This window comes from Pseudomonas svalbardensis, from assembly GCF_030053115.1.
GTDB classification, from domain to species: Bacteria; Pseudomonadota; Gammaproteobacteria; order Pseudomonadales; family Pseudomonadaceae; genus Aquipseudomonas; species Aquipseudomonas svalbardensis.
The window spans coordinates 4,936,156-4,993,826 of the sequence record NZ_CP125619.1 but is presented as its reverse complement, the minus strand read 5'-3'; the positions used below and the strand labels follow the sequence as shown (position 1 = coordinate 4,993,826).

The 57,671-nt window shown below is 58.8% G+C and carries 45 protein-coding genes and 1 pseudogene (2 of these 46 only partly in view); 25 read left to right on the top strand and 21 right to left on the bottom strand.

The window, feature by feature from the left end; translation table 11 throughout:
• Together QFX16_RS23065 and QFX16_RS23060 are read left to right on the top strand one after the other, a co-directional pair.
• Positions 1-166, top strand: partial view of an iron-sulfur-binding ferredoxin reductase gene (locus QFX16_RS23065; RefSeq protein ID WP_283181480.1) — the 3' portion only. 770 nt of this gene lie to the left of the window's left edge; 166 of the gene's 936 nt are visible here — the last part of the coding sequence; the start codon falls outside the window, past its left edge; its stop codon occupies positions 164-166.
• Between the two features lie 27 nt (positions 167-193).
• Positions 194-943: an enoyl-CoA hydratase-related protein gene (locus QFX16_RS23060; protein WP_283181479.1), complete on the top strand. Its 750-nt coding sequence runs from the start codon at positions 194-196 to the stop codon at positions 941-943.
• 286 nt (positions 944-1,229) lie between these two features.
• Here the strand turns inward: QFX16_RS23060 and pyk are convergent, their stop codons facing one another.
• On the bottom strand, positions 1,230-2,681 hold the full coding sequence (gene pyk, locus QFX16_RS23055) for a pyruvate kinase (RefSeq protein ID WP_283181478.1): 1,452 nt from the start codon (positions 2,679-2,681) through the stop codon (positions 1,230-1,232).
• A gap of 157 nt (positions 2,682-2,838) precedes the next feature.
• Between pyk and QFX16_RS23050 the strand changes: the two genes are divergently transcribed.
• Positions 2,839-3,225, top strand: coding sequence for a tetratricopeptide repeat protein (locus QFX16_RS23050; RefSeq protein WP_283181477.1), 387 nt, complete (start codon positions 2,839-2,841; stop codon positions 3,223-3,225).
• Between the two features lie 263 nt (positions 3,226-3,488).
• Complete coding sequence (locus tag QFX16_RS23045) at positions 3,489-3,848, top strand: PilZ domain-containing protein (RefSeq protein WP_283181476.1); 360 nt, start codon at positions 3,489-3,491, stop codon at positions 3,846-3,848.
• A gap of 157 nt (positions 3,849-4,005) precedes the next feature.
• Here the strand turns inward: QFX16_RS23045 and QFX16_RS23040 are convergent, their stop codons facing one another.
• The gene (locus QFX16_RS23040; RefSeq protein ID WP_283181475.1) at positions 4,006-4,377 is read right to left on the bottom strand and encodes a DUF6124 family protein; all 372 of its coding nucleotides are present in this window, start codon (positions 4,375-4,377) and stop codon (positions 4,006-4,008) included.
• Positions 4,378-4,845: 468 nt separating this feature from the next.
• Here QFX16_RS23040 and QFX16_RS23035 point away from each other — a divergent pair, with 468 nt between their 5' ends.
• From QFX16_RS23035 to QFX16_RS23020, 4 genes are all read left to right on the top strand, one after another.
• A complete protein-coding gene (locus tag QFX16_RS23035; RefSeq protein ID WP_283181474.1) occupies positions 4,846-8,280 on the top strand; it encodes a hypothetical protein in 3,435 nt (1,144 codons plus the stop codon).
• 354 nt (positions 8,281-8,634) lie between these two features.
• Positions 8,635-13,185 (top strand): Tc toxin subunit A, encoded by a 4,551-nt coding sequence (locus QFX16_RS23030; RefSeq protein ID WP_283181473.1) that lies wholly within the window; start codon positions 8,635-8,637, stop codon positions 13,183-13,185.
• 102 nt (positions 13,186-13,287) lie between these two features.
• Positions 13,288-17,400, top strand: a complete 4,113-nt coding sequence (locus tag QFX16_RS23025) for a Tc toxin subunit A-related protein (protein ID WP_283181472.1) — start codon at positions 13,288-13,290, stop codon at positions 17,398-17,400.
• 67 nt (positions 17,401-17,467) lie between these two features.
• The gene (locus QFX16_RS23020) at positions 17,468-20,665 is read left to right on the top strand and encodes a hypothetical protein (RefSeq protein ID WP_283181471.1); all 3,198 of its coding nucleotides are present in this window, start codon (positions 17,468-17,470) and stop codon (positions 20,663-20,665) included.
• Between the two features lie 134 nt (positions 20,666-20,799).
• On the opposite strand, the gene QFX16_RS23015 is transcribed toward QFX16_RS23020, so the two are convergent.
• The 6 genes from QFX16_RS23015 to QFX16_RS22990 are packed head-to-tail and all read right to left on the bottom strand — an operon-like array spanning position 20,800 to position 27,516.
• Positions 20,800-22,131 carry a DUF58 domain-containing protein gene (locus QFX16_RS23015; protein WP_283181470.1) on the bottom strand — a complete coding sequence of 444 codons (1,332 nt, stop codon included), beginning with the start codon at positions 22,129-22,131 and terminating at the stop codon, positions 20,800-20,802.
• Positions 22,128-23,129, bottom strand: a complete 1,002-nt coding sequence (locus QFX16_RS23010; RefSeq protein WP_283181469.1) for an AAA family ATPase — start codon at positions 23,127-23,129, stop codon at positions 22,128-22,130. The genes QFX16_RS23015 and QFX16_RS23010 overlap by 4 nt, the downstream gene beginning before the upstream one ends.
• Positions 23,126-24,289 (bottom strand): DUF4350 domain-containing protein, encoded by a 1,164-nt coding sequence (locus QFX16_RS23005; protein ID WP_283181468.1) that lies wholly within the window; start codon positions 24,287-24,289, stop codon positions 23,126-23,128. The genes QFX16_RS23010 and QFX16_RS23005 overlap by 4 nt, the downstream gene beginning before the upstream one ends.
• Positions 24,286-25,830, bottom strand: coding sequence for a DUF4129 domain-containing protein (locus QFX16_RS23000; protein WP_283181467.1), 1,545 nt, complete (start codon positions 25,828-25,830; stop codon positions 24,286-24,288). Before QFX16_RS23000 ends, QFX16_RS23005 begins: the two co-directional genes overlap by 4 nt.
• On the bottom strand, positions 25,817-26,794 hold the full coding sequence (locus QFX16_RS22995; protein WP_283181466.1) for a stage II sporulation protein M: 978 nt from the start codon (positions 26,792-26,794) through the stop codon (positions 25,817-25,819). The genes QFX16_RS23000 and QFX16_RS22995 overlap by 14 nt, the downstream gene beginning before the upstream one ends.
• Positions 26,791-27,516, bottom strand: coding sequence for an RDD family protein (locus QFX16_RS22990; RefSeq protein ID WP_283181465.1), 726 nt, complete (start codon positions 27,514-27,516; stop codon positions 26,791-26,793). The genes QFX16_RS22995 and QFX16_RS22990 overlap by 4 nt, the downstream gene beginning before the upstream one ends.
• Positions 27,517-27,699: 183 nt before the next feature.
• On the opposite strand from QFX16_RS22990, the gene sbcB reads away from it, so the two are divergent.
• The gene (gene sbcB, locus QFX16_RS22985; protein ID WP_283181464.1) at positions 27,700-29,130 is read left to right on the top strand and encodes an exodeoxyribonuclease I; all 1,431 of its coding nucleotides are present in this window, start codon (positions 27,700-27,702) and stop codon (positions 29,128-29,130) included.
• Positions 29,131-29,229: 99 nt separating this feature from the next.
• Here the strand turns inward: sbcB and mvaT are convergent, their stop codons facing one another.
• Entirely contained in the window at positions 29,230-29,607 is a 378-nt protein-coding gene (gene mvaT, locus QFX16_RS22980; RefSeq protein ID WP_007933316.1) for a histone-like nucleoid-structuring protein MvaT, read from the bottom strand.
• A gap of 340 nt (positions 29,608-29,947) precedes the next feature.
• On the opposite strand from mvaT, the gene purU reads away from it, so the two are divergent.
• Positions 29,948-30,796 (top strand): formyltetrahydrofolate deformylase, encoded by an 849-nt coding sequence (purU, locus tag QFX16_RS22975; protein WP_283181463.1) that lies wholly within the window; start codon positions 29,948-29,950, stop codon positions 30,794-30,796.
• Positions 30,797-30,882: 86 nt separating this feature from the next.
• The gene (locus QFX16_RS22970) at positions 30,883-31,059 is read left to right on the top strand and encodes a hypothetical protein (RefSeq protein WP_283181462.1); all 177 of its coding nucleotides are present in this window, start codon (positions 30,883-30,885) and stop codon (positions 31,057-31,059) included.
• On the opposite strand, the gene gpgF is transcribed toward QFX16_RS22970, so the two are convergent.
• The 5 genes and pseudogenes from gpgF to QFX16_RS29860 all read right to left on the bottom strand — a co-directional run.
• Complete coding sequence (gene gpgF / locus QFX16_RS22965) at positions 31,046-32,041, bottom strand: glucosaminyl phosphatidylglycerol flippase (protein ID WP_283181461.1); 996 nt, start codon at positions 32,039-32,041, stop codon at positions 31,046-31,048. The two genes, QFX16_RS22970 and gpgF, sit on opposite strands and share 14 nt — an antisense overlap.
• Complete coding sequence (gene gpgD, locus QFX16_RS22960; RefSeq protein ID WP_439900097.1) at positions 32,038-32,802, bottom strand: N-acetylglucosaminyl phosphatidylglycerol deacetylase; 765 nt, start codon at positions 32,800-32,802, stop codon at positions 32,038-32,040. Before gpgD ends, gpgF begins: the two co-directional genes overlap by 4 nt.
• 4 nt (positions 32,803-32,806) lie before the next feature.
• Positions 32,807-33,928: an N-acetylglucosaminyl phosphatidylglycerol synthase gene (gene gpgS / locus QFX16_RS22955; RefSeq protein WP_283181459.1), complete on the bottom strand. Its 1,122-nt coding sequence runs from the start codon at positions 33,926-33,928 to the stop codon at positions 32,807-32,809.
• Positions 33,929-34,208: 280 nt separating this feature from the next.
• The gene (locus QFX16_RS29865; protein WP_439900143.1) at positions 34,209-34,973 is read right to left on the bottom strand and encodes a methyl-accepting chemotaxis protein; all 765 of its coding nucleotides are present in this window, start codon (positions 34,971-34,973) and stop codon (positions 34,209-34,211) included.
• 93 nt (positions 34,974-35,066) lie between these two features.
• A pseudogene (locus tag QFX16_RS29860) lies at positions 35,067-36,098 on the bottom strand (HAMP domain-containing protein); the annotation flags it as partial.
• A 189-nt stretch (positions 36,099-36,287) separates the two neighbouring features.
• Between QFX16_RS29860 and QFX16_RS22945 the strand changes: the two are divergent.
• Positions 36,288-37,775, top strand: a complete 1,488-nt coding sequence (locus QFX16_RS22945; protein ID WP_283181457.1) for a helicase HerA-like domain-containing protein — start codon at positions 36,288-36,290, stop codon at positions 37,773-37,775.
• Between the two features lie 124 nt (positions 37,776-37,899).
• Here QFX16_RS22945 and QFX16_RS22940 read toward each other — a convergent pair whose 3' ends face one another.
• Positions 37,900-38,355 (bottom strand): DUF721 domain-containing protein, encoded by a 456-nt coding sequence (locus QFX16_RS22940; protein WP_111451433.1) that lies wholly within the window; start codon positions 38,353-38,355, stop codon positions 37,900-37,902.
• Positions 38,356-38,662: 307 nt separating this feature from the next.
• Between QFX16_RS22940 and secA the strand changes: the two genes are divergently transcribed.
• The 4 genes from secA to QFX16_RS22920 all read left to right on the top strand — a co-directional run bounded on the left by secA (position 38,663) and on the right by QFX16_RS22920 (position 44,465).
• Positions 38,663-41,398 carry a preprotein translocase subunit SecA gene (gene secA / locus QFX16_RS22935; protein WP_283181456.1) on the top strand — a complete coding sequence of 912 codons (2,736 nt, stop codon included), beginning with the start codon at positions 38,663-38,665 and terminating at the stop codon, positions 41,396-41,398.
• Positions 41,399-41,520: 122 nt separating this feature from the next.
• Positions 41,521-42,738, top strand: coding sequence for a bifunctional glutamate N-acetyltransferase/amino-acid acetyltransferase ArgJ (gene argJ, locus QFX16_RS22930; protein WP_008147411.1), 1,218 nt, complete (start codon positions 41,521-41,523; stop codon positions 42,736-42,738).
• A gap of 147 nt (positions 42,739-42,885) precedes the next feature.
• Positions 42,886-43,518, top strand: a complete 633-nt coding sequence (locus QFX16_RS22925; RefSeq protein WP_283181455.1) for a glutathione S-transferase family protein — start codon at positions 42,886-42,888, stop codon at positions 43,516-43,518.
• Complete coding sequence (locus QFX16_RS22920; protein ID WP_283181454.1) at positions 43,515-44,465, top strand: Nudix family hydrolase; 951 nt, start codon at positions 43,515-43,517, stop codon at positions 44,463-44,465. The genes QFX16_RS22925 and QFX16_RS22920 overlap by 4 nt, the downstream gene beginning before the upstream one ends.
• Before the next feature lie 105 nt (positions 44,466-44,570).
• Here the strand turns inward: QFX16_RS22920 and QFX16_RS22915 are convergent, their stop codons facing one another.
• From QFX16_RS22915 to QFX16_RS22905, 3 genes are read right to left on the bottom strand one after another with little or no spacing between them, the layout of a single operon-like run.
• On the bottom strand, positions 44,571-45,152 hold the full coding sequence (locus tag QFX16_RS22915) for a cob(I)yrinic acid a,c-diamide adenosyltransferase (protein WP_283181453.1): 582 nt from the start codon (positions 45,150-45,152) through the stop codon (positions 44,571-44,573).
• Positions 45,153-45,154: 2 nt separating this feature from the next.
• A complete protein-coding gene (locus QFX16_RS22910; RefSeq protein ID WP_283181452.1) occupies positions 45,155-47,191 on the bottom strand; it encodes a sensor histidine kinase in 2,037 nt (678 codons plus the stop codon).
• 45 nt (positions 47,192-47,236) lie between these two features.
• The gene (locus tag QFX16_RS22905; protein ID WP_283181451.1) at positions 47,237-48,154 is read right to left on the bottom strand and encodes a putative 2-dehydropantoate 2-reductase; all 918 of its coding nucleotides are present in this window, start codon (positions 48,152-48,154) and stop codon (positions 47,237-47,239) included.
• Between the two features lie 141 nt (positions 48,155-48,295).
• On the opposite strand from QFX16_RS22905, the gene QFX16_RS22900 reads away from it, so the two are divergent.
• Complete coding sequence (locus QFX16_RS22900) at positions 48,296-48,781, top strand: YajQ family cyclic di-GMP-binding protein (RefSeq protein ID WP_007906601.1); 486 nt, start codon at positions 48,296-48,298, stop codon at positions 48,779-48,781.
• A gap of 167 nt (positions 48,782-48,948) precedes the next feature.
• Positions 48,949-49,791: a mechanosensitive ion channel family protein gene (locus QFX16_RS22895; RefSeq protein WP_283181450.1), complete on the top strand. Its 843-nt coding sequence runs from the start codon at positions 48,949-48,951 to the stop codon at positions 49,789-49,791.
• 94 nt (positions 49,792-49,885) lie between these two features.
• Here QFX16_RS22895 and QFX16_RS22890 read toward each other — a convergent pair whose 3' ends face one another.
• The gene (locus QFX16_RS22890; RefSeq protein WP_283181449.1) at positions 49,886-51,247 is read right to left on the bottom strand and encodes an OprD family porin; all 1,362 of its coding nucleotides are present in this window, start codon (positions 51,245-51,247) and stop codon (positions 49,886-49,888) included.
• Positions 51,248-51,342: 95 nt separating this feature from the next.
• The gene (locus tag QFX16_RS22885) at positions 51,343-51,753 is read right to left on the bottom strand and encodes a hypothetical protein (protein WP_283181448.1); all 411 of its coding nucleotides are present in this window, start codon (positions 51,751-51,753) and stop codon (positions 51,343-51,345) included.
• 411 nt (positions 51,754-52,164) lie between these two features.
• On the opposite strand from QFX16_RS22885, the gene QFX16_RS22880 reads away from it, so the two are divergent.
• Positions 52,165-52,590, top strand: coding sequence for an HIT domain-containing protein (locus QFX16_RS22880; protein WP_283181447.1), 426 nt, complete (start codon positions 52,165-52,167; stop codon positions 52,588-52,590).
• A 3-nt stretch (positions 52,591-52,593) separates the two neighbouring features.
• A complete protein-coding gene (locus QFX16_RS22875) occupies positions 52,594-52,800 on the top strand; it encodes a SlyX family protein (RefSeq protein WP_056741397.1) in 207 nt (68 codons plus the stop codon).
• A gap of 70 nt (positions 52,801-52,870) precedes the next feature.
• Here the strand turns inward: QFX16_RS22875 and QFX16_RS22870 are convergent, their stop codons facing one another.
• A complete protein-coding gene (locus QFX16_RS22870) occupies positions 52,871-53,473 on the bottom strand; it encodes a cold-shock protein (RefSeq protein ID WP_111451443.1) in 603 nt (200 codons plus the stop codon).
• Between the two features lie 308 nt (positions 53,474-53,781).
• Here QFX16_RS22870 and QFX16_RS22865 point away from each other — a divergent pair, with 308 nt between their 5' ends.
• From QFX16_RS22865 to QFX16_RS22845, 5 genes are all read left to right on the top strand, one after another.
• Positions 53,782-54,252: a Dps family protein gene (locus tag QFX16_RS22865; protein WP_129437851.1), complete on the top strand. Its 471-nt coding sequence runs from the start codon at positions 53,782-53,784 to the stop codon at positions 54,250-54,252.
• 270 nt (positions 54,253-54,522) lie between these two features.
• Entirely contained in the window at positions 54,523-54,861 is a 339-nt protein-coding gene (locus QFX16_RS22860; protein WP_283181446.1) for a ribbon-helix-helix domain-containing protein, read from the top strand.
• Positions 54,862-54,997: 136 nt separating this feature from the next.
• Positions 54,998-55,219 (top strand): FmdB family zinc ribbon protein, encoded by a 222-nt coding sequence (locus QFX16_RS22855; protein ID WP_010457489.1) that lies wholly within the window; start codon positions 54,998-55,000, stop codon positions 55,217-55,219.
• A 122-nt stretch (positions 55,220-55,341) separates the two neighbouring features.
• Positions 55,342-57,117: an aspartate--tRNA ligase gene (gene aspS, locus QFX16_RS22850; protein ID WP_283181445.1), complete on the top strand. Its 1,776-nt coding sequence runs from the start codon at positions 55,342-55,344 to the stop codon at positions 57,115-57,117.
• Between the two features lie 123 nt (positions 57,118-57,240).
• Positions 57,241-57,671, top strand: the 5' portion of a protein-coding gene (locus QFX16_RS22845; protein ID WP_283181444.1) for a YebC/PmpR family DNA-binding transcriptional regulator. 316 nt of this gene lie beyond the right edge of the window; the window shows 431 of its 747 coding nt (coding positions 1-431); it begins with the start codon at positions 57,241-57,243; its stop codon lies off the right edge, out of view.

Sequence of the window (57,671 nt, the reverse complement as noted above, 5' to 3'; positions counted from 1 at the left end):
GGCCGAGTTGCCAGAGGCTTTGGCGCAACTGCGGCTTGTCTCCCGGCAAACCCTGGCCTTACTCTGCGGGGCCCCTGACAGCGTCGACGCCTTTGCCCGGCGCTTGTATCTGGCGGGATTGCCGCGCAATCAACTGCTGGCGGACGTCTTTGTTCTCCGCGGTTGAGCGCTGATTTTCGATGCGAGACCGACCATGAGCGATGCCATCCAATTTGAACGTGAGCGCGGCCTGCTGACCCTGCGCCTCAACCGCCCCGACAAGAAAAACGCCCTGACCCGCGCCATGTACAGCCACTTGGCCGAAGCGCTGAAACAGGCGGATTCCGACCCTGAAATCAACGCCGTGCTGATCACCGGTTCTACCGAGTGCTTCACCGCTGGCAACGACATCGCCGACTTCATCCAGCAACCACCGAGCAACCTCGACAGCCCGGTGTTTCAGTTCATGCTCACCCTGCTCGAATGCCGCAAACCGGTGATCGCCGCCGTGGCCGGCGCAGCGGTGGGCATTGGCACGACGATGCTGCTGCATTGCGATCTGGTGTATGTCAGTCGCGATGCGCGCCTTCGCATGCCGTTCGTTAATCTCGGGTTATGCCCGGAGTTTGGTTCCAGCCTGATCCTGCCGCGTTTGCTCGGACATGCCAAAGCCGCCGAGTTGTTGCTGCTCGGTGAAGGTTTTAGTGGTGAGCAGGCTGCGCAGTGGGGGATTGCGACTGAAGCCTTGGGCAGTGGCGAAGAGGCGCTGGCCAAGGCGCGGGAGATGGCGTTGCGTTTTGAATCGCTGCCGCCGGAGGCGGTGCGCATCAGCAAGCAATTGATGAAAGCCCCGGACCGCGAGCAGCTGCGCAAGGCAATAGAAGAAGAGGGCGCATTGTTCACTCAACGGCTGCGCTCGCCGGAGGCGATTGCGGCGTTGACCGGGTTTATTCGCAGGCATTGAAAAGCCCTCACCCCAGCCCTCTCCCAGAGGGAGAGGGAGCTGACCGAGTTGTTCTGGCGAAGTACATCGACCTGCAATATCGAGCCGAACTCAGGACCTGAAGCGCCCCCCGATCTGCTCCCTTTCCCCTCGCCCCCTTGGGGGCGGTCCGACGTTTCGGGAGGGCTGGGGTGAGGGGGGTGGATCTGCAAACCGACACAAAACTCCAGCCAAACACCTCCACACAAAAACCAAAAAAGCCCCGCCATTCACATGGCGGGGCTTTTGTTTTTCAGCGGTCGATTACTCAGACCATCGGGTCGCCAACGTGCAGGATTTTCATCCCGTTGGTGCCGCCGATGGTGTGGTAGCTGTCGCCCTTGGTCAGGATGACCCAGTCGCCTTTCTCCACTACGCCGCGCTTGAGCAACTCGTCGATCGCGGCCTGGCTGACTTGCTCAGGCGGCAGCGATGCCGGGTCGAACGGTACGGTGTAGACGCCACGGAACATCGCCGCGCGGGCCTGGGTTTCGCGGTGCGGGGAGAACGCGTAGATCGGCACCGAGGAACGGATGCGCGACATGATCAACGGCGTGTAGCCACTTTCGGTCAACGCGATGATCGCCTTCACGCCCGGGAAGTGGTTGGCGGTGTACATGGCCGCCAACGCGATGCTCTGGTCGCAGCTTTCGAAGACCTTTCCGATGCGGTGGCTGGAGGTCTTGCTGGTCGGGTGCTTTTCAGCGCCGATGCAGATGCGCGCCATGGCTTGCACGGCTTCCAGCGGGTACAAACCAGCGGCACTTTCCGCCGAAAGCATCACGGCGTCGGTGTAGTCGAGCACGGCGTTGGCCACGTCGGAAACTTCGGCGCGGGTCGGCATCGGGTTCTGGATCATCGACTCCATCATCTGGGTCGCCACGATCACAGCCTTGTTGTGGCGGCGTGCGTGCAGAATGATTTTCTTCTGAATGCCCACCAGCTCGGCGTCGCCGATTTCCACACCCAGGTCACCACGGGCCACCATGACGGCGTCGGAGGCATTGATCAGCGCGTCGAGGGTTTCGTCGTCGGCCACGGCTTCGGCGCGTTCGATCTTCGCCACCAGCCAGGCCGTACCGCCGGCTTCGTCGCGCAGTTGACGGGCGTATTCCATGTCGGCCGCGTCACGCGGGAAGGACACCGCGAGGTAGTCGACCTGCATCTCGGCAGCGAGCTTGATGTCGGCCTTGTCTTTTTCAGTCAGGGCCGGAGCGGTCAGGCCGCCACCGCGACGGTTGATGCCTTTGTGGTCGGACAGCGGGCCGCCGATCAGCACGGTGCAATTCAGCTCGGTGGCATTGGCGGTATCAACGCGCATCACCACGCGACCGTCGTCGAGCAGCAGCTCGTCGCCCACGCCGCAGTCCTTGACCAGATCCGGGTAGTCGATGCCGACGACGGACTGGGTGCCTTCGGTCAGAGGATGGCTGGTGGAGAAGGTGAATTGATCACCGATCTTCAGCTCGATCTTCTTGTTGGTGAATTTGGCGATACGGATTTTCGGGCCTTGCAGGTCACCCAGCAAGGCGACGAAGCGGCCGTGCTTGGCAGCGAGGTCACGCACCAGCTTCGCGCGAGCCTTGTGCTCGTCGGGGGTGCCGTGGGAGAAGTTCAGGCGGGCGACGTCCAGGCCAGCCAGAATCAGCTGTTCGAGAACTTCCGGCGAGTTACTGGCCGGGCCAAGGGTAGCGACGATTTTGGTGCGACGGACGGACATGCATAGACTCCTGAGTTCAAGCGCTGAGTGAGGCTACTATGGTCTCCGGTTGTAGTCATTGTTCATATGCACTACTTATTCGTTTGTTTATTGAAACGAACATTCCTGAAGATTTCGCGTCACGGGTCGATACAGAGCTCAAGACAGGAGATCCCCCATGCGATTCGTGCTCATTGCCGCCCTTGCCATCAGTGCCCTCAGCGTCACGGGCTGCACCCGTTGGTCAATGAACCATCATTTGAATAACGCCTACAGGGCCTACGACCGCGGCAACTGCGAGCAGGTCATGCTTGAACTGTCCAAAGTCGAACGCGCCAGCCGAGCTCGGCCTTACGTGTGGCCGGAAGCATCGATGATGCGCGGCTTGTGCCTGGAACGGCAGAAACTGTTTGTCGATGCGGCGCAAACCTACCAGTTCATCATCGCCTCGTACCCGCAAAGTGAATACGCCTACCGCGCCCGCGCCCGCCTGGAAACCTTGCAGTCGCTGGGCCACTATCCGCTGCGCAGCGCTGCTGCGGTCGTGCGCCCGACGCGGTTCTGATTGTCGTCGTTGTTCAAAGGCTGGCTCACCGGCAGTGGTGAGCTATAGTCGAATAGATCGGTTTAGAGCCTTGCCTCTAATCGAGGTAACACCTGTGATCGGCAGGAGTAAGCGACAGCGGCTTTATGGACTGTCGCACCGGGATCGGGGAGAGCGCGCCTATGTCTATGCCTTTCTATAAGAAATAGAAGCAGAAATAGAAGCAGGCCCGTTCCGAAGCATTAGTGCGGCCCTGCTTAAGGGCCTTGCTGGGCCATTTGCGCATGTTTACTGACCGCCGGATCGAACGGCATCAACTGCCGTATTTTCTAAGAGTGTTCAACAGCGTCACCGACAAACCCATCGGCTTTCTGGGCAACGTGTCCGAAGACGGGCTGATGCTGATCAGCCAGTTGCCGATGATGATCGGCGCCGATTTCGATTTGCGCCTGAAAATCCCCGCCAGCAACGGCTGCATGCAGGTCATTGATCTTCAGGCGTGTTGCTTGTGGTGCCATGAAGACACGACCCCTCACCACTATGACGCCGGGTTCAGCCTGCAACGGGCACCGCCGGAGTATGGGCAACTGGTCAGCGCCTTGAAGCGATACTTCAGTTTTCAGCCGTTGCCTGCCTCTGCTTGAGGGTTGTGGCGTTTCTACTATTGCTATCGCGAGCAGGCTCGCTCCCACAGTTGAATCGATGTTGAGTACAAGATTTGTGCACACCGCAGATCCAATGTGGGAGCGAGCCTGCTCGCGAAAGCGACCGATCAGGCAACAACGATTGAACGGCTAAACGCTACGCCGTCTTGATCGCCATCTCGTTCTCCAGCGACCTCTCCACCAGCAACAACCCCAACTCACTCAACTGATAAATCGCCATCGCCAGATGTCGCGGCTTGTCATCCAGGCTTTCAGCCAGGTCGAGCAGCAGAATGCTGACTGACGAAAAGGTTTCGTAGGTCTGGATGATCAGGGCTTCGGCATTTGCATCGGGGACGACGGTGAACATTTCCATGGCACGGTCCTGGGATGAACGGAGGGGGTTGATATCGGGTTTGAGGTAATGGTCCAGCGCCTTGTCGGCGGCGGCGTGGAGCTTTTTTGAATCAAGGGTGGAGTAGGGGGAAACCGGGTCGGTTTCGGGGGGATTCGGTGTTGCCTTAAACATGATCATTGTTCCTTTTAGTGGAGCTGCCACCGTCTAGCGACTAAACGAGGGGTGGCGGCTGTACGCAGGTTAGTCGACCGGGAGGAACATGAAAAAACCGGCGCGCCCGAGGGCGCCCTGCGCACAGCCACCATTGAGTGCGGGGATAGGGAATACCCGACTGAATGACGCTTATGCACCTTCATGTTACCTACCGGGCGACTAAACCCGATCGCTGATTGGCAGCGACGCGGATCAAGTTACGGGGCAATACCAAGGCGCACAAGCCGGCGGATTCTGACGGATCTGTAGGCAACGGCGCAAGGTGCTGTAGCCGCGGACTGAGGCGTTGAAAACATTAGGGAAAGTGACAAGGTGTAGGCTGACCGTTCGTCGGGACTGTCATATCTGACAGGTGTTTTGCGCACTGCCTTCAGGTTTTAAATGGCTTCAATAAAGTGGCTGTACGCCTCGCATCGGAGCGCCATCATGCTGGATCAACCAGATCAACCAGATCAACCAGATCAACCAGATCAACCAGATCAACCAGACACTAATGTTTCTGAGCAGGACGCGACGCTAAGTAGGGACACAATTGGCAAGCCGGTGATTCTTCATCCAACTAGAGATACCGCCGTCTCCGGTCCTTTGGTTATTGCCTGGGGCAAAGGGCTAACCACCGATGATCCGGTTCAGGTATTTGAAATAGTCGATAACAAGCGTGTGCTGGTGGCGGTGGGGAGGGCACTCAATCTGTCTTGGTCGGCGGAATGGATCTCGACCACAAGCTCGAGAGTGAAGACGATTGTCGTCACATCCCCCGGCTCTGAATATGAAAGTGATTCCGTCACCTTTCCGTACAAGTACGAGGCGCGCAACATCGAGCCCCCGGTAATCGACAGTCATCAGAACGGCGATTTAGTCGACAGGAACTTGGTGATTGAGGGCACTGGGCTAAGTAGCGCCTATGTTCAGGTATTTCAGGACTTAACAGAAAACCTATTAGGTGTTGCGGTCGTGGGGGCGCTCGATGGCGAACCCAAACGCTGGATGACGATACTCTTCAATCTCCCCCCTGGCATGTTCAGCCTCACGGCAATGCAGATACTTATGTTGAACGGATCACCGCCCGGCATACCACTGACGCTCAGAGTCCGCCCCCCCAAGTTACAGCGACCCACTGTCACGTACCCATCGTTTGCAACAGTAAGGTTCTCGGGGGCCGGGCACACGGAAGCTCTGGTCGAGATTTTCTATTCTGGTGGGGGGGGAGGCGTTCAAGCTCAAGGTACCGTGGTTGATGACAACTGGACGGCGGAAAAATCCAACTGGCTGCCGGGCACTTATTCAATGGCTTTACGGCAAAGCGTCTCCGACGGGGTGGGCGGTCGGATCTATTCCGAGTGGGGGGCAGGGATCCCCGTTGACGTTCCCGTGCCCGCCCCGACCGTAAACACACCCACCCTGGATGGACAAATCCCGACGTTCACCGGGCGAGGCAACGTCTGGACGGGGCAGACCGCTGCCAGGATCGAAGTCCGGCTCAACGGCGGCACTCATAACTCTCTGCCGCTAACAGATGTGACCGCTAGCGGTGGATGGACCGTCAAGGCTACTGCCAGGTTGGCCCCCGGTACTTACACGGTCACTGTCTGGCAGTGGATGAACCACCTCTTGTCCATTGAGGTAAAAGCGCCCAATCTGATCATCAAACCTGACCTCCCGAGCTTCTCCAAACCGGATGCCGACGTGTCCGTGGCGGTGGAGACAGAATTCGTGGGCGCCACCTGGCCGAATGCCGATGTCGTCGTGCGCTACAAGGATGGGTCGACGATAAAGGCGCTCAAGTCCAACCTCACGACAGGGGAGTGGAGTTTTAACGTCACGCTGACGTCTCCCGGTCGGGTCACCGTTCAGGCACAAGCGACGTTTGGCGGACAGGTATCCGGCTGGAAGGATCACACCTTCACGGTCAAAACCCCGGTGCCGGGCATTACTTACCCGCAGAACAATGACGAGGTGGGTTTCAAACTCATCGTCCGGGGCACGAACGCTTTCCCGGGCAGCACAATCAAGGTGTTCGACGCTACGAGCAGCAACAAGGTGTTGGGGCAAACGACCGTAACGACCGCAGGTGCCTGGGCGGTTGAGCTCGACAAGGAGTTCGAGAAAGAGGGGCCGCAGGTCATCTATGCCGTGCAACAGTTCGGGACGTATGCATCCGAACGCAGTGTCCAGAGAACCTTCAACGTCAAGGTGGCGGTGCCGATCATCACTACGCCCGCTGCCAATGGCCGATTTGCTCGCAGCAGCGAGGTGGCGGGCATCGGTATACCCGAAGCGTTGGTCACGCTGAAGATTGGCAGCACGGAGATTGCATCGGGCATTGTGGTGGGCGCGGATGGCCATTGGCGCCGGACTGTGAACCTGTCGACCGTGGGCTCGACAACGATGGTGGCCGAGCAGAGTTACAAGGGCGGGAAGCGGCCCAGTATCGATCGTGTGTTCACCGTCGTACCGAATGCGCCGGTGATCGAAAGCCCGAGCGGGGGCGAATTCGTCACGCCAGCGTGGGTAGTGGCGTCCGGGGCGGGTTATCCCGGCGATACGGTGATTGTGACGCGGGATGAACACTGGTACGACATCGGTAGTTTTGTGGTGGATGAGCATGGTTACTGGTCTGGCAAATTGACCCATACGCTGGGAGGGGCAGATCCTTACTTGTATCGTGCACGCAGTACCCTCAATGCCGTGGTGTCGGACTGGAGTGTCGCCAGCGTGACGTTGCTCGCTGCCGGGCCGACCCTTTACGAACCGGCCGCCGGTGACTGGGTGGGTGCCCAACCGTTTTACCGGGGGCTGGCCACGCCGGGGGCGGTGATCATCGTTGCCTCCTGCTTCAACCCTGCGCTGGTGCTGGCGTCCACGACTGCCGATCCCAACGGGCGATGGGAGATACAGAGTTCGCAGACGTTGCCGGAGGGGGCTTGCCGGGTCGTGGTGCGACAAATCTCTGGTGGCGTCGTGTCGGAGTGGGTCGAAAGCGGGCGTTTTATGGTGGAGAAATTGCCCAGGGACTTCACGGCACCGACGATCGATTATCCAAAGCCAGGTGACCGCGTGGGGCGCAAGCCGGTGATGTCGGGCAGTGGTGTGCCAGGGGCGTATGTTCAGATTTTTAAAGCAGACCACCTGGCCGAACTGGCCGGTGGTTTCGTGGACCGCGAGGGGCGTTGGACGGCCAGTTTCACGGCAGCGTTGCCGGTAGGGGCGTTTACCTGTTCTGTGAGTCAGTTCCGGGATGATGTGTCGTCGGCCTTGCGGCTGCCGAACCGGACGTTCACTGTGGTTCAGGTACCCGCCAATTTTCCAGGCCCCGTCATTACCGGGCCGCAGATGAACGAACAAGTCGAAGTGCAGCCACTGATCAGCGGTACTGGCATGCCGGGTGCCCGTGTCGATGTGCACAAGCACAACAACACGACGGCCGAAGCCAGCGCCATCGTGAATGCACAGGGCGTATGGTCGCTTCGTCTGCCGGTGCTGGCTGTTGGACCGTATCAGATTGTGGCGCGACAGTTTATCGACGGCCAGCTCTCAGTCTTTTGCGGCCCGATCAGCGTCGTTGTGACAAACACAATCCGCCCCTTGGTCGTGCTCAGCCCACAGAGCAACATTCAAGTCTCCCCTCGCTCATTGATCCGCGGCATCGCATTGCCGGGGGCGACCGTGAACCTGCGCAAGAGCGGTGACGGGCAAACCAATTACGGCACGGGTGTGGCGGACGCTCAGGGGCATTGGGCGATCGTCACACGTGCGTTGCCAGTGGGCCCGTTTGTTCTTAACGGGAATGTAACCAAAGCCGGGACAGCTTCTGGCTGGATGCCGGCGAACGTCCAGTTGCGGGTGGTTAACGCGGGTTGAATGAGCGTGTCATGTCGATGCGTGAATACTCAGGCAAATGGTCGCGTCTACTGTCATTTATGACAGTAGACGCGGGGCCGGTGCAGGTATTGAATCTCCCCCACAGTGTTCGCCTTTCAAGCGCCCAGGCCGATGCACGGCGCTATCGGTCAATCAAGGAGCATGACAATGACAGGTTCCAGTCTTCGTCCCAGCCAGCAACTGCTGGTTAATCTCTTCGGTGAGGCGCGCATTGCCCGGTTGGGCACGTTGCAGACGTTCATGAACAAGGGCGGTAACGTGTTCGATCTGGTGCAGCGACGCCACGCCGATCTGTGCAAGGAGTTCAAACTCACTGCGCACGAGGGGCGTCTGTTGCTGCAACGCAGTTACAGCCTGGCCCGGTACCTGGCGCGTGAGTTCCGCGAGCAGCGTTTAACGCGCCACGAGGATGCCGGCCGCGGGCCGCGTATCGGCGTGCGAGCGCTGGTGGACGGGCCGACGTTCGCCGATCTGTTCAAGCCGGATTTGGCCAACAGCAGCCCCGCCGGGGCTATTGAATCGAGCGTTTCCCCGGTGGCGTACCTGATGTCGATCATTCAATGGGCGTTGCTCAATATCGAGCCCGATGGGGCGGCAGGGGAAAGCATTGGTCTGAACGCGCGACGTCCCGATCTGTGGGCTCTTTTGATCGACGAGGGCGCGGTCAATCGTGTGGAACCGGTGATCGGTATCGTGACCGAGGTGTTGATGGCCAACATCGAGGCCAACAAGCAGGTTCAGTTGGACATCGACGGTTTGTTGATCACCACGCGCTACCCCAACACATTACCTTTCGACCGCTCCTGGCAAACCATTGAACATTCAGTCAAGGCTCGCAGGAACTCCAACCTGCTGGGCGATATCGTGCGCCTGACTGACTTGCAGTATCCGTACTTCAAGGAAACGGGGGCCCGTGGTGCCAATTCCGATATTGCCTTGCGCATGACGTCAGGCCTGGCACCCGGACAGCAGGCTCTGTTGACCGAGCCTGGGCACACGCCCGCCTCGTCCTCCCTCGGTGATAAAAGACCGACGCTGCCTTGGGTCAACCCGCGAACCCGGCATGTCGTCGAGCCCTCGGATACCCCGCTCAAGGACTTTTACCGGGATAACTTCGACCGTGAGGGCTATGGGGAATTGCTGGACCTCGATGCATTCAGCCGGGCCACGCAGCTTGATCAGACCGGGGTGGAGGCGCTGTTTTCCATTGGGGAGTTTGCCCCTGTGTTGTCTCCCAATGTTCCGGCCCTGCTCAGGGGGCGAGACCCGCTCAAGCCGATCGACGAAACCAATTCTGCCGCGCCGGCCACCTCGGTCGATTTCGGATCGGTGTATGTCCATGGTGGCCTGGGAGAGGCGATCTGTCTGCAAAGGGTGAGCAGCGGCAACGCAGTGAGTTTCACGCTCCGGAATCTTGACAGCAGCAACCAGCATCGTTTTGACCGCATCAATCGCAAGGTGCGTCTGGATCGCTGGCTGGGTCTGGCGGCCTACGAGACTGACCAATTGATCATTGCGTCAATCAACGCCGAAAACCGTGGAGGATCGACTCGCGTCAAGGTCATCTGGATCACTGATGACACGATGCGCTCTATTGGTCTGTTTCAAGAGTTGCGAGGCGATTACGGCTGTACGGCGGAAGAGTGTGCGGCCTTTCTGGACGTTGTTTCGGTGTATGGGCGGGGCAAGGAGCTCTCGCAGTTCGACCGTATTTACAACGCGCAATCGTTGTTTCTCAAGCCACTGCAGATCGATGACGTCGAGTTCTCCGTGGTCCCGCAAAACAACGAAGATCAACGTACCGCCGATCACATTTGTGCGGCCCTGGGCATTACCTTCAGCACTTACCGGTATCTGGCCGTGTTGATTGCCATTGCCCATGACCCGGGGGCCGGCATGTCGGCCATGAAGCTCAAGCGCAGCCTCTCGGTGCTGTCGAGTTTTTATCGACTGGTGCGGTTGCCTCGCTTGTTTGGGATCAGCCCGCTGGAAGGGGTGGCGCTGCTGAATTTTCTGGATACTGAAAACGATGGTTGGCTCGCCCGGTTGGCGGGGCCTACGCAGGTTGCCCTGCACAAATTCACGACGCAGACCGATACGTTGAGTGTTATCCATGCAGCGCTTACGGCAGTGTTTTGGAGCCGGCACGAACAGTTGAGCGCAATGTGGCTGATGCAGCATGTGCAGCCGGTGCAGGTGCCGGTGGCGGCGGCCGATGCGGAACTCAAGTTGCTGGAGCAATTGAATACCCAGCTGCAACCGGTACGCATGAGCGAAGCGCTACTGCTGGACGCAGGGGTACCACCCGACAAGGCCCTTCGAGGCTGGATGCACCTGCTCGCAGAGTTGGTGGACGATGCCGGGCTGATTATCGCCCGGAGCGGGGAATCCGAAAACAGCTACCGGGACCGCGCTAGTGTGGAAATCAACGCGGCAGTGAAGGCCGCCGGCGTTCCGTTAGAGAGCATGCCCTGGGTAGAAGGCACCATCCTGACGGCGGTGTTGAAGACCCGGACGGGACAGCGCTCGGTGGTTCAGGAAAGTTTTGCGGTGTATCTGGAGTTGTCTTCGGACCTGGTACTGCCGGTTATCGACTGGTCGGGCGGTAATGTCTATCAACTCCTTGGCCAGGCGATCAAGGCCATTCCCGCAGGCCTGCCGGCGGAAGCCGCCGAGGAGCCGGTTGAGCCCCCTGATCCTGAGGAGTCCGAGCAACGGGAATTTTTGCGGCTGCTGGTCGAATTGCGCCGGCGCAGTAGTGTGGCCCGCGAGATCAAGCTCAGTTCAGCGATGTTGGTGCAGTACCTGGAAGGTGGGCAATCGACCTGGTTCGGCGTGGAGGACAGAAGCGAGCTGTCACTCAGAACCATCTTCTATCTGACCCTGTACGGTCGGGCCGTGAAACTGGCCAGGCAACCGGCTGAGAAACTGCTCGACTACTTGAAAATGGTCAATCAACTGCCCGAGGACCTCTCCGACGATGCCCTGAGCCTGGTACGTGATGCGGCGGCCGGGAAGTTGGCCGACTTTTTCGGCTGTGGCATCAGAGACGTTCTGGAGTGCGCCGTCCATGTCAACCCGCCTGCGCAGGACGGATCCGGGGCACCCAAGCCGCTGATCCGCAATCTGCCGCAACTGGCGTTGCTGCTGCGGTTACTGGAAGGCGAGGAGCTGAAAGGCATGGGGTTCACAACGTTGCTGACGTTGGGCCGTTTGACGCCTAAAAGCAGCGACGAAGCCTATCGCGAGGCTGCAGAAAGTGCGCTGGAAAGCCTGTCGCGCGCGTCTGTGGGCGGACAGGACGAGCCCCTTGGCGAGTTCGGCCAAAGCGTCGATGTACGTTGCCAGGTGGACAACAAAAAACTGGTGGCCAATGTGCCGGGTGAAATGGCGACCTTCACTCTGGTCCTGCGCAACTTCGCCGGCGAGTTGATGAAGTATGTCGATGTGTACTGGAGCCACAGCGGAGTCGGGGTGCTGTTGGATTACGCCACCCGTACCGACCATGAGGGCAAGACGTCGACCCGATTGCTGGCCGGCAGTGAAATGGGCGCTGCTCATGTGTCGTACAGGCTGGACATGCGTGAAGAGGTCCATGCGGGCACCGTAGTGATCGATTGCGGTGATGCTCTGAGCTTTAAGACGTCAAGCAAAGAGGTGGTGCCGGATCGCGCCTTGCTGGCCGATGGGAAAGACACCGCCAGGGTTTCGGTGCAGGTCATCGATGATTATGGAAACCTGGCCATCGGCAAGCCGATTTCCTGGTCCTCGAAGTTGGGCACGATCAGTCCGGAAGAAACCTTTACCAACAACGAGGGTATCGCCAGGGTGTACTTGACTAGTCGGCAGCCGGGGAAAGAGAGAGTCACTGCCCGGCATGTGCTCAGCGGGGAGGCCACAGTGTTCACCGACATCGAATATGTCGATGAGCCCCGCATCAAAGCCTTTTATATCGACTCGGCAGTCGTGGTTGGCCGGTTGTTACGGTTGGTATGTGATGTGATTGGGTCAGACGGTGACGCGTATCTGGGCTACAAGGTTCGATGGAGTGTGGGAGCCGAAGAGGGAACCGCGACGACCGATGTGCACGGTCGTGCTGTCTGGACGTCCCGGTTGGACAGCGCGGGTGAATCGGAGGTAACAGCGGAAGTCGGCACGCTCGGTCTGCAGAAGTGTATCGAGATCTTCGTGGCTGAGGATGTGTTGATTACGGGTTGGTCCACCGACTATAGGGCGCCTGTCGCCGGGGCGCGTGAGCCGAGCATGCTCTGGATCGAGCTCAAGGACAGCCTCTCGGACGGCGCTCGTCCGATCACGAATTACCCGGTCACATGGCGTAGTGCGTTGATCTCGAAAGAAGGGTCCGTCACCGAAAGCATTACGATCGAAACCGATTCGGCCGGGCGCTCGACGTTTCCATTCAAGGTCAGTACCAAAGGGGTGTACAGGGTAGCGGCTCGACCGGAAAACATGGACTCCGAGCAGGTTTTCGACCTGAACGTCGAGGCGGCTTTCCTATGGGACGTCAAGCTCTTCAAGCTGGAGAACGACGTTGAACACTTCGTCGAAGGGGTGAACGACACGCTGCCCTTGCTGAGAAACAGTAGCTACCGGCTGAAGATCGAGCCGGTGAGTGCGCTGCCCGAAAGGGAAAAGGCGACCGCCGTTGTCGGCTGGAGTGCCGTCCATAGCGCCGTCGCAATGGGTATAACGTTCACGCCAAGGCTTGCCGCTACCGAAGCGTTTAAACCGGACGAACCGTTGTCCTGGCTCATCGATTGCGCCGATGTGCGCGATGGCGATTTCCAGTTAGCGCTCAATTGCTCGCAAGTGAGCGAGATTTTTCTGTTGCCGGGCACGTTGAGAAAGCCCGCCGCGAGCTGAATGTCGCGCCGGGGCCATGAGGCCCTGGCGTTCGGTACACCACGGTTGCCCTTGCGCCCGTTGTCGGGCTGAGGCATTGAGTTATCAGGATGGGAGTCCAACATGTCGATGTCCAACCAGGGCCCAATGGCTCAGTCATTGCTCGACGCCGTCGCCAGCCTCGCGCGTAATAAACGACTGATTAAACAACCGGGTGGGGTAATACCGGTGACCCGGGACGATTTGTACGAGCTGTTGTTCGTCGACCCGCAGGTCAGTGCCGAGCCTCGGACCACCCATGTGGCGCAGGCGATCGCCAGCGTCCAGCAGTACATCAACAGCGTATACAACGGCATGGAACCGGGTTATTCCGAGGCGCGTTTCGACCCTGAAGATGTGGAGTACTGGCAGAACATCGAAAGTCGCTTTGATATCTGGGCCGCCAATCAAATGGTGGAGGATTACCCGGAAAATTTTATCGATCCCTCGTTGCGGATCAAACGAACGAGTTTATTCAAAACCCTTGAAAGCAACCTGAGCCAGACGCGGCTCACCGAAGATTCGGTGCACAGCGCGATCAAGGAGTATTTGCGTGCCTTCCAGGAAACCTGTGACCTGGAGGTGCTCAGCGGTTATATCGACCGCAGCGACTTCAAGGACGCCACGTATTATTTCATCGGCAGGGAGCGCACTCCGCCTTACCGGTATTTCTGGCGTAAGGCGCGGATCAATGTCACTGACAACCCGAGCTATGTCAACCCGACGGCCTGGGGCGAGTGGCAAGCGATCGATATTCCGTTGACTGGAACGATGCTGGATATTCGTCCGGTGTTCTGGAGGGGACGTCTGTCCGTGGTCTGGGCCACCTGGGCCGAGGCGCTGACTAACAATGAAGGTCATCAGGTGGAGCCGGCGCGGCTGGACGTGCTGGCGTCTTTCGTGACGATCAGCGGGCAATGGTCCGCTCCGGTGACTTTGCACCAGTTGAAGTACGACAAGGACTTTGAACCGTCAACGGGACGTCTGGTAGCGGTGGTGTTTGCCGAGAAACGCGGCGCGGATGACAAACTGGCGGTGTGTTTCACCGGCGTCTCGTCGATGGGCGAGGATGACGAAGGTAAGCCTTCCATCTACGAGATCCGTGACACGCTGTTTCGCAAGCAGCCGAACGAGATGGCCGCCCTGTTGGAGTTGGCGCACGTACGGTTCAAGGACCGCGATACGTTGCAGTACACCGTCATGCCGCAGGAGCGCATTGTGTTGACGGTGGACAGTAGAAACCAAGAGCAGGGAGACCTGAATGAGCACCTTAAGCTGGAGGTGACCGTTGCGCGCGAGTTGGTAGCCGGCACGCTGAAGGACGTCCTGCGGGTGCGGGGGACCTGCGACAAGAACCTTGGCGGCGTGGAGGCGACGTTCAAACTTGAATTCACCGCCGCGGCAGTGGGAGACCCGACGCCATGGACAGGCAAGCTCAAGATCGACGGAAATCTGCGCACACCGTGGATGGAGATCAAACGCGATGTTGGTTCATTACCCATCGGAGAGGCTATTCCTTTTGTGTTTGGGGCCGAGGGTAAGGGTAGCAACGCTTTCGATGTGAGGCTGTCCTCATCACCGCAAACGTATGTGGTGCCAAAACTCCATCGAAGCACCGACTCGGCGGCGCAGTTTCTGGACTTCAATAATGCAATCGCCGGGCAAAAATTTCGTTACACCCGTCTGAATACGCTGATTGGCCCACAACTGGTGGCCCGGGCGGATTTTTCCGTGGCGGCGGTACTGGACTGGACGACCCAGCATTTGCCAGAACCCGCGCTGCCCAATGGTGCCGTAGAAATCAATGGCCCCTTCGACGGCAGCAATGGGCTGTACTTCTGGGAGTTGTTTTTTCACCTGGTGCACCTGGTCACCCATCGCCTGCGCGATGAAGGGCGTTTTCTTGAGGCTCAGCGCTGGAGTCATTACCTGTTCGATCCGCAATTGAAGGCGCAGTCTTTTGCGGACATCGAACCCGGTGTGCCGGACGCCCCCGACTATTGGCGCTGCCGGCCGCTCAACCTGCCTGGCGACATTGCCCATGAACTGGCCTTGCCCAATGACCCGGACGCCATTGCCTATGCCAGGCCCAGGCACTACCAGATTGCCTTGTTCATGGGGTATGTGCGCACGCTGATCGAATGGGGCGACTGGTTGTACCGGCAGTTGACCCGCGACAGTCTGGCGGCGGCGCAATTGCATTACTTGCGTGCGCAGTCGCTGATGGGAGAAGCCCCTGAGTTTGGTACGGCCAACGATTGGGAGCCCAAATCCATCGAAGATCTGATTCGCGAAGTGGACGAACGTCAGACATTGAGGGCGTTCGAGAAAACATTCGTACTGTCGGCGGACGCCTGGCCCCAGGGCACGACCACCCGACCCCGACTGGAGATGCTGGGGGTCAAAGTCTTTCGGGCACCGCTTAATCAGGAGTGGCTGAATACTTACCGTGAAATCAGTCAACGAATGTTCAACCTGCGTCATTACCTGACGCTGGATGGCAAACCGTTGTCCCTGCCCCTTTACGCGCCGCCAGCAGACCCTCGGGAATTGTTACGGGCACAAGCGGCCGGCACCGATGGTCTGGCGCGGCGGATGGGGGGGCAACTGGTGGTGCCGCCGTATCGGTTCCGCACGATGCTGGAAATGGCCTTGCGTGCCGTGGAAACCCATGCGCGTTTTGGCGAGCAATTGCGCCTTCATATGGAGCAGCGTGATCGCGGTCAGCAGGAGGAATTGCAACAGAGCCATTTGATCGAGTTGGGTGCCTTTGCCGAAAATGTTCAGAAGGAAACCATCAGCCAGTTGCAAGAGGCCAGGAATGCGTTGTTGCAAACCCGGGGGCAGGTGCAGGCACGCATGGATCACTACGAGCAGTTATCCAGCGAGAATGTGTCGGTGGCCGAATACCAGGTCATGGATCAAATACTGGCTGGCAAAATATTTGCTGCCACGGGTTCCGGGTATATGGGCGTGGGCGCCATTTTCGATACATTTCCCAATGTCTTCGGTGTGGCCAATGGCGGTCATCAGATTGGCAGCCCCTTTCGTGCTGTAGGTTACGGGATGCAGGTGATCTCGGAAGGCTTGCTCATGGACGCCGACCGCATGGCCAGCTCCGAACACTACCGGCGTCGCCAGCAAGACTGGAACTTCAACAGCCAGCAGGCCAGGCTTGAACTGCAGGCGATGGATCAGCAACTGCTGGCTCATGACCACTCTATCAGCGCGGCCACGGCCAGCCTGCGCCAGACCGAAACCGCGAGTGCCCAGGCTCAGGCGCTTTACACGTTTTACAAACAGGAGCGCTTGACCACGGTCGAACTCAGCTCCTGGATGCTGGGCCAGATGAAGAACCTCTATTTTCCGGCCCATGATGCGGTGATCTCACTGTGTCAGACCGTTGAAACCTGCATGCGCTACGAAACCGGCGACTATGACACCAAGTCCTTCATTCGCCCGGAAGTGTGGATGGAGAAGTACCACGGCCTGACGGCGGCCGAGTCGCTGAAACTGGACTTGCTGTTGCTGGAAAGCGAGTACCTCAAACGGCACGAACGGCGGTTGGAGCTGGTCAAGACGGTGTCGTTGCGACAGCTGTTCGACAATCCGGCTCATGCGCCGGATCAGGACTATGACTGTTGGCAGGAGGCCCTGGCGGTGTTTCACCCCAGCAACGGGTCGGGCAGCCTGAACTCCAACCTCACCCAAAAGCTGTTCGACCTCGATTACCCCGGGCATTACTGCCGGCAGATCATTTCGGTCAGCGTTTCGCTGCCGGTACTGGTGGGGCCTTACCAGGACGTGCGAGCGATTCTGGTGCAGCGTGGAAGCCATACGTTGACCAAACCACTGTTTTCAGCCGTGCAGTTCATGCACGGGGTGAAGGACAGCGCGGCGGGGCCGGATATCAAGATCAATGTGCGCAACAGCCAACAGATTTGCGTTTCCACCGGCCTGGACGATAACGGCATGGTCGTCATGGCGACCGACGACCGTTACCTGCCCTTCGAAGGTACCGGTGCGGTGTCGACGTGGACGTTGAGCTTTCCCCGGCATGGCAAGGAAGAACAAGCGTCAATGCTTGCGTCTCTGAACGACATCATTGTGACCGTCCGCTATCTGGCCAGGGATGGCGGACCGGAGCTGGCACGCGAGGTGGAAACGCTGCTCGCCCCCCTGGAGACGACGCCGTGAGTTCCAGAGGGGTTTTCGGTGGGGTGCGCAGTCGGCGACTTTGGTTGAACACAAGGACTTGATCATCATGAATAAGAAATCCGTAAGGAAAGGCGAGAGCCTGATAGTCAATGGCAGTTTTGACAAAGATGTTTGGTTTGAAGGGTGGAAAAAGGGGGACCCCCCCCACCACGCTGCCAGCCTGGAGGAACCCGATTATGACGGGGGACGGATCTACGTCGCGCGCCTGGTCGTTCAGGCAACTCTCGAACAAGCGTTCACATTGCCGCCGCTGCGCGGCGAGGGTGTGAAACATGTATTGAGCTTTCTGTATCAAAGTTCGCTAAAAAACGGCTTTTTCCGAATCGCCCGCGACGGTAAATGGGGAGATAACATTGAACTGCCGGTCGGGAGCGTGGTGGCGTCAGACGACCCGCCGTACGAGATCCTGCCGATAGAGGATCCTCTGGATTTCAATCCCGCGCTTCGCGAATACGTAGTTGACCTTCAGCCCAATGACCGCAACGAGTCACTTGCCGTGCTTTTTGGTTTTCCGGACGAACGCGAGCCCGCCGGAATGAGCTTTACCCGTGTGCACTTCGGGATTCAACTGGAGCCTTTGCAGCTGCTTCATGTGCAGGTCGATGAGCAGAGGCACGCCGATGGAACCGTTTATGTGTGCCGGGGAGCCGAGGGCATCAAGGTGACGTTCCAGGAGGCGGCTGGCGGCGCGTGGCAAGGCTCCGAAGTTGCCTTAATGATGCCTGACGAAAACGAGAACCTTGACCCAACTGTGGTCATGACCCCCGAACTGAAAACATTGCAGATGCTGGAAAACCCTTGGTTATTCAGTATCTCGGGCACTGCATCTGTGCGTGTACTTGAACTGATGATTGTCAGCAGGTGGGATGCTGAACCCTGTCCTTTGAAACTGTCGATCGGCGATCACCGCGTCGCATTGGCAGACCCCAAAAACGGTGATTTCGATCCGATCGTCAATAAGCAGTCAGTCCGTCTGACAGGCACGGTGAAATCGTTTTACACCGGCCTCCCCCTTGTAGATCACCGGGTTGTCTGGAAACTGGAAGGTGAGTCGAAACTCACCTATACCGATAGCGTCGGTGTTGTCGGCGTTGATTACTCGCCTGCGGTCGCCGGCCTGAAAAAGGTCGACATTGCGATCGATAGCCCTTACTACACGTCCGGCGTGTTGAATGAAACGCTGGAAGTCAAAGTACTGGCGGCTGATCCGTTTGACTCTGCACAGGTGACTTTTGAGGGCGGAACACAATCGCTTTGGGGTACCAGGGCCGGCTATCCCCACCGTGGGGGTATGTTCACCGTCCGCGTGAGTGCTTCGCCGGGCAGCGAGCTGCCTGACTATCCGTTGAAGTTGATCTGGAAAGGTGAATCGGCCGAGTCGCTCGGGATCACCGTGACTCCGGCACTGAATACGCCTGTTGATTGGAAAAGTGGGGAGGTCGTCTGGACACTCGATTGCACCCATGCAACGAAGGACGGCGAGTTTGAGTTGCTGTTGGCGGCAGAACGGTTGCAAGACACGTCCAAATCCAATCGGATGTCGCTGGGGCTCAACCGGTACATTGTCGGTGATACGCGCCAGGCCAATCGCTCCCCGGTGATCGATCAAGTTGAGCGCGTGCAGGTGCTGTTGCAGCTTGTGGAACCTGAGACCCGGGTGGGTGTGGAGAACGTGGAAGTCGAATGGCAGACGCCTGGCGGTTCTGTCACGACGCTCACCGGCAAAGGGGGCTGGACGGAGTTGTCCTATCAGCCGACTGCAGCTGGCCCTCAGGATCTTGTCGCCACAATCCAGGTTCGCGGCGAGGAGGGCGAAACGCTTGAAGAGACATTCCCGTTCACGGCCTGGGCGACGAACCCCTGGAAGACCGAGGTTGAGTGGACGATCGGCAACCCGCTCGTACCCGCAGCGCTCGGTTTTGTCTGCTGGCGAGGCGAGACCGTTACCCTGACACTTACGCCCAAGCCTGGCGGCCAGTTGCTCGACAAGGATGTAACGCTGGACTGGCGGGATGGTGATCCGGGCCTGGGGCTGACGTTTGACCGAGCCATTGGTGTGCCAGAGAAGCTCACCGCTGCCGGACTGGAATGGAAAATCACGGGGGGTGCAACGAAGAGCGGCAGGTTCGAGTTGAAGCTGAGCGCTCTCGGGGTTATCAGTCAGGACTGGGAGCTGTCTGGCCGATTGATCTCCAGAAATCTCGCCGATGAGGGCCGCGTCTCGCTGGATACAACCCCGGTGCTTTCCGCTGTGTCGTCGTACCCGTGCCTGGGGGCGAAGCATGCATTCTCATTCCTGCCCAATCCATTGGGGCCGCTGTCCGGTTTATCGATGGTGCTCGACTGGAACGGCATACCGGCTGAGCAACTGAACGTGATCGTCGAGCCTGCTGTGGGCTCTGGTGTCGAGATCGTATCGGGCGGGGCACGATGGTCGCTCGATTGCCGTAACAGCCAGCATGCAGGCGACTTCTCACTGCAGTTGACGTTGCCTCAGCTGGCTATGTCCTCGACATTGGTGGCCATGTCGCTGGGGCACAACCGGCTGGAAATCATCGGCCGGCGCGAGGCGACGATCAGACCCGTGCTGACAGGGAATGAAAGTGCCAGGGTGTGGGTTCAAGTGGGCTCGTTTTACACGAAAGCCCCCGTGGCGAATGTTCCCGTGAGCTGGAAAGGAAAGGAAGATGCGCAAGCGTTGATCGTGCCCACTCGGGGGGACGGCTGGTCATCCTATGCCTATCAACCGAAGACCACAGACCCGGCTGAGGTCAAGGCTGAGGTCAAGGCTGAGGTAAACAGCCCTTACACGGGGCAATTATCATCGGCTTCCCTGGAGGTTGACGCGTTGCCGACAAGCCCGTGGCTGGGCGTGGTCTTTTACCGAGACCTCGAATCGGGCCAAAAACTGGGGGAAAAAACAGCGTTTCCACGTCGCGCCAACGGCTATTCGTACAGAATTGCCCCCACAATGACCGACAATCCACTCATGGGTATCCCTGTGAGGTTGGGCTGGGCGGGGACATTGCCGAACGACCTGAGCGTAATCGTGAGACCGGCGCTGGGCGAAAAACGGTCGATGGGCATGGCAGGGCTGATATGGGGCGCTGAATGTGGCGATAAAAAGGACGGAAGTTTTCGTTGGTTTGCCGAGGCTGCCAATCTGCTTGGACTGTCACCACCGCAGCCGTTTTCATTAGGCATCCGATATAACCCGACCCATGCCCTCGATTCTTCAGGCTGATGACAATTGCCTGAACCTTGCGTTGTACGCCGGTAATCCAGTTATCAATATAGGTATCTGGGACGGTAATGAAACAGGGCAAAAGTGCGGGTTGAGTTTTAGATGCACACGCGCAGGCATTTTTAGTAAAGAGCCTAGAATGCTCCCGCTTTTTTCCAGGCCAGATAGCGCGTCACAATTTGGCTACCCAGCTCCCTGGGCCGAGCATCCACCACCGACACTCCATGAGCACTCAACCGCTCATGGAGTTCGGCTCGTTCATTCAAATAATCCACCGTCCCGCAATAAGCCAGCGCCTCCGACAAGGTTTGTACCGGCGTGTGCCGCAGCGTGTCGAGCAAGTCTTCGCGCAGACTCGCCACTAGCACCCGATGCTGTTTGCTCAGGCGTTTGACGGCGGTGAGCAGTTCTTCGTCGTCTTCATCTCGCAGGTTGGTGACCAGCACTACCAGCGCCCGGCGTTTTTGCCGGGCCAATAGCTGGTTGGCGGCGGCCTGGTAATCGGCGGGGCGTTGGGTGCTGTTGAGGTCGTAGACGGTGTTGAGCAGGACCTTGAGTTGGTCGGTGCCTTTGACCGGGGCGAGGTAATGCGGTCGGTCACAGGCGAACGTACTCAGGCCTACCGCATCGCCTTGGCGCAGGGCGATGTAGCTGAGCAACAGGCAGGCATTCAGTGCGTGATCGAAATGCGCCAGTTCACCGTCCTGGCTGCGCATACGGCGGCCGCAGTCGAGCATGAAAATGATCTGCTGATCGCGCTCGTCCTGGTACTCGCGAGCAATCGGCGTGCGTTGTCGGGCGGTGGCTTTCCAGTCGATCTGCCGCAAGCTGTCGCCTTCGCGAAATTCACGCAGCTGATGAAACTCCATACCCAACCCGCGACGCTGGCGTTGGCGCACACCAAGTTGGCTGAGCCAGTTGTCCACCGCCAACAGTTGGCCGCCGTAGAGGCGGGCGAAGTCGGGATAGACACGGGTGTTGTCGGCCACGTTGAGCAGGCGTTTGTCGGACCATAGACCCAATGGGCTCGGCAGGCTGAATTCGCAGTGTTCAAAGGTGAAATGACCGCGTTTGAGCGGGCGCAGGCGGTAGCCGATCAGGCTGTGCTGACCGGGTTGCAGCTCGATCGACAGTGGCAGGTTTTCGAAGCTCAGGCCTTCCGGCACGTGGTCGAAGATCTGGATGTTTAGTGGTTGATCAAAGTCATGCTCGACTTCCAGTCGCACTTCACCCCATCGACCGAGTGCAAGGCTGCCGGGCATCTGCCGTTGTACGCGGGGCGAGGGCAGTCGTTTGAGACGGAAGCCGTCGAGTATCGCCAAGGCCAGCAGCGCCAGCAGCAATCCCCAGTTGATCGACAACAGGCTCGAAGGAACCGCGAACTCCAATGCCCGCAACGCGCCCAGCACGATGCCGATGGCCAGCAGCAATGCGAGCCAGATCAGCAGCAGGCGCGAGGGTTTCACAGGCGTGGCGCCGGCACTTGATCGAGCAGTTGCTTGAGCACTTGATCGACGTCCAGCCCTTCGATGTCCAGCTCCGGGGCAATCCGCACCCGGTGACGCAGTACCGCCAGAGCGCAGCCTTTGATGTCATCCGGAATCACAAACTCGCCACCGCGCAACAAGGCTCGCGCCCGAGCGCAGCGCACCAGGGCAATGGAGGCCCGAGGCCCGGCACCTAGGATCAGGCCCGGCCAGTTGCGGGTGGTGCGGGCCAGGCGCACGGCGTAATCGAGGACCTGATCGTCCAGCGGCAGATCGCTGGCAATGCGCTGCAAGGCCAGCACGTCCTTGGCTTGCAACACCGTGCGCAGCGGTTGCACGTCGAGCATGTCGGCCCGGGTCGAGCGGCTGACCTGGCGCACCATGTTCAATTCCTGCTCGGCATCGGGGTAATCCATGCGCACCTTGAGCATGAAGCGGTCGAGCTCGGCTTCCGGCAGTGGATAAGTGCCTTCCTGTTCGATAGGGTTTTGCGTGGCGAGCACCATGAACGGTTGCACGATGGGCAGGGCGCGGCCTTCGAGGGTGACTTGCCGTTCCTGCATGGCTTCGAGCAGCGCGGCCTGGGTTTTCGCCGGGGCGCGGTTTATCTCGTCGGCGAGCAAAAGGTTGGTGAACAACGGACCTTTGCGCAGTTTGAATTGCTCGGTCTGCATGTCGTACACCGCGTGCCCGGTGACGTCGCTGGGCATCAGGTCCGGGGTGAACTGGATACGTGCGAACTCACCGCCGAAGCAGCGGGCGAGGGCGCGCACCAGCAACGTCTTGCCCAGCCCCGGCACGCCTTCGAGCAGTACGTGGCCGCCGGCAATCAACGCGGTGAGGACGTCGTCGATCACGGTGTTCTGGCCGATCACGGCTTTCTGTAATTCGGTCCGTACCGCTTGGGCCAGTTGGCTGGCGCGTTGGCGTTGCTGCGCAGCGTGGCTCAGTGTGCCGGGCTCGATCTGTTCACTCATAAGGCGTTCCTCAAGGTTTGCAGGTGGGCGACCTGACGGCTGAATTCAGCGCTGGACTGCCGCTGCTTCGGTCGCGGGCTCATGGCCTGGCTGATTGCGCGTGTGGGTTGCCCGGTCAGGCGTGCGAGCACCAGCCATTGTTCGGCAACGCCGAGTTGTTCGAAACCGGGATGACGGCGCCGCACACGACGCAAGATGTCGTGCTGCAAGGCTTGCACCAAGTGCTGTTGACCGTTTCGGCGCAACATGAAATCGGCGCTGGCGCGCAGGTGTTCCTGAAGTTGGCGGCGCGCCCTTGGGGCCGGTTCCAGCAGCGGACCCTGGCGCACGCCGACGTGCCAGAAGCCAAGACCGATCAGGGCAAAAAGGGCGACCAATGCTTGGGGGAAATAGCGCAGGAGCAAGGTCAGAAGACTGTCGTGATCGGTATTGAACAGCAGGGTCACGTTCGTGTCCGCGGTCAGGTACCAGAGCAGCCAGGCGTTGTCGTATTGGTCGATGGCCGGGGTTTTCCACAGGTCGGCGTCGGTGACCACGGTGATCGAACCGAGCCCGTGATTGAGCTGCATCATGTGCGTGGCCTTGCCGCTGTTGGCCCAGGCCTGGGCGAGGTTTTTCGGGTCTTCGAGATGGAATGCGGTATCAAAACCAGCGTAGGCCGGCGCGTTTTCGTCTTCCAGATACAGCTTGGTCAGCTTGGGGTAAGGATCGTCGTCGATAGCGGGCGGTGGGTCCTTGAGGTCTTTGCTCAGCGACTGGTGCAACTGCACCCGGTCGAGCAGCAGATCATTGCTTTGGCCGGTCTTTTCATCCCACAGCGACTGGGCAACAAACAAAAGACGCCCGCCGGCCCGGGTCCAGTTCAATAGCTGATCGATCTGGCGCGGGGTCATGTTGTACCGGTCCCCGAGCAACAACAGACTGTGCTGAAGCGGCTCCAGGGTGGGCAGGATGTCGAGGCTATTGGCGTGGCTGACGGTCAGGTTCTGTTGGCGCAGGAAATGCTCGGCAGCGAGGTAAGGATTGGCCTGGGCTTCGGGTGAGGGGCCGTGATCGATGTCTGTCTGATAGGGCGTTGCCTTGACGTACAGATAAACACTCAGCGCGATCAATAGCACGGCAATGAACACGCCGACCGCCAGCCAGCGTTGCCGGTTCAACGCAACGCTCCCGGGCCGAACAAGGCTCGCCAGCCGTCACAGAGTTCCTGTTGCACATGCGCGGGAGGCAGGCGATGCCCGTAGGCCATGTTCTGCCAGTGCCCGGTCAGGTTTTTACTGAAGGCCAGCAAGGCAGGTTGTTGCAGGTGTTCGATGCGCTCCAGGACCTGGCCTTCGGTGTCGGCGGGTTTCAGCGCCATGTTGAAGTCGTGCAGCAAGTGGCTGAGCAGACCGCGATAGAGCAATCCGAGGGCTTCGCGAGGGTGGGTTTGCCAGAGGCGTTCGGCGCTGGCGGCGATGTCGGCAGGCAGGGTTTCGCGGTTGAGGTCCAGGCCGAAAGCCTGTTGCGGTAACGGCCGCGCGACCTTGCTGTTCAAGGCCGGTCGACGGCTGACGAAGGCTTGCAACCAGTCACGGTAATGCCAGATCAATAAACCAATGGCACCGATCACGACACCCCACAACACGACTTCAATCAGCGGGGCCGCTGCGCCGAAGTGTTGGTTGTCCAGAAGCTTGAGCAGCGCCTCCAGCCATTCGGTGGCGTTGTCATCGTCCGCCTTATCGACGGCGGGTTGGTCCTCGCCAAACCGATAGCGCGTGACCGTTTCCTTGTTCTTGAACGGAGGCTGATCGAGGATCGCCTTGATGCTGTCCCGGGATGCCTGACTGGTCAGTGGCTGGTCCAGCAGGCGTGGGCTGTCGGGTGAAATGACTGGCTCGGCGGCCCACACGGTTTGTGCTGTCGGCATCAACAGAAACGCCGCCAGCAGCAGGGTGACGGCGGCGCTGGTCAAGCGTTGGCGCATGCGGCGGAACACCAGCTCGATATCCCAGGCCTCCAGCACCGTGCGCCGATTCAGATAGAGGCTGAAGCCGCAGGCGACATAAACCGGTTCCCAGACAATGAGCACCAGTGCGTAAAAGGCGTTGGTCAGGTGTTCCAGCCATCGCCAGTCCTGTGAGGCGGCGGTGATCAAGGTCTGCCAGCTCCAGTCGAGTTCGACCTGTTGCGGCAAGAACATGTAGAACAGCACCATCAGGCCGATCCAAAGCGCGGTTTCCAGATGTACGCCGATGATGGTCAGCCACCGTGCGGCACCGGCGTTGCGCTGCAACAGCACCTGCAAGCGCTGTTGTCGTGGCTGCCCACTCAGCCCTTCGAGTTGCACCACCGGCATCAGGAAACTGCGACTCAGGCTCAGTCGTCGCCAGGTCAGACTCGCCAGCAGTTGCGGTTTGAGCAGCTGCGGCCATTGGTACAGCGCCTGTTTCAGGGTGGGCGTTTCGCCAAACATGGCTTTGGACAGTATGTACAGCGGCAGGCGGTCGAACGCCGGTTTCAGCCACCAGAAAATGAACACGGCGAGGGAGGGCGAATCCCACAGCACCCAACTGAGCAGCGCGAAAACCGGCAAGGTCACGATGGCCCAACTGGTCATCAGCAGGCGTCGGTGTCGCTGGCTCAGCAGGATGCCCAGGTCCATGGCTTCCCAGGTGGTGCGCGGGCGGATGACAACCGTGGCGTCACTCAGGCGCATGGCGGGTCCGTCCGGCAAACAGCAGATAAACCGCCACCAACAACCAGAGCGCTGCGCCGACCAGGTATTTGGTCATTGGCGCGACCCCGATCGTGGACGACCAGTAAGCTTCGATAAACGCCGCAATCAGCAGAAACAGCATGACCCCGCAAATCAGCAATACGCTTTTGCGCGCCGCCAACCGCAGGGCTTCGGAGCGGGGCAGGCGTCCCGGCGCGATCAATGCCCAACCCAATTGCAGGCCGGCGGCACCGGCCAGGGCGATAGCACTCAGTTCGAAGGCGCCGTGGCCAACCACGAATGACCAGAAGGTTTGCCCGTAGCCAATGTGCGTCAGGTGCCCGGCCACCGCGCCGATCATCAAACCGTTGAAGAACAGGAAATACGCGCTGCCCAAGCCAAACAACAAACCGCTGGCGAAGGCCTGAAAGGCGATGCCGATGTTGTGCATGATGTAGTAACCGAACATCACCCAGTCTTCACTGGCCGCCCGTTCCGCCGAACGCCCCAGGTGACCGGCCTCGGGGTCGTACATGCCTTGCATCTCGCTGACCTGCTCGGCCGGGATCAGGTTGTAGACCAGGTCGGGGAACAGGTACACCAGCAGTGCGATGCCGATCAGGCTGCCAAAAAACATCAGGCTGGCGGCGAGCACGAAGCGCCACTGTTCGCGCACCAGTCGCGGGAAGTCAGCCAGGATGAAGCCCAGCACGTTGGCACCCAGTCGACTGCGATGCCGATAGAGCTGTTGATGCCCACGCAAGACTTGTTGCTGTAACGAGTCGATTAGAAAGCTGCTGTAACCACGTTCCTGGGCCAGCGCCAGATGCTGGCAGAGACGACGATAATCGCTGGGGAAACCGGCGACTCGTTCTGCTTCCTTGCCTTGCTCCAGCTGTTCAAGCACGAGAGCAAATTGCTCCCATTCGGCCTTGTGGCGACTTTCGAAAAGGCTTTGCTTCATGTGGGGCCCAACAAGCCGCGGGCGATGCCATTGAGTTCGTCCACGGCCCCTGGCGCCGACACCTGCAACGGTTGCGCGAGTATGGCCGCCAGCTCTTTGACCCGTGCTTCAGAGAGTTCACCCTGGCGCTCGGCAAACCCGAGGATGGCGCGTTGTTCGGTCAGTGTCAGCGTAAAGGCCGGACGCCGGGGCTGGACGGCGGGCAGTTGTGGTCGAGCGAGCGGTTGTTCGCGGTAGATCACCAGCGTGCCGGCGGCCAGATCGCCAAGGCGCTTGAAGGTGGGATGTTGCAGGCAACTGATGGCCCCGAGGAAATAGCCGAACGGCAGCATGTCGACAAATCGCAGCAGGTTGCGCAGCAGCGAAGCAGACCAGCCGATCGGCGTGCCATCGTCCTGCACCACCCGCAGGCCCATCCATTGCTTGCCTGGCGAACGACCCTGATTGAGCACTTCGAACAGCACCATGTACCACCAGCTCACCACGAACAATAGAATCGAGCCGAGCCCTGCACCGAGTTTTCCGAGGAACGCCAGGACAATGAACAGCAGGCCGACGATCAACCCGCGCAGTCCGAGATCGATGGAGAACGCCAGCGCACGAACCATCAACCCGGCCGGGCGCAGTGGCAAGTCGATGCCTTCCGGCGTTTCGACTTGATACCGCGTATCCAGTGGCGGGGACAGCGTCGCTTTCCTTGGCAGTGCTGTGGTCTCGAGCATGGGCAACCTTGATGTGGCCTGTTCGCGATTCGATGTCCGGCCGATGCTAGCAGCCTCTCGGGGGAAAACGACATAACTATGTATTGCACGGTAAGAGGCCGGAGGTGATTGAATGACGAGATTACTGGTCGGAGCGGGATGTGAACGCCTAGACTTCGCCGATCTTCAGTTCAGGAATAGCCCGTGACCTCTATCTTCTGGTACGACTATGAAACCACTGGCATCAACCCCCGTTGCGACCGCCCGCTGCAAATGGCGGGGATTCGCACTGACTTCGATCTCAATGAAATAGACGAGCCGGTCAACCTTTACTGCCAGCCCAGTGAAGACATCCTGCCCCATCCGGCGGCCTGTGCGATCACGGGTATCACGCCCGGTCGACTGGCCGAGCAAGGCTTGAGCGAAGCCGATTTCATGACCCGGGTGCATGCCCAACTCGCTGCGCCCGGAACGTGCGGGGCGGGGTACAACACGTTGCGTTTCGATGACGAGATGACCCGTCACAGTCTTTACCGAAACTTTTTCGACCCTTATGCGCGCGAGTGGCAGGGCGGTAATAGCCGCTGGGACCTGATCGATGTGGTGCGTGCAGCCTATGCCTTGCGCCCTGACGGCATCGTTTGGCCGACAGACGACGAGGGGCGGATAACGCTCAAACTCGAACGCCTGACCGCCGCCAATGGCATTGATCACGGAAATGCTCACGAAGCGCTTTCGGACGTTCGCGCCACCATCGCCCTGGCGCGTCTGATCCGGGAAAAGCAGCCGAAGTTGTATGACTGGTTGTTTCAGTTGCGCGGTAAACAAAAGGTGATGGATCAGATTCGTCTGTTGCAGCCGATGGTGCACATCTCGGGGCGCTTTTCAGCGGCGCGCAATTATGTCGGTGTGGTGCTGCCTTTGGCCTGGCACCCGCGAAACAAGAACGCCTTGATTGTCTGTGACCTGCACCTGGATCCTCAGGGCTTGCTCGATCTTGATGCCGACACCTTGCGCCAACGGCTGTATACCCGCCGCGATGACTTGGCCGAGGGCGAGTTGCCGGTGCCGCTCAAACTTATCCACATCAATAAATGCCCGGTGGTGGCGCCGTTGTCGGTACTTCGCTCTGAAGATCAGCAACGTTTGGGGCTGGATATGTCGCTCTACCAAGAGCGCGCGCTGCGGCTAAGTGACGCACAAACAGTTTGGCGAGATAAAGTTCAGGCGATTTACGCCAGCGAAGATTTCACCCCGAGCCAAGACCCTGAGCAACAGTTATACGATGGTTTTATCGGTGATCGGGATCGGCGCCTATGTGAGCAAGTCAGGTCTGCCGATCCTGCTCAATTAGCGCAACAACAATGGCCTTTCGATGATGAACGCTTGCCGGAATTATTGTTTCGATATCGCGCACGCAACTTCCCCGATACGTTGAGTTTCGAAGAGCAAGAACGCTGGCGAATATTCTGTCAGCAACGTTTGTCAGCCCCCGAGTGGGGGGCGCCAAATACGCTGGAAACTTTTGTAGACACCGCAGCCCAATGGAGTATTACGGCTACATCGTTTCAGCGAGAGGTGCTGAATGAATGGCAGAATTATGTCGAAGGATTACGCAAACGTTTGAATCTTTGAAATCGAAAATGTCCGGGGTTGAATTCCGGGCATAAAAAAACGCCAGCAGATGCTGGCGTTCTTTTTTGTCGCGGATGAGTTCGCGACAAGCGCTGCGGCTTAGCCCAGCAGGGTAGCCCAGCCTTCAACCACGTCACCGCCCCACTTGGCTTTCCACTCTTTCAGAGTTTTGTGGTTGCCACCTTTGGTTTCGATGACTTCACCGTTGTGCGGGTTTTTGTATTGTTTAACTTTGCGAGCACGCTTGGTGCCAGTAGTTTTTACTGCGCCGCCGCGTGGTGCTTTGGTTTTGGACTCTGGATCCAATAGCGCAATGATGTCACGCAGAGACTTGGAGTACTCGCCCATCAGGGTGCGCAGTTTGCCTTCGAATTCCAGCTCGGTTTGCAGTTTGTCGTCTTGGGACAGGTTCTTCAAACGGGCTTGCAGCTCTTTGATAGCTTCTTCGGTGGCGCGATATTCGTTGATCAAGGACATGAGGACTACCTTATGTTGGGGCGCTGGATGGCAGGTGACAGTGCGGCAATAATAGTCAGGGTGTTTCACCAAGTAAACATTTAACCGGAGTTTTATTTAAATTAGTTACGGTGAATAGGGCATAAATTGCCGGTGTAGTTAAATAGTGTGATGCAGTCTTCACGAATATTCACAATTGGGCACTTGAAGATTGGCAACAGGAACACCATCGCGCGGGTTGCAGGTGCTGCCAGAACCTGTGCCGCTTACCTTTGTGTCGGGTAAAACGTCATCAATACTGCAGTTTTGCTGCGCAATCGCTAGAATGGCCGCCTTTGCGAAGTTCTGGAGTTTGACCCTCATGCGCACTTTTCGGCTGGTGATTGCTTGCCCGGACCGCGTCGGCATCGTTGCTAAAGTCAGTAACTTTCTGGCGTCACATAACGGCTGGATCACTGAAGCGAGCCATCACTCGGACAATCTCAGTGGCTGGTTCTTCATGCGTCACGAAATTCGTGCCGATTCGCTGCCCTTCGGTATCGATGCCTTTCGCGAAGCGTTTGCACCGATTGCCGAAGAGTTCTCGATGAACTGGCGCATCACCGATACCGAGCAGAAAAAGCGCGTGGTACTGATGGCCAGTCGCGAGTCTCACTGCCTCGCCGACTTGCTGCATCGCTGGCACAGTGATGAGCTGGATTGCGAAATTTCCTGCGTGATTTCCAACCATGACGACTTGCGCAGCATGGTCGAGTGGCACGGGATTCCGTATTACCACGTACCGGTCAATCCGCAGGATAAAGAGCCGGCATTCGCCGAAGTCTCGCGCCTGGTCAAACAGCACGATGCTGAAGTGGTCGTACTTGCCCGCTACATGCAAATCCTGCCGCCCGCGTTGTGCCGCGAATATGCTCACAAGGTCATCAACATTCACCACAGCTTCCTGCCGTCGTTCGTCGGTGCCAAGCCGTATCACCAGGCATCGATGCGTGGCGTGAAGTTGATCGGCGCTACTTGCCACTACGTGACCGAAGAGCTGGATGCCGGTCCGATCATCGAACAGGACGTCGTTCGCGTCAGCCACAGTGACAGCATCGACGACATGGTGCGTTTCGGTCGGGACGTCGAAAAGATGGTGCTGGCCCGTGGTCTGCGTTATCACTTGGAAGATCGGGTGCTGGTGCACGGCAACAAAACCGTCGTGTTCTGATAGCCATACAACACAGTTGAAATTCGAAGGGCCTGGGCGTTCAATCGCTTCAGGCCCTTCGCCGTTTCTGCACTGAGGACATGACCATGGCCGATCCACTCGACAAAGCGACATCCAAGGCTCCTGCCACGTTGGGCGAAGGGTGTTTGAGTCGTTACGACCCGGATGACATGAGCCCCGAAGACGGCACGGAGTTTCCCGGTGCCGCCGAGTTGTGGGAACAGTTGCAGAAAGAGCCCGACGATAAAACTAAGCCTGTTTGAACTTCATCAACTTCTTCAGCAGCGGCCGCCCAAGCATCAGTAAAAATACCGGCCCGCCGACGACCAGATAAAAGTAATAAGTCACCGCCCGCCAGATCAGAATCGCCGCCGCGGCGGTGGATTTCCCCACCATCGGCGCCAGCAGCGCCGCCGACGTCAACTCCGCCGCCCCGGCACCGCCCGGCAACAGGCTGAACTGCCCCGCACTTAGCGAAAGCATCTGGATCAGAAAGCTCCAGGCCCACTGCAAATCCGCCCCGAGCCCACGCAACGCCAGATACAGCACGCTATAGCGCAAGATCCAATGCAGGCACGTCAGGGCAAACACCGTGATGAGCGTCTGAAAGGGCAGCTTCAGTGTGTCCGTGAACGCCGCCAGAAAGTGCAGGAGTTTTCGCGCCCAGCGTACGCGCGTGGTGGCTTTGACATTCAGGCGGGCGAGCAATCGACCGCTCAGACGAATCAGCATTCGATGGTAGCGGGCGACCACCACGCAACTGAACAACCCGCCGAACATCGAAATGGCGCTGACGGTCAGCAGCCATTCCATGCGTTGGCTGAGGTGCTGGAACAACGCGTAAATCAGGATCCCGCTCAGCGCGCAGAGAAAAAACAGCAAATCGCTCAGCTGATCCATGGCAAACACGGCGCTGCCCCTGGCTGGACGCACGCCATTGCGCGCCAACAACGCCATGATCGTCAGTGGGCCGCCGCTGCCGCCGGGGGTAGCGCAATAAGCGAACTCGGCGGCCATCACTACCCCGAGGCTTCTGAGCGGGCCCACCTTGTCGCGCTGATCCCCGAGCAACAGGCGCAAGCGCATCGTGTTCAGCACCCAGCACAGCAGGATCATGCCGAACATGATCAGCAGCCATTGCAGTGGAAAGCTTCGCAGCCGATACCAGGTTTCGTTACCACCCAACAGCGACGGAATCAGCACCGCAGCGAGCAGCGCGACGAGCAGCAGTATCCCGCGACTCATGCGGCGCGACCCATACGGTCGCTTTGCAGCGCCAGCCAGCGTGCCTTGGTCATCGGCACACGTCCCTCGTCGAGCAAGCGCTTGAGGGTTTGCAGCCAGTAAGTGCGCGAGAACCCATGGCGCATATCCACCGGGTGCAAGCCAAGACGAATCACCGGTGCTTGCTGCCAGCGTTGTTCGCGTTGATCGTTGACGAGCTTCGACAGCCCTCGGCGCCAGGCACTGCGCGCACTCCAGACCAGGCCGGGTGCATCGACCGCGGTGAAGTCCGGCAGACGATACAGATGCTGCGGATCGCTGGTGTAACTCAGGGGTAACTGACGCAAGGCCTGGCGCGTCCCTTCGCTCATCAACCAGGCCGGAGAAACGAAGCCCTCCAGCGGCCAGTGATAACGGTGGAACACTTCGATGCCGGCGCGCAGGCGGGCAAGAGCGGCTTCTTGAGACAGGCTGTAAAACTCGCCTTCGTGGGTGTAAATCCGGCGCATGAACCAGTCTCGTGGAGTAGTGGGAGTGGGCTCTTCATCGCAATGAAAGTAACCGTGCAATGCCAGTTCGTCACCTCGGGCGATACGACGGGTGAGCAAACGTCGAAATCCCGGATGCTCCTCCAGATCGTTGTGCTTGTGGAAATTGGGCACCACCAACCAGGTCATCGGCACCTCGCCCAGGGCGTCGACAGCTTCGATAAAGGGTTGGTAATCGGCCCAGGTTTGCGGTGCGACGTCGTGCAGGACGAGTATCAGAGTGGGCGGGTTCATGGGCTCAACCACTGGCGGTCAGCGGCAAGTGGCTGCCAAGTACGGCGCGATAATGCCCCAGCAGGCTGTTGACCACCGTGTCCCAAGAGTAATGACGCTCGACATGGTTGCGGGCCTGTTTGCCCAACACGACGCTGCCCGAGCTGAACAGTTCGCGAACGGCGTCGGCCATCGCCAATGGATTATTCGGCGGGCAGAGCAGGCCGCATTGCTCGGTGATGATTTCCTGAAAGGCCCCGGCCGCCACGGCTACCACCGGAATGCCACTGGCCATGGCTTCAAGAACCACCAGGCCAAAAGTTTCCTGATCACCGGCGTGCAGCAGCGCATCGGCGCTGGCCATCAATCGCGCCACGTGTGCCGCCGGACAGAACTCACCGATCACGGTAACGTTGTCGGGCACTGCGGCCGGCATCGACGAACCTACCAGCAGGAGGTGATAGCGTGGGCCCAGGCGTTTCATGCAGTCGAGCAGCACCGGCAGGTTTTTTTCCTTGGAGCCGCGCCCGGCGAAGATCAGCAAATGAGTGTTTTCATCTATGCCCAGTTCGGCCCGCAGGCCCGTGTCTCGTGCCGTGGGATTGAAGGTTTGCAAGTCGACGCCCAGCGGTTGCACGAAAACGTTCTTCACCCCGAGCCCGATCAGTTTGTCGGCCATGACCTGGCTGGGTGCCAGAACCCGATCGAAGTTGCCATAGAGCTTGCTGACATAGGCTTCGACGTTAGTGGTGACCCAGTTGCCCATGCGATTGCTGACCAGCAGCGGCAGGTCCGAATGGTAAAAGCCGATCACCGGGACATCGAGTTGCCGCCGGGCGTCGAGGGCCGCCCAAGCAGTAAGGTAAGGGTCGCCGACCTCGATCAGATCGGGCTGTAAATCCTGCAGAACATTGCGCCATGGCGCGAGACGGAGGGGGAAACGATAACCCTTGCCGAAGGGCAGGGCGGGAGCCGGAACCGTGTAAACGCCATCCTGTTCACTCAAGTAAGCCCCAGGAATCAGCAGACTGTGGCGAATGCCCGGCTTGATGCTCAGGCGACGGTGCTTTGCATCCAGATAAGTGCGCACGCCACCGCTGGCAGGGGCGTAGAACATGGTTATGTCAGCGATATGCACGATGAACATCCCTCCGGTCCGTTGGGCTCCCTAGGTTGACCTTTATGAAGGATAGATGTTCGGTTGGGGTTTTGTGGTGGGGTGTCGCGCCCCCTCACCCTAACCCTCTCCCCAGGGGGCGAGGGGACTGACCGAGTTGTTCTTGGAGCTACATCGACAGACCTGAAAGTCCAAGTCGAACTCAGGTTTTGAAAAGCTTGCGATCGGCTCCCTTTCCCCTCTCCCCGCTGGGGAGAGGGCTGGGGTGAGGGGTGGTTCTGCGCTTCAACGCCTATCCACCATCGAACCCTCAGATCCGGAAACTGCCCACCAACTGTTTCAACCGCGCCGCCTGCTGCTCAAGATCCGAACACGCCCGCAACGTCGACTGCAGGTTTTCCACCCCCTCCTGATTCAGTGTGTTGATCTCGGTAATGTCGACGTTGATCGATTCAACCACGGCAGTCTGTTCCTCGGTCGCCGTCGCCACCGACTGGTTCATTCCGTCAATCTTGCCAATACGCAACGTCACACTGTTCAAACGCTCGCCGGCCAGGTTGGCGATTTCGACGCTGTCCTGACTGTGGCGCTGGCTGTCGCTCATGGTGCTGACGGATTCGCGAGCGCCGATTTGCAGCTCCTCGATCATGGTCTGCACTTGTTGCGCCGACTCCTGAGTGCGGTGCGCCAGGTTGCGCACTTCGTCGGCCACCACGGCAAAACCACGTCCGGCTTCACCGGCGCGCGCCGCTTCGATGGCCGCGTTGAGCGCCAGCAAGTTGGTTTGCTGGGAGATGCTGGTGATCACTTCGAGAATCTGCCCGATGTTCACGGTTTTGCTGTTCAGCGATTCGATGTTGGTGCTCGAGGCGCTGAGCATGCTCGACAGTTGATTCATCGCGGCAATGCTGCGATCCACCACTTGCTGACCATCTTCGGCCAGGCTGCGGGCATCGCTGGCCTGACTCGATGCTTGCGCTGCGTTACGGGCGATTTCCTGAGCGGCGGCGCCGAGCTGGTTGATCGCCGCGGCCACGCTGCTGGTGCGCGAAGCCTGTTGCTCAGAGTTGAACATCGACGAGTTCGAAGCAGCCACTACACGCAGAGCCACTTCGTTGACTTGCCCGGTGGCCGACGACACTTCGCGGATCGAACCGTGAATGCGTTCCACGAAGCGGTTGAACGCGGTACCGAGGACACCGAATTCATCGTTGTTCACGATGGTCAGGCGTTTAGTCAGGTCGCCTTCGCCATCGGCGATGTCTGCCATGGCGCGGGTCATGACGTGCAGCGGCTGGATCAGGATGCGGATCAGCATGCCCAGCAAGGCGATGATGATGGCCACGGCAATGACCGTCGCAACGACCGCCGAGGCGCGGAATTCGGTGAGCATCGAGAAGGCTTTGTCTTTGTCCACCGACAGACCGATGTACCAGTTGACCGATGGCAGGCCTTTGATCGGGGTGAAGGTGACGATGCGGGTTTTGCCGTCGACCTCCACTTCACTGAAGTCGCTGCTCAGGCGCGGGGTGTTCTTCGGGTACGCCTCGCTCAGGGACTTCATCACCAGCGCTTTGTCCGGGTGGACCAGAATCTTGCCGTCGGCGCTGACCAGGAACGCGTAACCCATGCCGTTGAAGTCGCGGGCGCTGAGGGTGTCGATCAGGGTTTGCAGGCTCAGATCACCGCCCACCACACCGACGCTTTGCCCGGCCTTTTTCGAGGCAGTGGCGATCGAGATGATGGTCTGGCCGGTGGCTGCGTCGATGTAGGGTTCGGTCAGGGTGGCGGTGCTGCTGCTTTCGGCGCCTTTGTACCAAGGGCGAACCCGTGGGTCGAAGCCGTCGGGCATCTTCGCATCCGGGCGGATGGTGAAGTGGCCGGTGGCGTCGCCCAGGTAGGACGCCATGAAGGTCGACGTCAGGGCTTTCTGCTCAAGCAGGCTGGAGACGGTGGCCTGTTCGGGGTTGATAGCGATGTTCTGGGCGAGGTTGTCGATCAGCAGGATACGACCGGCAAGCCAGGTCTGGATGTTGTTGGCGGTGACGTCTCCCATCTCATTGAGGTAGTTATCCAGGTCTTCGCGAATGGCGTTGCGCTGCAAATAGTCGTTGTACAGCGTGAACGAGGCGAAGGCGGCAATGACGATGAGGGCGGCGGCAAGCAGGATTTTATGGCTGAAGCGCAGATTTTTATTCATGGCTCGGGGTGTCCGCTAAGGTCTTATTGTTCGGGGCGCGTTGCTGTTAATGCGCGCAAAATGAGTGCGCAATGGAGCGAGTCGGTAATTCCTGCTCTCCATAGGGGAATGTCGGACCTTGCTTTCAATTGGGTCTCTCGCTTATTTCTATCGGCCGTGAAGGATCAAAGATTAACCATGGGGGACAAAATGCCTGACTCATTGCAACTCGTTATCGGTGCCGACCTCGCCGGGCAGCCCATTGCCCAGGCCATGCGTCTGGCGAACCGTCATGGTTTGGTCGCGGGCGCTACCGGGACGGGCAAAACCGTCACCTTGCAACGGATGGCCGAAGCATTCAGCGATGCCGGCGTGGCGGTGTTCGCCGCCGATATCAAGGGTGACCTGTGTGGTCTGGGCGCCGCCGGCAACCCTCAAGGCAAAGTCGCCGAGCGGATTGCCGGGATGCCTTGGCTGAACCACACGCCTCAAGCGTATCCGGTGACCCTGTGGGACATTCACGGTCAGTCCGGTCATCCGTTGCGCACAACCTTGAGCGAAATGGGGCCGTTATTGATTGGCAGCCTGCTGGAGCTGACTGACAGTCAACAGTCAGCGCTGTACGCCGCGTTCAAGGTGGCGGACCGTGAAGGGCTGTTGCTGCTGGACCTCAAGGATCTGAAGGCGCTGCTCAATCACTTGCGTGACAACCCCGAATTACTGGGTGACGACGCCGCGCTGCTGACCACCGGTTCCAGTCAGGCGCTGTTGCGGCGTCTGGCGACCCTGGAACAGCAGGGCGCCGAAGCGCTGTTCGGTGAGCCGGCGCTGCAACTCGAAGATATTCTGCAGCCGACCGCCGAGGGCCGCGGGCGCATTCATTTGCTCGATGCCAGCCGTCTGGTTCACGAAGCGCCGAAGGTCTACGCAACGTTCCTGTTGTGGCTGCTGGCCGAACTGTTCGAGCAATTGCCGGAGCGCGGCGATTCGGACAAACCGCTGCTGGCGCTGTTTTTCGACGAAGCGCATTTATTGTTCGCCGGTACGCCAAAGGCTTTGCAGGATCGTCTTGAGCAAGTGGTGCGGCTGATACGCTCAAAAGGCGTTGGCGTGTATTTCGTTACCCAATCGCCGGGCGACTTGCCGGATGACGTGCTGGCTCAGCTCGGTTTGCGCATTCAGCATGGCTTGCGCGCGTTCACCGCCAAGGAACAGAAATCCCTGCGAGCGGTGGCCGAAGGCTTCCGGCCGAACCCGGCGTTCGATGCCTTGTCGGTGCTGACCGAGCTTGGGATTGGCGAGGCGCTGGTCGGTACGTTGCAGGACAAGGGCACGCCGGAGATGGTCCAGCGGGTGTTGGTGGCACCGCCGCAATCGCGGATCGGGCCACTGAGCGATACTGAACGCACAGTGCTGATCTCGGGGTCGCCATTCAAGGGGCGGTATGACAAACCCGTTGATCGCGAATCGGCTTATGAAGTGTTGATGGGGCGCAAAGGGTTGGCGCCAGAGCCTGACGCTGTTCCGGGAAAAACGGCAGTCGAAGAGCCAAGCTTCACCGACAAGGCCGGGGAATTCCTCGGCACCGCGGCGGGGCAGGCACTGAAATCAGCGATGCGCCAGGCGGCCAATCAATTGGGCCGACAGTTGGTACGCGGCTTGATGGGCTCGCTGCTCGGAGGCAACAAACGCCGCTGAACATCTGGCTGGGTGCAATCAATGTGGGAGCGAGCCTGCTCGCGAAAGCGGTAGATCAGACAACATCTATGTTGAATGTCAGGCCGCCTTCGCGAGCAGGCTCGCTCCCACATTGGGTTCTATGTCATGCCTTGGGTTTGGCGTGCGCCGCCAACCGCTCCAGCGCCGCCCGCAGATTCGGATCGCTAATGCCATCGGCCGTGGCCTGAATGGTCGCGCCTGCGTCCGTCGACAAGCTGATGGTATGGCCAGCCGCCCCTTGCTGAACCGTGGGCGGCTGAACCTTGAACAGAATCCGCGTCAGGCTGGCAAATTCGTCGAACATCTGTAGTTGCCGTTGCAGACGCTTTTGCTGATAACGCAGGCGGGTTGCCCAATGACCGTCGGTCACTATCAGCAACAAACTGCCTTCGCGCCACGACGCCACATGGCAATGCTCGCGGGCGGCGGGCTGCAATTGGCTTTCCAGCAGGCGTTGTAAATGACCCAGGCGTTGAGCGTGGCCGAAGATGGCTTTCAGCGGTTTGGCTTCGCGAAGCAGGACGGCGGGTGCTCTGGCCGTAAGAGGGCGAAATGCCATGATCAGACACCTGAAGTAACAGAGCCGCCATGGTAGCAGAAAGCACCGGATGCACCCGAGCCATTGCTTTGCGAGCGCTTTACCCATTAAATCAACAAGTAACTTGTGCCGTGAATGGCTTGAAGTTCAGCAAAAAGCCCTTATTTTAAGTGAGCCCCGTCACAACGCTGTGCCAGCATCGTGGAACAACGCCACTTTCCTCACCATCGTTTCCGGGTAGAATGCTCGTTCGCATGCGGCCATGAGGGCTGCTCGGGCGACTCACGGGGCCGCCCTCCATCCCTTTAGTGTGGAAGATCCTGCCGATATGTTTGCGCCTTTGTTAAAGAAACTTTTTGGAAGCAAGAACGAGCGTGAAGTCAAACGCATGCTCAAGACGGTGCAACTCGTCAATGCCTTCGAAGAGCAAATGGTGGCCCTTTCGGACGATCAATTGCGTGCCAAGACAGATGAGTTCAAGGCCCGCATCGCCAAAGGGGAAACCCTCGACAAGCTGCTGCCAGAAGCCTTTGCGGTCGCCCGCGAAGCCGGCAAGCGCGTCATGGGTATGCGCCACTTCGACGTCCAGTTGATCGGCGGCATGACCTTGCATGAAGGCCAGATCGCGGAAATGCGTACCGGTGAAGGCAAGACCCTGGTGGCAACACTGGGCGTTTACCTCAACGCACTGTCCGGCAAGGGCGTGCACGTTGTGACGGTGAACGACTACCTGGCCCGTCGTGACGCCAACTGGATGCGTCCGCTCTACGAATTCCTCGGGATGACGGTCGGCGTGGTGACGCCATTCCAGCCGCCGGAAGAGAAGCGTGCGGCCTATGCTGCCGACATCACCTACGGCACCAACAACGAATACGGTTTCGACTACCTGCGCGACAACATGGCGTTCAGCATGGAAGAAAAATTCCAGCGCGAACTCAATTTTGCCGTGATCGACGAAGTCGACTCCATCCTCATCGACGAAGCCCGTACCCCGCTGATCATTTCCGGTCAGGCCGAGGACAGCTCCAAGCTGTACATCGAGATCAACAAACTGATCCCGCAGCTTGAGTTGCACATCGAAGAAGTGGAAGGCGAAGTCACCAAGGCCGGCCACTACACCGTCGACGAGAAGACCCGTCAGGTTGAGCTCAACGAAGCCGGTCACCAGTTCATCGAAGACATGCTGACCCGCGTTGGCCTGCTGGCTGAAGGCGAGAGCCTGTACTCTTCGCATAACCTGGGCCTGCTGACCCACGTTTATGCCGGTCTGCGTGCGCACAAGCTGTTCAATCGCAACGTCGAATACATCGTGCAGGATGGCCAGGTCGTTCTGGTCGACGAACACACCGGTCGTACCATGCCGGGTCGCCGTCTGTCCGAAGGCCTGCACCAGGCCATCGAAGCCAAGGAAAACCTGAACATTCAGGCCGAAAGCCAGACCTTGGCCTCGACCACGTTCCAGAACTACTTCCGTCTGTACAACAAGCTGTCCGGCATGACCGGTACCGCCGACACCGAAGCGTTCGAGTTCCACCAGATCTACGGTCTGTCGGTGATGGTTATCCCGCCGAACAAACCGCTGGCGCGTAAAGACTACAACGACCTGGTGTTCCTGACCGCCGAAGAGAAATACGCGGCGATCATCACCGACATCAAGGAATGCATGACCCAGGGCCGTCCGGTGCTGGTGGGTACTGCAACCATCGAAACTTCCGAGCACATGTCCAGTCTGCTCGAGAAGGAAGGCATCGAACACAAGGTCCTCAACGCCAAGTTCCACGAAAAAGAAGCCGAGATCATTGCCCAGGCCGGTCGCCCAGGCGCACTGACCATCGCCACCAACATGGCCGGTCGTGGTACCGACATTCTGTTGGGCGGTAACTGGGAAGTAGAAGTGGCAACCCTGGAAGACCCGACCCCTGAGCAGATTGCCCAGATCAAGGCCGACTGGCAGAAACGTCACCAGCAAGTGCTCGAATCGGGCGGTTTGCAGGTGATTGCTTCCGAGCGTCACGAATCGCGCCGTATCGACAACCAGCTGCGTGGTCGTGCCGGTCGTCAGGGTGACGCTGGTTCCAGCCGTTTCTACCTGTCGCTGGAAGACAGCCTGATGCGCATCTTCGCCTCTGATCGGGTGAAGAACTTCATGAAGGCCCTGGGCATGCAGCCTGGCGAGGCGATCGAGCACCGCATGGTGACCAACGCCATCGAGAAGGCTCAGCGCAAGGTTGAAGGCCGCAACTTCGACATTCGTAAGCAACTGCTCGAGTTCGACGACGTCAACAACGAACAACGTAAAGTGATTTATCACATGCGTAACAGTTTGTTGGCCGCCGACAACATCGGTGAAACCATCGCCGACTTCCGTCAAGACGTGCTCAACGCAACCGTCAGCGCACACATTCCACCGCAATCGCTGCCTGAGCAGTGGGACGTTGCCGGTCTGGAAGCGGCGTTGCAGAGCGACTTCGGTGTGGCGCTGCCGATCCAGAAATGGCTCGACGAAGACGACCACCTGTACGAAGAAACCCTGCGCGAGAAGCTCATGACCGAGCTGCTGGCCGCGTACAACGAGAAAGAAGAGCAGGCGAGCGCCGAAGCGCTGCGCACCTTCGAGAAGCAAATCGTTCTGCGTGTGCTCGACGACCTGTGGAAAGACCACCTGTCGACCATGGATCACCTGCGTCATGGCATTCACTTGCGTGGTTATGCGCAGAAGAACCCGAAGCAAGAGTACAAGCGCGAGTCCTTCACGCTGTTCTCCGAGCTGCTGGATTCGATCAAGCGCGACTCGATCCGTGTGCTGTCCCACGTTCAGGTTCGCCGCGAAGATCCGATCGAAGAAGAACAACGCCTGCGTCAGGAAGCCGAAGCACTGGCTGCGCGCATGCAGTTCCAGCACGACGAAGCACCGGGGCTTGAGCAACCGGAACTGCTGGGTGAAGAGGTCGATGTCGCCCTTGCCACCGCGCCGGTACGCAATGAACAGAAGCTGGGCCGTAACGAACTTTGCTACTGCGGTTCGGGCAAGAAGTTCAAGCATTGCCACGGGCAGATCCAGTAAAACCCGTTTCATACGCTGAAATACCCGCGCCGCGACCGGCTTATGCCGTCGCGGCGTTTTGCCATTTAAACCACCGTTCTTCCTGAAAGCGGTGCTGACATCATTTATTAAGGAGCGCATTCATGGCTGTTGGTCTTGGTCCTTTGCCAACGTTGCACCCGGTTGCCGGTTTTGAACTCGGTATCGCCTCGGCTGGCATCAAGCGCCCGGGGCGCAAGGATGTTGTGGTCATGCGCTGTGCCGAAGGCTCCACGGTCGCTGGCGTGTTCACCCTGAACGCTTTTTGCGCGGCTCCCGTGATCCTGGCCAAGCAGCGTGTGCAAGGTCCGGTGCGTTACCTGTTGACCAATACCGGTAATGCGAACGCCGGCACTGGCGAACCAGGCCTTGCCGCCGCCGAGCGCACGTGCGCCAAACTGGCTGAGCTGACCGGCGTCGATGCCAGCCTGGTGCTGCCGTACTCCACCGGTGTCATCGGCGAGCCGCTGCCGGTCGAGAAAATCGAAGGGGCTCTGCAAGCCGCCCTCGATGACCTGTCGGTCAACAACTGGGAAGCTGCCGCCACCGGCATCATGACCACCGACACCCTGCCAAAAGGTGCCAGCCGCCAGTTCCAGCATGACGGCGTGACCATCACCGTCACCGGTATCAGCAAAGGCGCGGGCATGATCCGCCCGAACATGGCGACCATGCTCGGCTACATCGCCACCGACGCCAAAGTCTCCCGCGACGTTCTGCAAAACCTGCTGCTGGACGGTGCCAACAAGTCGTTCAACCGCATCACCATCGACGGCGACACCTCGACCAATGACTGCTGCATGCTGATCGCCACCGGTCAGGCAGCACTGCCGGAAATCACTGAAGCCAGCGGTGATTTGTTCGCCAAGCTGAAACAGGCCGTGTTCGAAGTGTGCATGGACGTGGCTCAGGCCATCGTTCGTGACGGCGAAGGCGCGACCAAGTTCGTGACCGTTGAAGTCAACGGCGGCGGCAATCACCAGGAATGCCTGGACGTCGGTTACACCGTGGCTCACTCGCCGCTGATCAAGACCGCACTGTTCGCCTCCGACCCGAACTGGGGCCGCATTCTGGCCGCCGTCGGCCGTGCTGGCGTACCGAACCTGGACGTGAGCAAGATCGACGTGTTCCTCGGTGAAGTGTGCATCGCCAGCCGTGGCGCTCGCGCATCGACCTACACCGAAGCCCAGGGTGCGGCCGTGATGCAGCAGGAAGAAATCACGATCCGTATCGAGCTGGGGCGCGGTGATTGCAGCGAAACCATCTGGACCACTGACCTGTCCCACGAATACGTGAAAATCAACGCCGAGTACCGTACTTAAGACCGAGTCGCTCCATTCGCGAGCAGGCTCGCTCCCACAGGGTATTGAGGTGTACACAAACCCAATGTGGGAGCGAGCCTGCTCGCGAAAGCGGTCTGTCAGTCACTATACAGACTGGCTTGTTCCCTCCATCAAAAGGTCCCGAACATGAGCCTCCACCTGATCATCGGCGACAAACTGCATTCCTCCTGGTCCCTGCGCGGCGCGTTGGCCCTCGACCTGGCCGGCGTTCCTTACACCGAAGAACTGATCAAGCTGAACCAGCCGGATACGCGTGAGCGTCTGCTCAAGCACTCGCCGACCGGCAAAGTCCCGCTGTTGAAAACCGAACACGGCACCATCGCCGATTCCCTGGCGATTGCCGAGTATCTGGCAGAGCAGTTCCCCGACGCCGGCCTCTGGCCCAAAGACACCGCCGCCCGCGCCCAGGCCCGTTCGGCCTGCGCGCAGATGCACAGCGGTTTCTTCGCCATGCGCGGCAACATGCCATTCGACTTGAGCCACGACGCTGCGCTGTCGCCGACACCGGCTGACGTCCAGGCCGACATTGAGCGTATGTTGGCGTTGTGGGCCGAGTGCCGCGCCGCCGCCACCGAAACCGGTCCGTTCCTGTTTGGCGGCGCGACCCTGGCGGATGCCTTCTTCGCGCCGATCGCCGTGCGCCTGCGCACCTATCAGGTGAGGTTGCCTGCGACGGACGCGGCCTACGTTGAAACCATCTACCAATGGCCGGCCTTCAAGGCTTGGCAGAAGGCGGGTCTGGAGGAGGTCGGGCAGTGAAGCGAGTCCACATAGCTGCCGCTGTTATCCGTGATGGCAGTGGCAAGATCCTCATTGCCCGCCGTGCCGACACCCAGCATCAGGGTGGCCTGTGGGAATTCCCCGGTGGCAAGGTCGAGGCCGACGAATCCGTCGAAACCGCTCTGGCTCGCGAGCTCCTTGAAGAGTTGGGCATCGTGGTCAACGCGGCTCGCCCGCTGATCAAGGTCCGGCACGATTACCCGGACAAGCAAGTGTTGCTGGATGTCTGGGAAGTGTCGGCCTTTAGCGGCGTACCGCACGGCGCCGAAGGCCAGCCGTTGGAGTGGGTCGCGCCCCGCGATCTGCTGAACTACGAGTTCCCGGCCGCCAACCAGCCGATTGTCGCGGCTGCGCGGTTACCCGCGCAGTATTTGATTACCCCGCAAGACCTGGAAACCCCGGCCTTGCTACGCGGTATTCAAAAAGCCATTGCTGGCGGCATCAAGCTGATCCAGTTGCGGGCACCCAACGGTTACGATCCGAAGTACCGCGATCTGGCGGTGGACGCGGCGGGGCTGTGTGCGGGCAAGGCGCAGTTGATGATCAAGGGGCCGTTCGAGTGGCTGGGAGATTTCCCGTCCGCCGGTTGGCACATCACCTCCGCGCAACTGCGCAAGTACGCGGCGGCTGGCCGCCCGTTGCCGGCGTCGCGCTGGCTGGCGGCGTCCTGTCATAACGCTGAAGAGCTGGCGTTGGCCGAGCAGATGGGGGTGGATTTTGTGACCCTGTCACCGGTGCAACCGACCCTGACTCATCCGGGGGCTCAGCCGCTGGGCTGGGAGCAGGCTTGCGCGTTGATCGAAGGTTTCAGCAAACCGGTGTTCTTGCTCGGTGGTGTTGGCCCGGCGGATCTTCAGAAAGCCTGGGAGGCGGGCGCACAGGGTGCGGCGGGGATTCGGGCGTTTTGGCCTGATTCTTTGGTGTAGCGGCTGGCCTCTTCGCGAGCAGGCTCGCTCCCACACGGGATTGTGGCGCACACAGATCCAATGTGGGAGCGAGCCTGCTCTCGAAGACGGCGTGACAGGCGCCGATTAAACCTCTGGTTTGGTCGCCGGTTGCCACAACATTTCGGCAATCCCTTGCCGCTTGGCAATCAACCGCGCCACCACAAACAACAAGTCCGACAACCGATTGATATACGCCAACCCAACCCCAGCCAACGGTTCGACGGCATTCAATTGCTGACACCGTCGCTCGGCACTGCGCGCCAGGCTTCTGCACACATGAGCCTGGGCAATCAACGCCGAGCCACCCGGTAGAATGAAATTCTCAAGCGGCCCCAGTTCTTCATTCCACACATCAATCGCCGCTTCCAGACGTTCGACTTCTGCCGTGTTCAGTACCTGATACACCGGCATCGCCAACTCGCCACCCAGATCAAACAACCGATGCTGGCAAGGCGCCAAAACCTCGATCACCTCGTTCAATCCTGGATAGGTGCCACTTTCCGCCGCCAACCCGGCCAATAGCACACCCACCTGACTGTTCAGCGTATCGACCTCGCCAATGGCTTCGATCCGCGGATGGTCCTTGGGCACGCGGCGGCCGTCGCCCAGCCCGGTTTCGCCTTTGTCGCCGGTGCGGGTGTAAATCTTCGACAAGCGAAAGCCCATGGTTACCTCGATAGCTGATTGAGTTCTTGAGAGACGAGCGGGGTGCCCGCCAAGGGCAGGCGCAAGGTGAAACACGTGCCTTGGCCCAGGGTCGATTGCACTTCCATCTGACCCTTGTGGTTGTTGGTAATGATGAAATACGAGACCGACAGGCCAAGGCCGGTGCCCTGACCGATCTCCTTGGTGGTGAAGAACGGTTCGAAGGTGCGTTTACGCACACTCTCGCTCATGCCGATGCCGTTGTCCTCCACCTGGATTTCCGCCCAGGGTGGATTCAGCTTGGTGCGCAGAATGATCCGTCCCGGCTCGCGGTCGTCTTCACGTTGGTGAATCGCCTGCGCGGCGTTTTTCAGCAAATTGAGCAGCACTTGCTCCAGTTCGTTCGCGGTCCCGGGCACCGGCCCCAATGCTGGATCGAACTGGCGAATGATTGCCTGGCCCTTGAAGTCGAAACCGATCGCCAGGTCGAAGTCGTTGCCGGCGATTTCCACCGCCTGATCGATCAGCGCCGGCAGGTCGCACGGGGCCATTTGCCGGGTGCTGCGGCGACTGAAGCTGAGCATGTGCGTGACAATCTTTGCCGCCCGGGCGCCAGCCTGTTGAATGCCGTCGAGCAACTGCGGCACTTCGCGCGCTTGCAGGTATTTGTTGACCGTATCCAGCGAGATCCCGGTTTGCTCGGCTTGTTCGAGATTCTTCGGCAGATCAGGCGAAAGGCGTCGGCGAATGTTCTGCACGTTGTGCAGGATCGCGCCTAACGGGTTGTTGATCTCGTGGGCCATGCCCGCGGCGAGGCCACCGACCGAGAGCATTTTTTCCGACTGCACCATCATTTCTTCCAGCGACAGGCGCTGGGTGATGTCGTCGATCCGGATCACCACACCGCGACCGGCGCCGCCCATCAGCGGGTAGAACGTCAGCGCGTAGTGCTTGGGTTCGTCGTCCTTGAACCAGGTGACACGCTCGATCTTGGCGACCGTGTGCTGTTCGACGGTTTGCTTGAGTTGCGGCAGAAACGGTTTGAGCGGTTCGAAGGCAAGGAAGATCGGCTGGTTCAAGGCTTCGTCGAGGCGTGTACCAGACAGGGCGCTGGCCTCCTGATTCCACTGCGTCACGTAGAGCTGTTCATCAAGGGCGATCAGTGCCGAGGGCATGGAGTCGATGATGCTGTTGAGGTAATTCTGGAAACCGGTGAGCTTCTTCTCGATCTTGCTGCGCACCTGGACTTCGAGTTCCAGCTTGCGATTGGTATGACGGGTTTCTTCGGCCAGGCCCTGGGCCTGGTCATACGCGGCCTGGGAATCATCTCGTGCTCGCTTGAGTTGCTGCTCACGGGCCTCGATCCGCGAGAGCATGGTGTTGAACGCCTCGGCGAGGCTGCCGATTTCGTCATGGTTGCCGCGGGAGGCGCGCAGGGCGTAGTTCTCTTCCCGGGTCACTTGCCGGGACAGCTCTTCGAGCTGATGGATCGGCCGGGTAATCAGGCGTTTGATCTGCCGGGCGATCACCAGCCACAACAGCACACTGAAGATCAGAATCCCGAGGCTGGCGGTGAGGGTGCCGGTGTAGAACGCCATCGGCAGTTCGCTGCTGGCGACCAGTAACAGGTGGCCGGGCGCGGTGCCGGGGCGGGGCAGGGTGATCACTTGATTGCTGCGAAACTCGGTGGCTTGCCAGGATTCGATGTGCCGGTAGCGCTCCGGCAGGCTCAGATTTTCGCCATGCTGCAACTGCGCCAGACGCTCGCCCTTGCCGTTATAAAGGGCCGCCGCGCGCAGCGGTGAATAGCTGTTGAGTTCATTGAGCAGGCGTTCGGCGCTTTGCGGTGACTGCAAGGCTTCGGACACCAGGCTGGGGTTGGACACCAGGCGGCCGATGGTCTGCAAGGCCTGAGGGGCCATGCTTTCCTGGGAGATGTAGTACGCGGCGCTGATAAAAGTCAGGTTGGCGACCAGCAGGACGGTGGTCAACAGCACCAGCAGGGCGGCCAGCAATTTCTGGCCGACCGGAAGGTTTTCAAGGCGCTGGCGCAATGGCATCAGGTTCATCGCTGAAAAGGAACAAGTGGCCAGCGTAGCCGCTGCTCAGTCGCTGGGCAATCCAAGGCTGTGCAGATGGGTGATCAACCGTTGCTCAAGTTGATTGAGGTGCGGCAGGTTCAACTGATGCCTCGCGGCGACTTTGCAGGCATGACCCAATAGATAGCTGATCTCGGTGCGGCGCTGGTTCGCGACGTCCTGGTACATCGAAGAGTAATTGGCGGCGGTCGCGTGAATCACCCGTTCGACTTCCTGTTGAAGGTCCTCGGCCGCTGCTGGTTGACCGCACCGCTCAAGCAACTCGGTCAATTCGACGCAAAGGGTGGCGACTTCGCAGTGGTGTTCCTGTAAACCGCCATTACGGCAATCGTGCAGCACGGTCAGCGGATTGATCGCACAGTTGAGCGCCAGTTTTCGCCACAGCCGGGTCAGAATGTCGGTGCTCCACTCGTGGGGAATACCGGCGGCGCTCACGTCATCCAGCCAGATCGGCGCCACGGGATGCCCGGCATCCCCCAGCCAGGTGTAACCGTGGCCGGCGAACACCACGCGCCAGTCGCCATCGCGAAAGGCGCCTTCGGTGCTTGACGCGCAAATGCAGCGTGCCTGCGGTAACTGCGTGGCGACGGCGTCCTGGCTGCCAAGACCGTTCTGCAACAGAATCAGCTCGGCGTCGGGGGCCAGGCGCGATGCCAGTTGGGCCACGGCTTTCTCGGCATCGTAGGCTTTACAGGCCACCAGCAGGCGGCTGATCGGTTCACTGTTGTCGGGTGTCTCGGCGGGCACCGGATAGCACTTCGCTTCACCGTGTTCGACCAGCGTCAGCCCACCCGCCGCTTCATACGCCTCTAAGCGTGCAGCGTCCCGCACGATCAGCTTGACCGGCACGCCGGCCCGCGCCAGTCGAGTGGCCCATAAGGTGCCAAGGCTGCCGGCGCCCAGAACATGCCAGGTGGTGGACATCAGCTTTTTGCTCTGTTTATCGCGCGCATGGGAGGCTCGCAGTGAATGATGGGAAAGACCCGTTATAATCAGCGCGGATTTTAACCGCAAGCCAGGCGTGCTCCATCGTGATCGAGCATGCCCTTTTATTGGAGAGATTACATGCCGTCGTTCGACGTGGTATCCGAACTGGACAAACACGAAGTCACCAACGCGGTCGAGAACGCCGTCAAGGAACTCGATCGTCGTTATGACCTGAAAGGCAAAGGCACCTTCGAGTTCAAGGAAAAGGACCTGACCGTCAACCTGACCGCTGAAGCCGATTTCCAGCTCGAAGCGATGATTGAGATCCTCAAGCTGGCCCTGGTCAAGCGCAAAATCGACGTGCAGTGCCTTGAAGTCAAGGATGCCTATGCGTCGGGCAAACTGATGAAGCAGGAAGCGGTCCTCAAGGAAGGCATCGACAAAGAGCTGGCGAAGAAAATCGTCGCTCATGTCAAAGACGCCAAACTCAAGGTTCAGGCTGCCATTCAAGGCGAGCAAGTGCGGATCACCGGCAAGAAGCGTGATGACTTGCAGGAAGCCATCGCGGCCCTGCGCGCCAAGACGTTCGATATGCCGCTGCAGTTCAACAACTTCCGCGACTGACCTTTCAGACGGGAACCTTGTGGGAGCGGCGGTGCGACGATTCGACTTGCTCGCGAAGAGGGCGTATCAGTCGACATCACTGTTGAATGACACCCCGCTTTCGCGAGCAAGTCGAATCGTCGCACCGCCGCTCCCACCCGGATTATGCTTAACCCAGGAGAATGTAGATGGATTTGAATGCTGAAGTAGACAACCTGGTCAAGGCGTCTCAAGCCTGGCTTCCAATGATCATGGAATACGGCAGCCGCGTGCTGCTGGCGGTCATCACTCTGGCCGTCGGCTGGTGGCTGATCAACAAGGTGACGCAAAAGCTCGGCGGCCTGTTGGCGCTGCGTAACGCCGACCTGGCGTTGCAAGGCTTCATCAGCAGCCTGGCAAACATCATTCTCAAGGTTCTGCTGATCGTCAGCGTGGCATCGATGATCGGGGTGGAAACCACTTCGTTCGTCGCGGCCATCGGTGCGGCAGGTCTGGCCATCGGTCTGGCCTTGCAGGGCAGCCTGGCGAACTTCGCGGGTGGTGTGCTGATTCTGTTGTTCCGCCCGTTCCGCATTGGTGACTGGATCGAAGCCCAAGGTGTTGCCGGCACGGTCGACAGCATTCAGATCTTCCACACGGTGCTGCGTACTGGCGATAACAAAACCATCATCGTGCCTAACGGTAATCTGTCGAACGGCATCATTACCAATACCAACCGTCAGTCGACACGCAAAGTAGTGTTTGATGTAGGTGTGGATTGCCACGCGGATCTGCAAAAGGCCCGTGAAGTGTTGCTGGAACTGGCCAAGGATGAGCGAGTGTTGACTGACCCGGCACCGGAAGCGGTCATTTCTATGCTGGGCGAAAGCTCGATCACTGTTTCGCTGCGAGTGTGGGTCAAGACCGCTGATTACTGGAATGTGCTGTTCATGTTTAACGAACAAGCCCGTGATCGTTTGAAGACAGCGGGTATTGATATTCCGTTTCCACAACGGGTGATTCGAGTGGTTCAGGAATCGGCAACGGTGTAATGATCGGTCTTCCGATTTATTTTTGACAAGCCAATAAAAAAGGCCCATCCGAAGATGGGCCTTTTGTTTGTTACCGCAAATTAATTGCTTGCGATTACAAGATCGACAGCGGGTAGTCAACGATCAGACGGAACTCTTTGATATCGCCTTCACCTTGGTCGGCGTTAGCGAAGTGCCATGCCTGACGAATGCGGAAGGACAGGTCTTTTGCAGGGCCAGACTGAACAACGTACTTGGCTTCAAAGTTAGTTTCGTTGTGTTTGCCGTCTGCACCGTACAGTGGGTCACCGCCCTCTTTACGGTACACGCTGTTCTCAGCCAGGCCGGTGCCATCGATATCCCAGCCTTTAACGTAACGGGTCATGAAGCTCAGACCAGGAACGCCGTACTCGGCCATTTTCAGGTCATAACGAATTTGAGCAGACTTTTCGTTCGGACCGTTGAAGTCAGAGTACTGGATGGAGTTGGCGAGGAAGATCGAGTCGCCGCCGCGGTTGTTCTTGCCCACACCGATGTAGTCGAACGGAGTGTCGCCGTTGACCTTCTGGAAGCCGAGGGTAATGGTGTGTGCTTTCAGGAACGAGTAAGCGGCTGCCAGGGAAAACGTGGTGTTGCTGATGTCGCCTACCTTCGCATCACCGGTATCGGTAGTACGGTAGATGTTACCGTCCAGGTTAATCGACTGATCGCTACCCATTGGGATGGTGTAGTTCAGGTTGGCGTAGTACTGGTTCCAGATGTCTTCAAGCTTGGCGCCGTACAGCGATGCGCTCAAGTTGTCGGTGATGCCGTACTTGCCACCGAAGTAGTCGATTTTATTGGATTCCACGCCAGCGTAGTTTGCGTACAGGCCGCCATCACTGGCGTTCTTGTCCTGGCTGGAAGCCGAGTAGAAGTGACCAGCTTCGAGGTCAAGGTCTTTGATTTCGCTGCTCTGCAGTTGGAAACCGGTGGCAGTTTGCGGCAGGACACGGGAACCACCAACAGCGAACACTGGAGAAGTGCTTGGCTGCATTTCACCGAACTTCAGCTCGGTTTTGGAGACACGCAATTTAACGGCGCCGCCGGCTTTACCCTGGCTGTCGTTGACTTCGCGATGACCGCTGGCATTTCGGGTGTCGCTACGGCTCATGTTGCCGGTGCCACCGGTGCCGTCGCCACCGTCCAGCTTGACTGCCAGGTAACCGAATGCATCAACGCCGACGCCGATCAGACCCTGGGTGTAACCGGAGCTGAAGTTGCCCCAAATGCCCTGGGTCCAGTCTTTTTGGTCGTCGTTGCCATCTTTGTTGTCACGGTTAAAATAGTAGTTGCGAAGCAGCAAGTCGAACTTGGCGTCTTCAACAAAACCTTTGGCTTCAGCCTGGTCACTTACAAAAGGTGCGGCCGTAGCCATTTGAGTACTGGCTGCTGCTGCAACTGCCAGTGCGATCATGCTCCACTTCATCACGCGCATCGTGATTTGCTCCTTTGGTTTTTAGAAGAGTACTGCCGTCCCACCTGATTTATTATCTGGGCGGCTCTTTCTTTTTGTGTCGGCGCAAACTTATATCACGCCGACCATGTTGGCGATACTTGGGCATCTAACCTTTCAGCTTCTTTGCGACCCTGTCGCAAACGGCTTGGTAGATGTCGCAAATTTACAGCCCCGACGCAAGCGGACTGACAACTTTTAGCGTTGTTTTCCAGGGCCTGAGCATCGGTAAAAAGAGTCCCTGGTGAAACGCTTGAATCTCCATAGGGCAACCCTGCCACTGTTTTTATTTGCCTTGAGGCTTCCACTTCCAGCGGACGCTTTAGAGGCGATGTGGGTGTGAATGCAACAAGCGTGCACAAATCAGAATCTTGCTGGTTTTTTTTCTGAATGCTTGCCTGTCGCTGTAAAAACCTCATAAAACCGGGGTGTTCAAGCACGTTTTGTTCGGGCTTGACGCCATGGTTTGCATCGTGTTGTACGCTCATGGCCGACGGCGTGACAACCAAAAATGTTACCGGTTCACCCCACCAGTGAGTAGATGGCGGATACCTGACCGATTCAGCGTAGACGCACTGTGCGGTTTTGGTGCAAAACATTTTAGTCGCTGTACTGAATTCATACAGTGCGGCCGCTTGGCAAATTCGAACGCGTCGTTGTTTATCAGTCAGTTCAGCGTTTTTTGTGTGGCTGCTGGTTCTGTAATGGTGCGTCCTGCACGAAAATGACTCATGTCGGGGCGCGTGACCGGTCGTTTATAGTTTCTCGGGTTGGCTTCGACCATGGTTCGTCGTGAAGCCAGCGGCGTTCGCAGGTATGCTGCCGTCCTGTCGCTTGGTGCGCCGTCTCTCGGGATGGGCGCTAAGCTGAAAAATGATGACCAGGCGGGAGTGCGCGCAGTGTTCGCTTTAGATCCACGGCTTCAACAAGACACGTTACCGATCGGGGATTTCCCACTGTGCCGGTTACTGCTGTCCAATGATTCGAACTACCCCTGGTTCATTCTGGTGCCACGTCGCGACGATATCAGTGAGATATTTCAGTTGGATGTCGCAGATCAACAGCAGCTGTGGCAGGAAACGACCGCACTGGCGGAAATGCTCAAGGACTCGTTTGACGCGGACAAGTTGAATGTCGCGGCCTTGGGTAACGTCGTCAGTCAGTTGCACATGCATGTGATTGTGCGCAAGCGTGAGGACGCCGCCTGGCCAGCGCCGGTCTGGGGTCAACACCCGGCCAAGCCTTATGGCTCAGAGCAGATCGAGTTGATTCGCGAGCGGTTGCGCCTGGTATTGACCGATAATTTTACGTTTCTGGAGGGTTGAATCATGAGCCTGGAAGATCGCGTTACCGATCTGGAGAGCCAGCTGGCGTTTCAGGATGACACCATCCAGGCATTGAGTGATGTGCTGGCGACGCAGCAGCGTGCGGTTGAGCGCCTGCAACTGCAAATGGCCGCCTTGCTCAAGCGGCAAGAGGAAATGGCCGGTCAGTTCGAGACGTTTGAAGAAGAAGCGCCACCGCCGCATTACTGAGTGTGACCAACTGACGGGCAATAAAAAACCGCGAACAGCCAGGCTGTTCGCGGTTTTTTTTAGCCTTGGATCAGCGGCGCGGCAGTGCGGCGATCACATCTTCGGCTTGCAGGCCTTTGTCACGATTCATGACGGAGAACTCCACGCGCTGGCCTTCGACCAGAACACGATGACCTTCGCCACGAATGGCCCGGAAATGCACGAAAATATCATCGCCGGAATCACGGGAAATAAAGCCGAAGCCTTTGGAGGTGTTGAACCACTTTACGGTGCCGGTATCGCGGTTGCTCATGTCATAGCTTGGCGAGGCGGCGGCCGGTGAAGATTTGTAGAAGCTGATGGCCAGGTGCAGAAGAACGGCAATCAGGGCAGCGACCAGGCTGAACAGAACAGCAGGTTGACCGGCAATGACAGGCATTGGCGCGATCAGCGTCAGGGTTTGCAGGACGACGGCCAGAACCAGCAGGGCGCTGACCAGGTTTTGCAGTTGATGACGCGGGCCTTTGTTCCAGTAAGGGATAACAGGAGCGAGGGTGAGGTTGAGCAGGCCGAAAAAGGCCAGGTACAGCGCATCAGGTTGTTGCAGGTAAGGTACGGCTTCGGATCGCAGGCTAGGGATGAAGGACAACAGCAAGGCTGCTGCGCCCATTAGCAGGTGGACAATTTTCAACATTTTGAGTAACTCACGTTAAGACGGATCACAAGGAAGAGCTGATTGAGTACGGTTCGCTTCAGAACAATAAGAGGCGTTGGACACGTACCCGGTACCAGCCTATGCGCAGCCCCGGGAAAATAGGCGGTAGCGACACACTGCCTATTTAACAGCAAAGCCTGCAGCTACTCAAATCAGGCAGTCCAGCGGTGCCCTGAGGGTCGATTTGTCGCAGGTAAGCAGAGAACCCGGGGCTGCGGGGGGCCGGTAGGCTTGCTAGAGTGGTCCTGCACCTGCTGGATGAATTCCATCACCTTTAGGGGAAACGCATGGCAATCGATATCGGTATCAGTGAAGAGGATCGCAAGTCCATCGTTGACGGACTTTCGCGTCTGCTGTCGGACACCTATGTGCTGTATTTGAAAACCCATAACTTCCATTGGAATGTCACCGGTCCGATGTTCCGGACCCTGCACTTGATGTTCGAGGAGCAATATAACGAGTTGGCCCTGGCCGTCGATTCGATTGCCGAGCGAATTCGTGCCCTCGGATTTCCTGCTCCGGGTGCCTATTCTATTTATGCGCGCCTTTCTTCCATTAAGGAGGAGGTGGGTGTGCCCAGCGCTGAAGACATGATCAAGCAACTTGTCGAAGGCCAGGAGGCGGTCACGCGTACTGCACGCGGGATTTTTCCATTGCTCGACAAGGTCAGTGACGAGCCAACGGCTGACCTTCTGACCCAGCGTATGCAAGTCCACGAGAAAACCGCGTGGATGCTGCGCTCCCTGCTGGATCAGTAACAATATTGGTGCGCGGATGGCGCCCTTGGGGTGTTGTTCGCGCCCTGTCTTCTCGTGACTTTAAATGTCTTTCTGTTGAATGAAATTACGCCCAAGCATGTAGGAAATTATCTGGAGTAGGACGGTCTCCATGATCGCCCTTCAGTTGTTGGCTTATCCTACGTTGATGGTCATAAAGTCATCTGGATATAACTTTGCGCCTGCGCTTTTATAGAGAAACAGCTTGTTGCTCTTATAAAAAAGCAAGGATGACAAAGGAGTGTCAACGATATGGATTACGAAGACAGGCGAAGCGAGGGGAGTGGCGGTCCGGTCAAGGAGATAAGGATCGATCCATTTGTCAGTGAATTTGATATGGGCCTGGCCCAGCCTTTATCCCGATCAGTGCGGTTGAATGGCTTTGCAACCTGTTTGCGGCTTGAACAGGTCTATTGGGATATTTTGGGCGACATGGCCAAGGTCAACAGCTGTACGGTCAGTGCGCTGTTGTCCCATGTAGACCGCGAGGTGCATTTGCGTCACGGCGGGGTCAAGAACTTCACCGGGCTGGTGCGGGTTGTGTGCGTCGTGCACAGCCTGAAGGAAGGCGGCTGCGTCGCCATGCCTTAGCCACAGGGGTGGAATGGGTAGAGTGTCGGTCTGTGCAGTCTTACGGCTGCACAGGCTGCATTTAATGGATATAATCCCGCTCTTTGCCGCAAAACCCAGCGTGTGCGGTAGCAATCTGATCGCCGAGACAACCCCCATGCCGATGTACGACTATCAATGTGCTTCCTGTGGTCATCAGTTGGAAGCCATTCAAAAGATCAGCGCAGCACCGCTGGTCGACTGCCCTGCCTGCCAGGCGCCAGAGCTTAAGAAGATGCTGTCCATGCCGGGCTTCCGCCTTAGCGGCACCGGCTGGTACGAAACCGATTTCAAGACCGGTTCCAAGAAGAATCTGGCCGGCGGCGACAAAGCTGACTAGGGTCTTGAACCTGAGTTGAACGACACGTGCGAGCTCTTGCATCATCTGGCGCCTTTCAAAAGGGCAGGATATGAGCAAGGTCTCCAACCGAATTTCGAATTACGAGAAGCGAAACCACTACCATGATGCGCAGCCATTATTGCGGCCAACTGAACGAAAGCCTGGAAGGCCAGGAAATTACCCTTTGCGGATGGGTTCACCGTCGCCGTGACCACGGTGGGGTGATTTTCCTCGATATCCGTGATCGTGACGGTCTGGCCCAGGTGGTGTTCGACCCGGACCGCGCTGAAACCTTCGCCGCCGCCGATCGCGTGCGCAGCGAATACGTGGTCAAGGTCACCGGCAAGGTTCGCCTGCGTCCGGCCGGTGCCGGCAACGCCAACATGGCGTCGGGCATGATCGAAGTGCTGGGCTACGAGCTGGAAGTATTGAACGAAGCGGAAACCCCGCCGTTCCCGCTCAACGAGTTCTCCGACGTCGGCGAAGAAACCCGCCTGCGTTATCGCTTCATCGACCTGCGTCGTCCGGAAATGCTCGAGAAGCTGCGTCTGCGTTCGCGCATGACCACCAGCATCCGTCGCTTCCTGGACGAGAACGGCTTCCTCGATGTCGAGACGCCGATTCTGACCCGCGCCACGCCAGAAGGCGCTCGCGACTACCTGGTGCCGAGCCGTACTCACGCAGGTAGCTTCTTCGCCTTGCCGCAATCGCCTCAGCTGTTCAAGCAACTGCTGATGGTCGCCGGCTTCGACCGTTACTACCAGATCGCCAAGTGCTTTCGCGACGAAGATCTGCGCGCCGACCGTCAGCCGGAATTCACCCAGATCGACATCGAGACCAGCTTCCTCGATGAAAAAGAGATCATGGGCATCACCGAAAAAATGATCCGCAACCTGTTCAAGGAAGTGCTGGATCTGGAATTCGGCGACTTCCCGCACATGACCTTCGAAGAGGCCATGCGCCGTTACGGTTCCGACAAGCCGGACCTGCGTAACCCGCTGGAACTGGTTGACGTTGCCGATCAACTGAAAGAAGTCGACTTCAAGGTGTTCAGCGGCCCTGCCAACGACCCGAAATGCCGCGTTGCCGCTCTGCGCGTTCCAGGCGCGGCAAGCATGCCGCGCAAGCAGATCGACGACTACACCAAGTTCGTCGGCATCTACGGTGCCAAGGGCCTGGCGTACATCAAGGTCAACGAGCGCGCCAAAGGCGTTGAAGGTCTGCAATCGCCGATCGTCAAGAACATCCCTGAAGCCAACCTCAATGTGATCCTTGATCGCGTTGGCGCGGTTGACGGCGACATCGTGTTCTTCGGTGCCGACAAAGCCAAGATCGTCAGCGAAGCCCTGGGCGCGCTGCGGATCAAGGTCGGTAACGATCTGAACCTGCTGACCTGCGAGTGGGCGCCGATGTGGGTTGTCGACTTCCCGATGTTCGAAGAGAACGACGACGGCAGCTTCACTGCCTTGCACCACCCGTTCACCGCGCCGAAGTGCACCCCGGAAGAACTGGAAGCCAACCCGGCGACCGCTCTGTCCCGTGCCTACGACATGGTCCTGAACGGCACCGAGCTGGGTGGCGGTTCGATCCGTATCCACCGCAAGGAAATGCAGCAGTCGGTATTCCGTCTGCTGGGTATCAGTGAAGCGGAACAGGAAGAGAAATTCGGCTTCCTGCTCGACGCCCTGAAATACGGCGCGCCGCCGCACGGTGGTCTGGCCTTCGGTCTGGACCGTCTGGTGATGCTGATGACCGGCGCCCAGTCGATCCGTGAAGTGATTGCCTTCCCGAAAACCCAGAGCGCCGCTTGCGTCATGACTCAGGCTCCGGGTGTGGTAGATGCCAAGGCACTGCGCGAACTGCATATTCGTCTGCGCGAAACGCCTAAAGCTGAGTAAGGCTGACCAGAAGGGCGCATCTTCGGATGCGCCCTTTCTTTATAGATTGGTCGAGATTTTTATTTGCTGGCTGGCGCGTCATGGCGTGGCGGGCAATGTTTCAAAGAGAATTCGGAGCGAGATATGGCGGGTCATTCCAAGTGGGCGAACATCAAGCACCGCAAAGAACGTCAGGATGCCAAGAAGGGCAAGATTTTCACCAAGTGGATTCGTGAACTGACCGTTGCTGCCCGTCAGGGCGGTAGTGATCCGGGTTCCAACCCGCGTTTGCGTCTGGCGCTGGACAAGGCCCTCGGCGCGAACATGAGCCGCGACATCATTGATCGCGCGGTCGCCCGCGGCGCCGGTGCTGCCGACACCGACGACATGGTCGAGCTGAGCTACGAAGGCTACGGCCCGGGCGGCGTGGCGGTGATGGTCGAGTGCATGACCGACAACCGCAATCGCACCGCGGCCGCTGTTCGCCACGCGTTCAGCAAGTGCGGCGGCAACCTCGGTACGGACGGTTCGGTGGCCTATTTGTTCGAGCGCAAGGGGCAGATTTCCTTCGCGCC

Coding starts and splice junctions, on each gene's coding strand:
- QFX16_RS23060 (WP_283181479.1), top strand. CDS start 194: ATGAGCGATGCCATCCAATTTGAACGTGAGCGCGGCCTGCTGACCCTG.
- pyk (WP_283181478.1), bottom strand. CDS start 2,681: ATGTCCGTCCGTCGCACCAAAATCGTCGCTACCCTTGGCCCGGCCAGT.
- QFX16_RS23050 (WP_283181477.1), top strand. CDS start 2,839: ATGCGATTCGTGCTCATTGCCGCCCTTGCCATCAGTGCCCTCAGCGTC.
- QFX16_RS23045 (WP_283181476.1), top strand. CDS start 3,489: ATGTTTACTGACCGCCGGATCGAACGGCATCAACTGCCGTATTTTCTA.
- QFX16_RS23040 (WP_283181475.1), bottom strand. CDS start 4,377: ATGTTTAAGGCAACACCGAATCCCCCCGAAACCGACCCGGTTTCCCCC.
- QFX16_RS23035 (WP_283181474.1), top strand. CDS start 4,846: ATGCTGGATCAACCAGATCAACCAGATCAACCAGATCAACCAGATCAA.
- QFX16_RS23025 (WP_283181472.1), top strand. CDS start 13,288: ATGTCGATGTCCAACCAGGGCCCAATGGCTCAGTCATTGCTCGACGCC.
- QFX16_RS23020 (WP_283181471.1), top strand. CDS start 17,468: ATGAATAAGAAATCCGTAAGGAAAGGCGAGAGCCTGATAGTCAATGGC.
- QFX16_RS23010 (WP_283181469.1), bottom strand. CDS start 23,129: ATGAGTGAACAGATCGAGCCCGGCACACTGAGCCACGCTGCGCAGCAA.
- QFX16_RS23000 (WP_283181467.1), bottom strand. CDS start 25,830: ATGCGCCTGAGTGACGCCACGGTTGTCATCCGCCCGCGCACCACCTGG.
- QFX16_RS22995 (WP_283181466.1), bottom strand. CDS start 26,794: ATGAAGCAAAGCCTTTTCGAAAGTCGCCACAAGGCCGAATGGGAGCAA.
- QFX16_RS22990 (WP_283181465.1), bottom strand. CDS start 27,516: ATGCTCGAGACCACAGCACTGCCAAGGAAAGCGACGCTGTCCCCGCCA.
- mvaT (WP_007933316.1), bottom strand. CDS start 29,607: ATGTCCTTGATCAACGAATATCGCGCCACCGAAGAAGCTATCAAAGAG.
- purU (WP_283181463.1), top strand. CDS start 29,948: ATGCGCACTTTTCGGCTGGTGATTGCTTGCCCGGACCGCGTCGGCATC.
- QFX16_RS22970 (WP_283181462.1), top strand. CDS start 30,883: ATGGCCGATCCACTCGACAAAGCGACATCCAAGGCTCCTGCCACGTTG.
- gpgF (WP_283181461.1), bottom strand. CDS start 32,041: ATGAGTCGCGGGATACTGCTGCTCGTCGCGCTGCTCGCTGCGGTGCTG.
- gpgD (WP_439900097.1), bottom strand. CDS start 32,802: ATGAACCCGCCCACTCTGATACTCGTCCTGCACGACGTCGCACCGCAA.
- gpgS (WP_283181459.1), bottom strand. CDS start 33,928: ATGTTCATCGTGCATATCGCTGACATAACCATGTTCTACGCCCCTGCC.
- QFX16_RS29865 (WP_439900143.1), bottom strand. CDS start 34,973: ATGTTCAACTCTGAGCAACAGGCTTCGCGCACCAGCAGCGTGGCCGCG.
- QFX16_RS22945 (WP_283181457.1), top strand. CDS start 36,288: ATGCCTGACTCATTGCAACTCGTTATCGGTGCCGACCTCGCCGGGCAG.
- QFX16_RS22940 (WP_111451433.1), bottom strand. CDS start 38,355: ATGGCATTTCGCCCTCTTACGGCCAGAGCACCCGCCGTCCTGCTTCGC.
- secA (WP_283181456.1), top strand. CDS start 38,663: ATGTTTGCGCCTTTGTTAAAGAAACTTTTTGGAAGCAAGAACGAGCGT.
- argJ (WP_008147411.1), top strand. CDS start 41,521: ATGGCTGTTGGTCTTGGTCCTTTGCCAACGTTGCACCCGGTTGCCGGT.
- QFX16_RS22925 (WP_283181455.1), top strand. CDS start 42,886: ATGAGCCTCCACCTGATCATCGGCGACAAACTGCATTCCTCCTGGTCC.
- QFX16_RS22915 (WP_283181453.1), bottom strand. CDS start 45,152: ATGGGCTTTCGCTTGTCGAAGATTTACACCCGCACCGGCGACAAAGGC.
- QFX16_RS22910 (WP_283181452.1), bottom strand. CDS start 47,191: ATGCCATTGCGCCAGCGCCTTGAAAACCTTCCGGTCGGCCAGAAATTG.
- QFX16_RS22905 (WP_283181451.1), bottom strand. CDS start 48,154: ATGTCCACCACCTGGCATGTTCTGGGCGCCGGCAGCCTTGGCACCTTA.
- QFX16_RS22900 (WP_007906601.1), top strand. CDS start 48,296: ATGCCGTCGTTCGACGTGGTATCCGAACTGGACAAACACGAAGTCACC.
- QFX16_RS22895 (WP_283181450.1), top strand. CDS start 48,949: ATGGATTTGAATGCTGAAGTAGACAACCTGGTCAAGGCGTCTCAAGCC.
- QFX16_RS22890 (WP_283181449.1), bottom strand. CDS start 51,247: ATGCGCGTGATGAAGTGGAGCATGATCGCACTGGCAGTTGCAGCAGCA.
- QFX16_RS22885 (WP_283181448.1), bottom strand. CDS start 51,753: ATGAGCGTACAACACGATGCAAACCATGGCGTCAAGCCCGAACAAAAC.
- QFX16_RS22875 (WP_056741397.1), top strand. CDS start 52,594: ATGAGCCTGGAAGATCGCGTTACCGATCTGGAGAGCCAGCTGGCGTTT.
- QFX16_RS22870 (WP_111451443.1), bottom strand. CDS start 53,473: ATGTTGAAAATTGTCCACCTGCTAATGGGCGCAGCAGCCTTGCTGTTG.
- QFX16_RS22865 (WP_129437851.1), top strand. CDS start 53,782: ATGGCAATCGATATCGGTATCAGTGAAGAGGATCGCAAGTCCATCGTT.
- QFX16_RS22860 (WP_283181446.1), top strand. CDS start 54,523: ATGGATTACGAAGACAGGCGAAGCGAGGGGAGTGGCGGTCCGGTCAAG.
- QFX16_RS22855 (WP_010457489.1), top strand. CDS start 54,998: ATGCCGATGTACGACTATCAATGTGCTTCCTGTGGTCATCAGTTGGAA.
- aspS (WP_283181445.1), top strand. CDS start 55,342: ATGATGCGCAGCCATTATTGCGGCCAACTGAACGAAAGCCTGGAAGGC.